41 protein-coding genes (2 of these 41 only partly in view) are annotated in these 57,671 nt (G+C 64.8%); 26 read left to right on the plus strand and 15 right to left on the minus strand.

Features of this window, described 5'->3' with window-relative positions:
* Positions 1-275, minus strand: partial view of a substrate-binding domain-containing protein gene (locus tag J8G26_RS09915; protein ID WP_087746969.1) — the start only. 853 nt of this gene lie to the left of the window's left edge; the window shows 275 of its 1,128 coding nt (coding positions 1-275); its start codon is at positions 273-275; the stop codon falls past the left edge of the window.
* A gap of 50 nt (positions 276-325) precedes the next feature.
* Here J8G26_RS09915 and J8G26_RS09920 point away from each other — a divergent pair, with 50 nt between their 5' ends.
* From J8G26_RS09920 to J8G26_RS09930, 3 genes are read left to right on the plus strand one after another with little or no spacing between them, the layout of a single operon-like run.
* Positions 326-1,063 (plus strand): ABC transporter permease, encoded by a 738-nt coding sequence (locus J8G26_RS09920; RefSeq protein WP_087746967.1) that lies wholly within the window; start codon positions 326-328, stop codon positions 1,061-1,063.
* Positions 1,060-1,848: a phosphate ABC transporter ATP-binding protein gene (locus J8G26_RS09925; RefSeq protein ID WP_210568809.1), complete on the plus strand. Its 789-nt coding sequence runs from the start codon at positions 1,060-1,062 to the stop codon at positions 1,846-1,848. Before J8G26_RS09920 ends, J8G26_RS09925 begins: the two co-directional genes overlap by 4 nt.
* Entirely contained in the window at positions 1,845-2,672 is an 828-nt protein-coding gene (locus tag J8G26_RS09930; RefSeq protein WP_210568810.1) for a substrate-binding domain-containing protein, read from the plus strand. Before J8G26_RS09925 ends, J8G26_RS09930 begins: the two co-directional genes overlap by 4 nt.
* A 128-nt stretch (positions 2,673-2,800) precedes the next feature.
* Here the strand turns inward: J8G26_RS09930 and J8G26_RS09935 are convergent, their stop codons facing one another.
* A complete protein-coding gene (locus J8G26_RS09935; RefSeq protein ID WP_210568811.1) occupies positions 2,801-4,498 on the minus strand; it encodes an AarF/UbiB family protein in 1,698 nt (565 codons plus the stop codon).
* A 49-nt stretch (positions 4,499-4,547) separates the two neighbouring features.
* Between J8G26_RS09935 and J8G26_RS19630 the strand changes: the two genes are divergently transcribed.
* Positions 4,548-4,670 carry a hypothetical protein gene (locus J8G26_RS19630; RefSeq protein ID WP_335622361.1) on the plus strand — a complete coding sequence of 41 codons (123 nt, stop codon included), beginning with the start codon at positions 4,548-4,550 and terminating at the stop codon, positions 4,668-4,670.
* Between the two features lie 223 nt (positions 4,671-4,893).
* The gene (locus tag J8G26_RS09945) at positions 4,894-5,976 is read left to right on the plus strand and encodes an XdhC family protein (RefSeq protein WP_087748333.1); all 1,083 of its coding nucleotides are present in this window, start codon (positions 4,894-4,896) and stop codon (positions 5,974-5,976) included.
* Positions 5,977-6,133: 157 nt separating this feature from the next.
* Here the strand turns inward: J8G26_RS09945 and J8G26_RS09950 are convergent, their stop codons facing one another.
* The 3 genes from J8G26_RS09950 to J8G26_RS09960 all read right to left on the minus strand — a co-directional run bounded on the left by J8G26_RS09950 (position 6,134) and on the right by J8G26_RS09960 (position 6,973).
* The gene (locus J8G26_RS09950; protein ID WP_198314713.1) at positions 6,134-6,304 is read right to left on the minus strand and encodes a hypothetical protein; all 171 of its coding nucleotides are present in this window, start codon (positions 6,302-6,304) and stop codon (positions 6,134-6,136) included.
* Positions 6,305-6,436: 132 nt separating this feature from the next.
* Complete coding sequence (locus tag J8G26_RS19545; protein WP_255378699.1) at positions 6,437-6,568, minus strand: hypothetical protein; 132 nt, start codon at positions 6,566-6,568, stop codon at positions 6,437-6,439.
* 36 nt (positions 6,569-6,604) lie between these two features.
* Complete coding sequence (locus J8G26_RS09960; protein WP_087746956.1) at positions 6,605-6,973, minus strand: hypothetical protein; 369 nt, start codon at positions 6,971-6,973, stop codon at positions 6,605-6,607.
* Positions 6,974-7,088: 115 nt separating this feature from the next.
* On the opposite strand from J8G26_RS09960, the gene J8G26_RS09965 reads away from it, so the two are divergent.
* The 8 genes from J8G26_RS09965 (at position 7,089) to J8G26_RS10000 (ending at position 20,422) form a co-directional block, all read left to right on the plus strand.
* Entirely contained in the window at positions 7,089-7,721 is a 633-nt protein-coding gene (locus J8G26_RS09965; RefSeq protein WP_087746953.1) for an ATP-binding cassette domain-containing protein, read from the plus strand.
* Positions 7,722-7,780: 59 nt separating this feature from the next.
* Complete coding sequence (locus J8G26_RS09970) at positions 7,781-8,413, plus strand: LysE family transporter (RefSeq protein ID WP_087746950.1); 633 nt, start codon at positions 7,781-7,783, stop codon at positions 8,411-8,413.
* A 93-nt stretch (positions 8,414-8,506) separates the two neighbouring features.
* Complete coding sequence (locus tag J8G26_RS09975) at positions 8,507-9,907, plus strand: efflux RND transporter periplasmic adaptor subunit (RefSeq protein WP_246881339.1); 1,401 nt, start codon at positions 8,507-8,509, stop codon at positions 9,905-9,907.
* A gap of 33 nt (positions 9,908-9,940) precedes the next feature.
* Entirely contained in the window at positions 9,941-13,048 is a 3,108-nt protein-coding gene (locus tag J8G26_RS09980) for a multidrug efflux RND transporter permease subunit (RefSeq protein ID WP_210568812.1), read from the plus strand.
* A gap of 856 nt (positions 13,049-13,904) precedes the next feature.
* The gene (locus J8G26_RS09985; protein WP_210568813.1) at positions 13,905-17,039 is read left to right on the plus strand and encodes an efflux RND transporter permease subunit; all 3,135 of its coding nucleotides are present in this window, start codon (positions 13,905-13,907) and stop codon (positions 17,037-17,039) included.
* 32 nt (positions 17,040-17,071) lie between these two features.
* Positions 17,072-18,493: an efflux transporter outer membrane subunit gene (locus J8G26_RS09990; RefSeq protein ID WP_349238317.1), complete on the plus strand. Its 1,422-nt coding sequence runs from the start codon at positions 17,072-17,074 to the stop codon at positions 18,491-18,493.
* Positions 18,494-18,705: 212 nt separating this feature from the next.
* Complete coding sequence (locus tag J8G26_RS09995) at positions 18,706-19,530, plus strand: undecaprenyl-diphosphate phosphatase (RefSeq protein ID WP_087746936.1); 825 nt, start codon at positions 18,706-18,708, stop codon at positions 19,528-19,530.
* Positions 19,531-19,540: 10 nt separating this feature from the next.
* Positions 19,541-20,422 (plus strand): MipA/OmpV family protein, encoded by an 882-nt coding sequence (locus tag J8G26_RS10000; protein ID WP_232476398.1) that lies wholly within the window; start codon positions 19,541-19,543, stop codon positions 20,420-20,422.
* 51 nt (positions 20,423-20,473) lie between these two features.
* On the opposite strand, the gene J8G26_RS10005 is transcribed toward J8G26_RS10000, so the two are convergent.
* The 6 genes from J8G26_RS10005 to mutS all read right to left on the minus strand — a co-directional run bounded on the left by J8G26_RS10005 (position 20,474) and on the right by mutS (position 28,848).
* Positions 20,474-21,295 carry an alpha/beta hydrolase gene (locus tag J8G26_RS10005; RefSeq protein WP_087746933.1) on the minus strand — a complete coding sequence of 274 codons (822 nt, stop codon included), beginning with the start codon at positions 21,293-21,295 and terminating at the stop codon, positions 20,474-20,476.
* Between the two features lie 44 nt (positions 21,296-21,339).
* Positions 21,340-22,167, minus strand: coding sequence for a proteasome-type protease (locus J8G26_RS10010; RefSeq protein WP_087746931.1), 828 nt, complete (start codon positions 22,165-22,167; stop codon positions 21,340-21,342).
* Positions 22,168-22,351: 184 nt separating this feature from the next.
* A complete protein-coding gene (locus J8G26_RS19355) occupies positions 22,352-25,558 on the minus strand; it encodes a DNA methyltransferase (protein WP_246881333.1) in 3,207 nt (1,068 codons plus the stop codon).
* A gap of 28 nt (positions 25,559-25,586) precedes the next feature.
* Positions 25,587-25,901: a CcdB family protein gene (locus tag J8G26_RS10020; protein WP_210568815.1), complete on the minus strand. Its 315-nt coding sequence runs from the start codon at positions 25,899-25,901 to the stop codon at positions 25,587-25,589.
* 3 nt (positions 25,902-25,904) lie between these two features.
* Positions 25,905-26,189, minus strand: a complete 285-nt coding sequence (locus tag J8G26_RS10025) for a hypothetical protein (protein WP_210568816.1) — start codon at positions 26,187-26,189, stop codon at positions 25,905-25,907.
* Between the two features lie 67 nt (positions 26,190-26,256).
* Positions 26,257-28,848 carry a DNA mismatch repair protein MutS gene (gene mutS, locus J8G26_RS10030; RefSeq protein ID WP_210568817.1) on the minus strand — a complete coding sequence of 864 codons (2,592 nt, stop codon included), beginning with the start codon at positions 28,846-28,848 and terminating at the stop codon, positions 26,257-26,259.
* Positions 28,849-29,318: 470 nt separating this feature from the next.
* Here mutS and J8G26_RS10035 point away from each other — a divergent pair, with 470 nt between their 5' ends.
* From J8G26_RS10035 to J8G26_RS10080, 10 genes are all read left to right on the plus strand, one after another.
* A complete protein-coding gene (locus J8G26_RS10035; RefSeq protein WP_087746918.1) occupies positions 29,319-32,852 on the plus strand; it encodes a helicase-related protein in 3,534 nt (1,177 codons plus the stop codon).
* Between the two features lie 33 nt (positions 32,853-32,885).
* Positions 32,886-34,304, plus strand: a complete 1,419-nt coding sequence (locus J8G26_RS10040) for an AAA family ATPase (protein WP_087746915.1) — start codon at positions 32,886-32,888, stop codon at positions 34,302-34,304.
* Positions 34,301-35,041, plus strand: a complete 741-nt coding sequence (locus J8G26_RS10045) for a retron system putative HNH endonuclease (protein ID WP_210568818.1) — start codon at positions 34,301-34,303, stop codon at positions 35,039-35,041. Before J8G26_RS10040 ends, J8G26_RS10045 begins: the two co-directional genes overlap by 4 nt.
* A gap of 8 nt (positions 35,042-35,049) precedes the next feature.
* Entirely contained in the window at positions 35,050-38,001 is a 2,952-nt protein-coding gene (locus tag J8G26_RS10050; RefSeq protein WP_210568819.1) for a DUF1156 domain-containing protein, read from the plus strand.
* Positions 38,002-38,021: 20 nt separating this feature from the next.
* Complete coding sequence (locus tag J8G26_RS10055; RefSeq protein ID WP_087746905.1) at positions 38,022-39,170, plus strand: AAA family ATPase; 1,149 nt, start codon at positions 38,022-38,024, stop codon at positions 39,168-39,170.
* Positions 39,167-39,694: a hypothetical protein gene (locus tag J8G26_RS10060; RefSeq protein ID WP_087746903.1), complete on the plus strand. Its 528-nt coding sequence runs from the start codon at positions 39,167-39,169 to the stop codon at positions 39,692-39,694. The genes J8G26_RS10055 and J8G26_RS10060 overlap by 4 nt, the downstream gene beginning before the upstream one ends.
* A 12-nt stretch (positions 39,695-39,706) precedes the next feature.
* Positions 39,707-42,544: a DUF499 domain-containing protein gene (locus J8G26_RS10065; RefSeq protein ID WP_210568820.1), complete on the plus strand. Its 2,838-nt coding sequence runs from the start codon at positions 39,707-39,709 to the stop codon at positions 42,542-42,544.
* Between the two features lie 254 nt (positions 42,545-42,798).
* A complete protein-coding gene (locus J8G26_RS10070; protein WP_349238316.1) occupies positions 42,799-45,354 on the plus strand; it encodes an EAL domain-containing protein in 2,556 nt (851 codons plus the stop codon).
* A 42-nt stretch (positions 45,355-45,396) separates the two neighbouring features.
* Positions 45,397-50,241: a PAS domain S-box protein gene (locus J8G26_RS10075; RefSeq protein WP_087748330.1), complete on the plus strand. Its 4,845-nt coding sequence runs from the start codon at positions 45,397-45,399 to the stop codon at positions 50,239-50,241.
* A 22-nt stretch (positions 50,242-50,263) separates the two neighbouring features.
* Entirely contained in the window at positions 50,264-51,394 is a 1,131-nt protein-coding gene (locus J8G26_RS10080; protein WP_210568821.1) for a two-component system response regulator, read from the plus strand.
* A gap of 69 nt (positions 51,395-51,463) precedes the next feature.
* On the opposite strand, the gene J8G26_RS10085 is transcribed toward J8G26_RS10080, so the two are convergent.
* Entirely contained in the window at positions 51,464-52,420 is a 957-nt protein-coding gene (locus J8G26_RS10085) for an inositol monophosphatase family protein (protein ID WP_087746898.1), read from the minus strand.
* Between the two features lie 184 nt (positions 52,421-52,604).
* Here J8G26_RS10085 and J8G26_RS10090 point away from each other — a divergent pair, with 184 nt between their 5' ends.
* Both J8G26_RS10090 and cysE read left to right on the plus strand, forming a co-directional pair.
* Positions 52,605-53,396, plus strand: a complete 792-nt coding sequence (locus tag J8G26_RS10090; RefSeq protein WP_210568822.1) for an RNA methyltransferase — start codon at positions 52,605-52,607, stop codon at positions 53,394-53,396.
* Between the two features lie 33 nt (positions 53,397-53,429).
* On the plus strand, positions 53,430-54,209 hold the full coding sequence (gene cysE / locus J8G26_RS10095; RefSeq protein ID WP_087746893.1) for a serine O-acetyltransferase: 780 nt from the start codon (positions 53,430-53,432) through the stop codon (positions 54,207-54,209).
* 26 nt (positions 54,210-54,235) lie between these two features.
* On the opposite strand, the gene J8G26_RS10100 is transcribed toward cysE, so the two are convergent.
* The 3 genes from J8G26_RS10100 to yjgA form a co-directional block, all read right to left on the minus strand.
* Entirely contained in the window at positions 54,236-55,336 is a 1,101-nt protein-coding gene (locus J8G26_RS10100; protein ID WP_210568823.1) for an NAD(P)-dependent alcohol dehydrogenase, read from the minus strand.
* 105 nt (positions 55,337-55,441) lie between these two features.
* Positions 55,442-56,035: a molybdopterin adenylyltransferase gene (gene mog, locus J8G26_RS10105; RefSeq protein WP_210568824.1), complete on the minus strand. Its 594-nt coding sequence runs from the start codon at positions 56,033-56,035 to the stop codon at positions 55,442-55,444.
* Positions 56,028-56,714: a ribosome biogenesis factor YjgA gene (yjgA, locus tag J8G26_RS10110; protein ID WP_210568825.1), complete on the minus strand. Its 687-nt coding sequence runs from the start codon at positions 56,712-56,714 to the stop codon at positions 56,028-56,030. Before yjgA ends, mog begins: the two co-directional genes overlap by 8 nt.
* Positions 56,715-56,778: 64 nt before the next feature.
* On the opposite strand from yjgA, the gene pmbA reads away from it, so the two are divergent.
* Positions 56,779-57,671, plus strand: partial view of a metalloprotease PmbA gene (gene pmbA, locus J8G26_RS10115; RefSeq protein ID WP_210568826.1) — the 5' portion only. 550 nt of this gene lie beyond the right edge of the window; the window shows 893 of its 1,443 coding nt (coding positions 1-893); it begins with the start codon at positions 56,779-56,781; its stop codon lies off the right edge, out of view.

Raw genomic sequence — 57,671 nt, forward strand, 5'->3', positions numbered from 1 at the left:
GCCTGGGCCTGGCGCTCGGCCCACAGCAGCTTGGTGCCGAACTCGCTGAGTTGGGCCGACTGGCCCTTGCCCCAGGTAACGAGCTCGCCGCCCAGCTGGTCTTCCCAGCGCTTGAGGGCGCCCCACACATGGCGATAAGACAGCCCCAGCGTGCGCGCCGCGGCCGAGATGGAGCCCTGCTGCGCCACCGCCTGCAGCATCTCGGGCAGCGGGTTGCGGATCAGGGCGTCGCCGGCATCGCGGCTGAGCGTGTAGTGAAGTTGGACCCTATGCACAGGTGTTCATATCGCTGGATTTTGATTCGGTGCATACGATAGTCGAATCCATGTCCACTCTCTCTGAAAGCGCCATCACGGCGCTGCACCTCACGCTTTCGGCCGACCCCGTCTTGTGGACCATTGTGGGCCGCTCTCTTGCTGTCAGCGGCACGGCCTGCCTGCTGGCCTGCGGTGCCGGGCTGGTGCTGGGCGCGTGGCTGGGCGTGGCGCGGTTTGCGGGCCGGGGCGCCGTGCTGGCCTGGCTCAACACCATGCTGGCCGTGCCTTCGGTGGTGGTCGGGCTGGTGGTTTATCTGCTGCTGTCGCGCAGCGGCCCGTTTGGCGCCCTGGGCTGGCTTTTCACGTTCAAGGCGATGGTGATCGCCCAGACCCTGCTGGTGCTGCCCGTGGTCACGGCCCTGACCTGCCAGTTGGTGGCCGATGCCGAGCGCGGCCATGGCGAGCAATTGCAATCGATCGGCGCGGGCACCGTGATGCGCAGCCTGCTGCTGGCCTGGGACGAGCGCTATGCCCTGCTGACGGTGCTGATTGCATCGTTTGGGCGCGCCATTTCCGAGGTGGGCGCCGTGATGATCGTGGGCGGCAACATCGACGGTTTCACGCGCGTGATGACCACTGCCATCGCCCTCGAAACCAGCAAGGGCGACCTGCCGCTGGCCCTGGCCCTGGGGCTGGTGCTGCTGGCGGTGGTGCTGGCGCTGAACGTGCTGATTGCTGCGTTGCGGCGCTGGCGCGAAGGCGTGGATGGCACCTCGCGGGGCGCCCTGCCCGGAGTGCTGGCATGAGCGTCGCGCCTGCCGCTGCTCTGTGGCCCGATGCGCAGACGGTTGCCCGGGCACCGGTGGCCGTGCCCGACCAGCCTCCGGTTTTCTCCCTGCACGGCGTGGGCGTGCGCTATGGCCCGGTGCAGGCGCTCCACGGTGTGAATCTGACGGTGTCCTTGGGCGAACGTGTTGCGTTGATCGGCGCCAATGGCTGTGGCAAGAGCACGCTGCTGCGCGTGCTGCACGGCCTGGCGAAACCCAGCAGCGGGCGCTTGTCGCACGACCCTGGCGTGCGGCAGGCCATGCTGTTCCAGCGCCCGCACATGCTGCGCACCAGCGCCCAGCACAACGTGGCGCTGGGCCTGTGGCTGCACGGCGTGCGCTGGCGCGAGGCGCGGGCGCTGGCACTGGCGGCCTTGCAGCGCGTGGGGCTCGAAGGCATTGCCGCACAAAACGCGCGCACCCTCTCGGGCGGCCAGCAGCAAAGGGTGGCGCTGGCGCGGGCCTGGGCGTTGCGGCCCGATGTGCTGCTGCTCGACGAGCCCACCGCCAGCCTCGACCCCCATGCCAAGCGCGAGGTCGAGCTGCTCATGGCTGACCTGGCCGCCAGCCATGGCCAGGCGGGCCCGGCCCACCCCGTGACCATTGTTTTTGCCAGCCACAACCTGGGCCAGGTCAAGCGGCTGGCCAGCCGGGTGATTTATCTCGAACACGGCGCTGTGCTGGCCGATTTGCCGGTGCACGATTTTTTCAACGGCCCCCTGCCCGACGCCGCCCGAATGTTTGTCAAAGGAGAAATGGTATGAAGAATTTGAAGTCTTTTTGGCCTCTAGCCCTTGTGTGCAAAGCGCTTACAGCTATTGTTTTTGTAGTTTCTGGAGTCGCTAGCGCGCAGTCCATCACCATGGCGTCCACCACGTCCACTGAGCAGTCGGGGCTGTTCGGTTATCTGCTGCCCGCGTTCAAGAAGGCCAGTGGGCTGGATGTGAAGGTGGTGGCCCTGGGCACGGGGCAGGCGCTTGACACGGCGCGCCGCGGCGACGCGGATGTGCTTTTCGTGCACGACCAGGTGGCCGAAGAAAAGTTTGTCGCCGACGGCTGGGGCGTGAAGCGTTACCCCGTGATGTACAACGATTTCATCATGGTGGGCCCCAAGAACGATCCCGCAGGTGTCAAGGGCAAGGACATCGTGGAGGCGCTGAAAAAGCTGGCCGCTGGCAACGGCGAATTTGTCTCGCGCGGTGACAAGAGCGGCACCCACGCCGCCGAGCTGCGTTACTGGAAGCTGGCCGGCGCCGATGCCGCCAAGGGCAGCGGCTACAAGGAATGCGGCTGTGGCATGGGGCCGGCGCTCAACATTGCCGCATCCAGCGGCGCCTATGTGCTGGCCGACCGCGGCACCTGGCTCAACTTCAAGAACCGTGCCGATCTGGCCGTGCTGGTGGAGGGCGACCAGCGCCTGTTCAACCAGTATGGCGTGATGGTGGTGAACCCCGCCAGGCACCCGCATGTGAAGGTGCAGGACGCGCAGAAATTCGTGGACTGGGTGGTCTCGCCCGTGGGCCAGACGGTGATTGCCAACTACAAGATTGGTGGCGAGCAGCTGTTCTTTCCGAACGCAGGCAAGTGAATCCCTCCTGGGCCGTTTCGCGCCTCGGCGCAGGTGGTTCCATGGTGGCACTGGCCTGGGCCATGCCGGTTTCCGGGCGGTGGGGTTTTTTTGGGGCCGCAGTCGCAGCGTTCGGCGGGACTGTTGACTTAATCGTCGTCTCTATGGTGCGAGCTGCGCCAGATGGCACGCACCAGCCACAGGCCACAAACCACCGCACTGAAGAATCCCAGGAAACCAAAGGCTGGCAGGCCAAACAGCGTGGGCCCGCCCTGCACGGTCATCACGATGGACGAACCGATGATGAGGGCGGCAATGATCAACGCCATCGCGAGCCGGTTGGCCGAGCGGTCGATCTGGTCGCCCACCCGTTTGAGGTGGGCCAGCTCGATGTTCACCTGCAGGCGGCCCCGGCGCGCGTTGCGCAGCAGGCGCGCCAAGTCGTCGGGCAATTGCTCGACGGTGGCGAGTGCCCGGCCCAAGGTCTGCCAGGCGCGGCTGGCCAGAGCGCGCGGTTCATAACGTGCGCGCATCACCTGGCGCAGCAGCGGCAGGGCCTCGGTGGTCATGTGGAATTGCGGGTCCAGATTGCGGCCCATGCCTTCCAACGAAATGAAGGCCTTGATGAGCAGCGCCAGATCGGGTGGCAGGCCCAGGTGGTGCTCGCGCAGGATGGTGGTCACATCGGCCAGCATCTGGCCCAGCTGCAGCTGCGCCAGGGGCACGCCGTGGTACTGGTCCACAAAGGCTTCCACCTCGGTCTCCAGTTGCCCGAGGTCCACCCCGTGGGCGTCGCCCGCCCAGTCCAGCAGCACCTCGGCCACCGCCTGCGGCTTGCGCTCCACCAGGCCCAGCAGCATGTGCAGCAACTCGCCGCGCCGCCGCTCTGACAGGCGGCCGACCATGCCGAAGTCGATGAAGGCGATGCGGTTGCTTTGCAGGTAAAACACATTGCCGGGGTGCGGATCGGCATGGAAGATGCCGTCTTGCACAATCATCTGGAGCACGGCCTGCGCGCCGCGCTGGGCCAGCACGGTGCGGTCAAAGCCGGCTTCGGGTGTCAGCACATCCAGCTGCCCGCCGGGCACGCCCTGAATGAAGTCCTGCACGTTGATGCGTTCACTGGTGTGCGCCCAGTACACCCGTGGCACCACGACGAAAGGCAGGCTGGCGAGGTTGCCGGCAATGCGCTCGGCACTGTGGCATTCGCCCGCCAGGTCCAGTTCGCGCCGCAGAGATCGTGCGAACTCGCGCACCAGCTGCTGCGGCCGGTAGGGCTTGAGGGCGGCCAGTTCGGCTTCGGCCAGCGCGGCCAGCCGCTCCAGCAGGCGCAGATCGGCCTCGATCACCTCGCGGATGCCGGGGCGGCGTATCTTCACGATCACTTCGCTGCCGTCGTGCAGCTGTGCGCGGTGCACCTGCGCGATGGATGCCGCGGCCAGCGGCTCGGTGTCAAAGCGCGCAAACACCGCCTCGGGATCGCCACCCAGGTCTTGGCGCAACTGGGGGCGCAGGGCATCCAGGGGCACGGCCGGGACATGGCTGTGGAGTTTTTCAAACTCGGCGATCCAGTCGGGGCCGAACAGGTCGGCGCGGCCTGCCAGGAGTTGCCCGAACTTGACGAACGTGGGCCCCAGTTCTTCCAGCGCCAGTCGCACCTGGACTGGTGGCTCGATGCGGGTCAGGTCGCCGGCCAGGTTCCAGTGCAGTGCCTGGCCGGCGCGCTCGAGCTGGTCGGCCAGGCCCAGGCGGCGCACCGTGTCACCGAATCCGTGGCGCACCATCACGCCCAGAATTTCTTTCAGGCGGCCCAGCTCGTGCGCGGCTCCCAGGGTCTCGATCAGCATGCGGTGATGATAGCCCGGTGCCTGCACTGTCTTCCTGCAGCGCTGTGCCATGGCGTTGCGAGCGACCGGGAGTGTGGCCGGCTTTGGTAAGGGCCATGCGTGGGTCTTGCTGGGCCAGCGCCTGATCGACGGCGCCGCCAAGGGCATGGCCGAAGACTTTTTTAGCGCTTAGACAACGCGATGCAGCGGTGGGCGATGGCAATCCCCCCGGTGGCATCCCGGTATGGGTGTGGGTGGCCGGCGCGGCGGCGTGGGTGCTGGTAGCGTGGTGGTGCTAAGTTCTCTCTGTGCTGCTGCGCGTCTTTCCCCAAATGGGCGCGCCAGTTTCATCGGAAATGGGTGCGGCGGCGCAGGGTGATGTTGAAAACGGTGTCAATAGATTGGGTGATGAAGCCATGGAAAACCTGGATGTGATGGTGTTGCGCACGCTGCACGGCTGGCGTACTGCCGGCCGGCGCGCGCTGCTGGCCACGGTGGTGCGTACCTGGGGCTCATCGCCCCGGCCTGTCGGTTCGATCATGGCGTTGTGCGAGGATGGGGCGGTAGTCGGCTCGGTGTCGGGCGGTTGCATTGAAGACGACCTGATTGACCGTCATACCCAGGCCTATGCGCAGAGTGCGCCGCCGGGCGGTGCCCGTCCCGGTGCGGACCACCGCATTCCCAGCGGCCCACCATCGTTCGTGAAATATGGCGTGTCTGCCGACGAGGCGCACCGCTTTGGCCTGCCCTGCGGCGGCACGCTGGAGTTGCTGCTGGAATACGACCCCGATCCCGCCAGCCTGGCCGCGCTGATCGCGGCGCTCGAATCCGGCCGGCTGGTGCAGCGCAGCGTGCGCCTGGCCGACGGCGTGGCAACGCTGTCGCTGGCAACCACCCCCGGCGATCTGGTGGTGGATGCCGTGCAGCTCACCAACATCTTTGGCCCCGAGTACCGCATGCTGCTGATCGGGGCGGGCCAACTGGCCGAATACCTGGCCACCATGGCGCTGTTCAGCGGTTTTGCCGTCACGGTGTGCGATCCGCGCGAGGAATACCGGGGCAGTTGGAGCGTGCCCGGCGCCACCGTGGTGAGTGACATGCCCGATGACGTGGTGCGGGCCTTCAAGCCCGACCGCCGCAGTTGCGTGGTGGCCCTCACGCACGACCCCAAGCTCGATGATCTGGCGCTGCTGGAGGCGCTCAACACCGAGGCGTTTTATGTGGGCGGCATTGGCTCGCGCCGCAACAACCAGGCCCGCCGGGCCCGCATGATCGAGCATTTCGAGCAGACCGAAGAGGGCCTGCAACGTCTGCGCGGGCCGATCGGCATCTACATCGGCAGCAAGACCCCGCCGGAGATCGCCGTGAGCGTGATGGCGGAAATTTTGGCGGTCAAGAACGGCGTGACCCTGCCGCGCGATATGCAGGTGGCCCAGGCCAAGCACGACCGCGAGGTGCCGCCCAACGATCCTGGGGCGACGGTCTGCGGCGTGCGATAGCGGGCATGCGCTCAAGGGCGTTTGCCGCCCGGTGTCTGCCCGGTGTCTGCGTGCGGCGTTTTCTTTCGCAGTGCGCATGCTGCCTGTGTTTCGCCCAGAAAAAAGCCCTCCGAAGAGGGCTGTTTTATGCCAGGGCCTGGTGCCGAGACAGTGCCGATCAACCGCCCTTCTTGGAGCGCTTGCCGGGGTTCTTCTTGCTGCGGGTTGCAACACCACGCTCCAGGCTCACGCGCTGACCACGGCCAGACGTGGGCAGGCTCACGCCGGGCAGGGGCTTGGGTTGGGGGGTGCGCTTGCGGTCTGCTTCGGTGACGATCTTGTTGCCCATGGTAGGTCTCTGAGATAGTGGAAAAAAGAGGGATATTAGGCCACAGCCGAAATCAGCGTCTTTCAGCAGGCCTTTGCCGCGCCATCGCTGGAAGGCAGGCGATAGGAAAAAATGGACGTGAAGCCCTGCCCTTCAGGCTGCAGGTTGGAAGGCGTAGCCGTTGCCCGAGGCTGCCAAGCGGCCGAAGGCCGGGAACGGAAAGTGGAAGCCGCACAGCATGGCATTGCTGGCGAACAGGGCGGGCGCATTGGTGGGGTTGGCCACGTAAAAGCAGTTCTGATCGGCAGATTGGAGCTCGAACTATTCAACGTCAAAGGCTTCGCGAAGTGTCGCGCAGAAATCGGCACTGCCGCTGATCGTCAGGGTGATGGTGGTCCGCGGTGGAGCGGGGCTGCCCGCCATGGTGCGGAGTTGTCCTGCGGTTTCATCAAATTCCAGCACCAGTGGCGTGCTGACCTCCTGCACGCCCCGCAGGTCGTACAGCCATGCACCACCGTGTTCGGCGGGGCCACAGGCATCGGGCCAGTGCTGGTGCGCCCATGCCAATACGGCGCTGATTTCAGCCTGCAAGGCGGCAACCTGCGCTGGCGCAACGCTCGCCATGGCATCGAAGGTGCCGGTGCCTTCGGTGTCTTCACTGAAATCGAAATCAAGGTAGCGCAGGAGCATGGCTGTAAAAGGGCAGGGAGTGTCGCCAGATTGTCGTGGAGTGCGGCAAGATTTCTAGAATGCCAGGATTTGCCGACGCCGTTGCGGCGCTTACGGGGCGTTATCGCCGATTTTCATGACCCACCCATCGCTCTCGCTGCAGGTGCTCGGCCTGTCTTTTGGCTACCCGCATTGCGCTGTGTTTGACAACTTTCACGCTACTTTGTCACCGGGGCTGACGCTGGTGCGCGGGGATGAAAGCTGTGGCAAGACCACGCTGCTGCGGCTGCTGGCCGGTGAGCTGGTGCCGCAGGCGGGCCGGCTGGTGCTGGCGGGGCTAAATGGGCAGACGGACCCCGATGCGTACCGGGCGCGGGTGTTTTGGGCCGACCCGCGCTCGGATGCGCTCAACGACCAGACTGCGCGCGGCTGGTTCGCCCGGTTGTCACAGCAGCATGGCGCCTGGGATGCCAATGCGCTTTTGGCGCATATCACAGGGTTTTTACTGCACCCCCATCTGGACAAGCCGCTTCATGCGCTGTCCGCAGGCAGCCGCCGCAAGGTCTTGATGGCGGCGGCGCTGGCCTCTGGCGCGCCGCTCACGCTCATGGATGAGCCCGTCGCGGGGCTGGACAAGTCCTCCGTGGCGTATCTGGCAAAGGCGCTGGCCCATCACGGAACCCAGCCTGGCCGCATGGTGGTAGTGGCCCATTACGAAGCGCTCGCCGGGGTGCCGTGGAATCAGGTGGTGGATTTGCCCGGCGTGTAACGCAGCCGCACTGCCTCGGTAGACTGGCGCTTTTTTGCTTTCGCCCCACAGGATCTGTAATGGACGCTCTCTTATTTGTGCCGGTGGCTGTGGCCATTTCACTGACGCCCGGTCCGAACAATTTCTGCGGGCTGAACAACGGCATCCGTGCGGGTGTGGGCGCTGCGCTGATTGCCACCTTGGGGCGCGTGGCCGCTTTTGCCATTTTTCTTGTGGTATCCGCGGTGGGGCTGGGGGCCATGCTGCTGGCTTCCGAAGCGGCGTTCACGGCGGTGAAATGGGCGGGCGCCCTTTATCTCTTCTGGCTGGGCTGGCGGGCCTGGCGCAGCCGCGAGTTCAGCGGGCTGAGCGTGGTCGAGGGCGAGGGCGCTTCGGTGGCTGAATCGCCCGTGAGTCTGCGCGCCCTGATCGCCCAGGAATTCCTGCTGGGCATCACCAACCCCAAGGCCATCATCCTGTTTGCCGCCATCTTTCCGCAGTTCATTGATCCGGGCCAGCCTGCTGCTCGGCAGTTTTTGGTGCTGGGGTCGATCTATCTGGCGAGCGAGTTCGTTTCGACAGCTGTGTATGCCACTGGCGGGCGACAGATTCGCCGATTCATCCGCACCTCGCGCGGGGTCGTGCGCCTGAACAAGGCCACGGGCGGGTTCTTCATGGGGGCGGGCGGTTTGTTGTTGGTCACCAACCGCTAACGCCAGGGCAAAACAGCCGTCATTCGTTGGCGACGATGTTGGGTGCGGCTGGGGATGGCTACCATTGCCCGACTTCACTTTGCCGCGCTTTCCATGCTGCCCCACCGTTTCCCCTGTCCTCCGCTGCGGTCCAACTTGCGCCAGGGCGGGCGAGCGCGGTGGTGGATGCTGCTGCTGGTGGTGCTGGCGCTCGCAGCGGGCGGGGGGTGGTGGTGGACGCAGCGCCAGGCGGGCCCCGATGGGGCCGCGGCAACCGTGGGCACAACAACGCCGGGGCGCTTCAGCGCCGGCGGGCAGGTACAGCCTGTGTCGGTGGGGCTGGTGCGGCGCCAAGACGTGCGTGTGATGGTCCAAGCCATCGGCACCATGAGCGCGCGCGCCACGGCGGTGGTGCGGGCCAAGGTCGGCGGCGAGCTGACGGCGCTGCATTTCAAGGAAGGCCAACAGGTCAAGGCAGGCCAGTTGCTGGCCGAGATCGATGCGCGCAGCTACCAGGCCGCGCTGAGCCAGGTGCAGGGCAATCTGCAGCGCGACCAGGCCCTGCTGAAAAACGCGCAACTCGATCTGCAGCGCTACAAAGACCTGCTGGCACAGGATTCGATAGCGACCCAGCAGGTGGATACGCAGGCGGCACTGGTGCGCCAGCTCGAAGGCACCGTGGCCGCCGACCAGGCGCAAGTGGACGCCGCCCGCCTGCAACTGGGCTACACGCGCATCACGGCGCCCATTGCCGGGCGCCTTGGCCTGCGCCAGGCCGACCGGGGCAATGTGGTTGGCCCCTCCGATGCGAACGGCATCGTCACCATCAACCTCGTCCAGCCCATCGACGCGGCCTTTTCAGTGCCCGAGGCGCATCTGGCGCCCATCCAGCAACGCCTGGCCGAAGGCGCCGCACTGCCCGTCGAGCTGTGGGACCGCGAGCAAAAACACCGCCTGGCACGCGGCCGCCTGGGCGCGCTCGACAATGCCATCGACCCCGCCACCGGCACCATCAAGGTGAAGGCTGCATTTGCCAATGAGGACGGCGGGCTGTTCCCCAACCAGTTTGTCAACGTGCGGTTGCAGCTCGATGTGCTGCAAGGCGTGCTCACCGTGCCCGGCACGGCGGTGCAGAACAACTATGTTTATCTGGTGCAGCCGTCCGGCACCGTGACGCAGCGGCGCATCCGCGTGGGCGCGGCCGAAGGCGACCGGGTCAGCGTGGACGGCGACCTGAAAGACGGCGACCAAGTGGTGACCGACGGCCTCGACCGGCTGCGTGAAGGCGCCAAGGTGGCGGTGATTGATGCGGGCGTGGCCACCCGTGCCGACGAGGCCGCGCAAGACTCCGGCGCGCGGCGCGCGGCCCTGCTGCGCAGCCTCACGCAGGCCGAGCGCGACAGGCTGGCCACCATGGCGCCCGACGAGCGCCGCGCCTTCCTGCGCGCCCGCCGCACGCAGCAGGCCGACGGAGCTGCTGCGCCGGCATCGGCCGCTGCGTCCGCTGCGCGCTGAGACCATGCACCGCGCCTTGCGGGCCCTGCTGCCATGAATCTCTCGCGCATCTTCATCCTGCGCCCCATCGCCACCTCGTTGCTGATGGTGGCGTTACTGATATCGGGCTTGCTGGCTTATCGGCTGCTGCCGATTTCGGCCTTGCCCGAGGTGGATTACCCCACCATCCAGGTCACCACGCTGTACCCCGGCGCCAGCCCCGATGTGATGACGTCGAATGTCACGGCGCCGCTGGAGCGCCAGCTGGGCCAGATGCCGGGCCTGGCGCAAATGTCGTCCACCAGCTCGGGTGGCGCCTCGGTCATCACGCTGCGCTTTGCGCTCGACATGTCCATGGATGTGGCCGAGCAGCAGGTGCAGGCGGCCATCAACGCCGGCAGCAACCTGCTGCCGAACGACCTGCCCATGCCGCCGATCTACAGCAAGGTCAACCCGGCGGACGCGCCCATCCTCACGCTGGCCATCACGTCCCCCTCGTTGCCGGTGATCCGCCTCAATGATCTGGTCGAGAACCGACTGGCGCCCAAGCTCTCGCAGGTTACCGGCGTGGGGCTGGTGGCCATTGCGGGCGGGCGCAGGACGGCGGTGCGCATCCAGGCCAACCCCACGGCGCTGGCGAGCCTGGGCCTCACGCTGGAGGATGTGCGCACCGTGATCGCCGCCGCCAACGTCAAGCAGGCCAAGGGCGGCTTTGACGGGCCCGCGCGCGCCTCGACCATTGATGCCAACGACCAGCTGCAGTCCGCGCAGGAATACCGCGACCTGATCCTGGCCTTCAAAAACGGCAACCCCATCCGCCTGCGCGATGTGGCGCAAACGGTGGACGACGCTGAGAACACCCGCCTGGCCGCCTGGGCAGGCACGCCCGAGACAGGGTCCAGGGCCGGCGTCATCCTCAACATCCGGCGCCAGCCCGGCGCCAACGTCATCGAGACGGTGGACCGCATCAAGGTGCTGCTGCCCCAGCTGCAAAGCACGCTGCCCGCATCGCTGGATGTGCAGGTGCTGACCGACCGCACCACCACCATCCGCGCCTCGGTCAAGGACATGCAGGTCGAGCTGGCGCTGGCCATCGGCCTGGTGGTGGCCGTGATCTTTGTTTTTTTACGCAGCGCCTCGGCCACGCTCATTCCCAGCGTGGCGGTGCCGCTGTCGCTGGTGGGCACGTGTGGCGTGATGTACCTGTCGGGCTTTTCCATCAACAACCTCACGCTGATGGCGCTGACGATTTCCACCGGCTTCGTGGTGGACGACGCCATCGTGATGATCGAGAACATCGTCCGCTATGTGGAGCAGGGCGAGCCACCGCTGCAGGCCGCACTCAAGGGTGCCAGGCAGATCGGCTTCACCATCATCTCGCTCACCATCTCGCTGATTGCGGTGCTGATTCCGCTCTTGTTCATGGGCGACGTGGTGGGGCGGCTGTTCCATGAATTTGCCATCACCATGGCCGTGGCCATCTTGCTGTCGGCGGTGGTGTCGCTCACGCTCACGCCCATGCTGTGTGCGCGCCTGCTGCGCCACACGCCCGAAGAAAGCCATGGCCGCCTGTACCAGGCCACGGGCCGATTTTTTGACCGCACCATCGCGCACTATGGCCGCGCGTTGCAGTGGGTGCTCAACCGCCGGGGCCTGACCTGGCTGGCGTTTGCGGCCACGCTGGTGCTGACAGTGTTGCTCTATGTGCTGGTGCCCAAGGGCTTCTTTCCGGTGCAAGACACCGGCACACTGCAGGCCACCACCGAGGCCGACCAGTCCATCTCGTTTGCCGCCATGGCGGAGCGCCAGCAGCAGTTGGTCGAGCGCATTCTGCAAGACCCGGCCGTCCAGAGTGTGTCGTCCTTCATTGGGGTGGACGGGGCCAACACCACGCTCAACACCGGCCGCCTGCTCATCGACTTGAAACCCCACGCCGAACGCGACCGCGCCCCCGTGGTGCTGCGCCACCTGGCGGACTCAACCCGCGATATTGCGGGCATTCGCCTGTATGCCCAGCGGGTGCAAGACCTCACCATCGAAGACCGCGTGGCGCGCACGCAATACCAACTGCTGGTTTCGTCGCCCGACATGGCCCAGTTGCAGATCAGCACCGCTGACCTGGTGCAGCGCATGCGCGCCCTGCCGCAACTGGCCGATGTGGCGAGCGACCTGCAAAGCCAGGGCCTGCAGGCCTTTGTGCAGATCGACCGCGCCCAGGCCAGCCGGCTGGGCGTGACGGTGGCGGGCATCGACACCGCGCTGTACAACGCCTTTGGCCAGCGCTTGATCTCCACCATCTTCACGCAATCGAACCAATACCGCGTGGTGCTGGAGGTGGCGCCGCAGTTCAAGTTGGGGCCCGAGGCGCTGAACAGCATCTACGTTGCATCGAGCGCCGGCAAGCCGGTGGCACTGTCGTCGGTGGCGCGCATCGAAGAGCGCCCTATGCCGCTGGCCGTGAACCATGTGGGGCAGCTGCCGGCTGCCACCATTTCGTTCAACACGGCACCGGGCGTTTCGCTGGGCGATGCCGTCAAGGCCATCCAGGCCGAACAGGCGGCGGCGCGCGCGGCCGGTCTGTTGCCGCTGTCGGTGGACAGCAACTTCCAGGGCGCGGCGCTGGCGTTTCAGGCCTCGTTGTCGAACACGCTGCTGCTCATCTTGGCGGCGGTGGTCACCATGTACATCGTGCTGGGGGTGCTGTATGAAAGCACCATCCACCCGGTGACCATCCTGTCCACCCTGCCGTCGGCGGGGGTGGGGGCGCTGCTGGCGCTGTGGCTGGCGGGGCTGGATGTGGACATCGTGGCGGTCATCGGCATCGTGCTGCTGATCGGCATCGTCAAGAAAAACGCGATCATGATGATCGACTTTGCGCTGGAGGCGCAGCGCGAACAGGGGCTGCCAGCGCGGGAGGCGATTTACCAGGCCTGCCTGCTGCGGTTTCGGCCGATTTTGATGACCACGCTGGCGGCGTTGCTGGGGGCGCTGCCGTTGATGCTGGGTACGGGCGTGGGCAGCGAGTTGCGGCATCCGCTGGGGGTGACGATGGTGGGGGGGCTGATTGTGAGCCAGTTGCTGACGCTGTTTACGACGCCGGTGATTTATCTGACGTTTGAGGGGTGGGCTGAGCGTTGGCGGGCGCGGCAGGGGGCTGTGTGATGGGTGCTCCTGTTTTTGTAGCTGGTTGCGCTTTTCCTATAAGCGCTGGGGGTGTTTTTGGCTCTATGCCTTGGCTGGGGGCGGGGGCCGGGTCTCGCCCCGGCGGGCGAGGCACTTTTCTTTGCTTCGCCAAAGAAAAGTACCCAAAAGAAAGGCGACCCTGCTGTCTGCGACCCTCCGCTTCGCTGCGGGCAACCTGGGGTGCTCGTGCGCGGGGTGCGCCGTGGAACTCACTGCGCGCCTGCGGCGCTCCGTTCAGACAACCACGGCGAGTCAGATCACGAAGCGGGTGTGTCCTGCGGCACACCCGCCACCCCGCGCCCTGCGCGCCCCAGGCGCATCCAGAAGGGGTGGGGAGCCAACAGCCACACGGGCCATCGCTGCGCTCGGCCCCGTTTCGCGGGCGCAAGCGCCTCGCGCTGCGCAACCTGGGCCGAGCGCAGCGATGGCCCGTGGGGTTGTTTGGATGTTCGGTGGTTCCCCCCATCTGGCTGCGCCTGCGGCGGTGCGGTTGCGGGGTGAGCATGCGCGTCGAAGCGCGCATGCCTCGTCATCTGACTCGCCGTGGTTGTCCGAGCGGCGCGCGCAGCGCAAAGCGAGTTCCACGGCGCACCCCGCAAGCGCACCGCCGCAGGTTGCCCCGTAGCAACGCGAAGGGGTCGCAGACTGTGGGTCGCCTTTCTTTTGGGTACGTTTCTTTGGCGAAGCAAAGAAAAGTACCTCGCCCGCCGGGGCGAGACCCGGCCCCCACCCTGAAAAAAAGCACAGCAATAACTATCAAAACAATAGCTACCAGCGCAACCCCCCAAAGCGCTAGAGCCACAAAACACCCCGAACCTGGCAGGAGGCCCGCCCCATGAGCCTCTCCACCCCCTTCATCCACCGCCCCATCGCCACCACGCTCCTCACCCTGGGCCTGGCCCTGGTCGGCGCGGTGTCGTACTTTCTGCTTCCGGTGGCCCCGCTGCCGCAGGTCGATTACCCCACCATCTCCGTCAGCGCCAGCCTGCCCGGCGCCAGCCCCGACACCATGGCCGCCACCGTGGCCACGCCGCTCGAGCGCTCGCTCGGCGCCATCGCCGGCGTCAACGAGATCACCTCGCGCTCCATCCTGGGCAGCACCAGCATCACGCTGCAGTTCGACCTCAACCGGAACGTGGACAGCGCCGCCCGCGATGTGCAGGCCGCCATCAACGCCGCGCGCACGCTGCTGCCCACGGGCATGCCCAGCAATCCCAGCTACCGCAAGGTGAACCCGGCCGATGCGCCCATCATGATCCTGGCGCTCACGTCCAGCGCGCTCACGCGCGGGCAGATGTACGACGCGGCCTCTACCGTGCTGGCGCAAAAGCTCTCGCAGGTCGAAGGGGTGGGGCAGGCCACGGTCAGCGGCGGCGCGCTGCCCGCCGTGCGTGTGTCGCTCGACCCGGTGCGGCTGGCGGCCAACGGGGTGTCGCTGGAGCAAGTGCGCGGCGCCATCAGCACCACCAACGCCAACCGCCCGCTGGGCGCGGTGGAGCGTGAAGACCACTATTGGCAGATCGCCGCCAACGACCAGGCCCGCGTGGCGGCCGACTATGCCCCGCTGGTGCTGCGCTGGCAAAACGGCAACGCGATTCGCCTGGCCGATGTGGCCGAGGTGACCGACTCGGTGCAGGACGTGCGCAACTTTGGCGTGGCCAACGGCAAGCCGGCTGTGCTGCTGCAGGTGTACAAGCAGCCCGGCGCCAACATCCTGGAGGCGGTGGACCGCGTGCGCGCGCTGCTGCCGCAGCTCAAGGCGTCGATCCCGGCGGCGATCGATGTGCAGATCGTCTCCGACCGCACACCCACGCTGCGCGCCTCGGTCAAGGAGGTAGAGCACGCCCTTCTGATCGCCGTGGCGCTGGTCGTCCTGGTGGTGTTTCTGTTTCTGCGCAACGGGCGCGCCACGCTCATCCCCGCGGTGGCCGTGCCGGTGTCGCTGGCGGGCACGTTTGGCGTGATGTATCTCGCGGGCTACACGCTCGACAACCTCTCGCTGATGGCGTTGACCATTGCCACCGGCTTCGTGGTGGACGACGCCATCGTGGTGCTGGAAAACATCATGCGCCACATGGAGCGCGGCAAAACCGCGCTGCAGGCCGCGCTGGATGGCGCGCGCGAGATCGGCTTCACGGTGGTGTCGATGAGCCTGTCGCTGATTGCGGTGTTCGTGCCCATTGTGTTCATGGGCGGCATCGTGGGGCGGTTTTTCCATGAGTTCGCCATCGTCATGTCGGCGGCCATTGGGGTGTCGCTGCTGGTGTCGCTCACCACCACGCCCATGATGTGCGCGGCGCTGCTCCAGCCGCACCGGCCAACCGAGCAAGCGCCCAGTCCATCACCTTGGGCGCGCTTTATGCGCTGGCTGGACGGCCTGCAGGCCCGGGGCCTGCGCGGTTACCGCCGCAGCCTGGCCTGGTGCCTGCGCCACCAGCCCCTGGTGCTGCTGGCGCTGGCCGGGGTGGTGGGGCTCAACGTTTACCTCTACACCGCCATCGAGAAAGGCTTCATGCCCGAGCAGGACACGGGCCGCATCTCGGGCTTCATCCGTGCCGACCAGGCCACGTCGTACCAGGCCATGGAGCAGCGGCTGCAGCGTTTTCTGGCCATCGTGCAGGCCGATCCCGCCGTGGAGCATGTCACGGGCTTCACCGGCGGCTGGCAGCGCAACGCGGCGCAGATGTTCATGACGCTCAAGCGCGGGCCGGGGCAGGAGCGGTCTGAGGCCGTCATCACCCGCCTGCGCGCGCAGCTCAAGGACGAGCCCGGCGCCCGCCTGTTCATGGTGCCCCAGCGCGACATCCGCATTGGCGGGCGGCAAAGCAGTGCCTCGTACGACTACACGCTGCAGGCCGACGACATCGCCGAGCTGCGCACCTGGGAGCCACGCATCCGCCAGGCGCTGGCGCAATTGCCCGAGCTGGAAGACGTGAACAGCGACGTGTCGGACTACGGCCTGCAGACCACGCTGGTGATCGACCGCGACGCCGCCACGCGCGCAGGCCTGACCATGGCGCAGATCGACGCCACCCTGAACGACGCCTTCGGCCAGCGCCAGGTGGGTGTGATCTACAACCCGCTCAACCAATACCGCGTGGTGATGGAAGCCGCCCCGCGCTACCTGCAAAGCCCCGAAACGTTGCGCGGCTTCTTCTTTGTCAACAGCGCGGGCCAGCAGGTGCCACTCACGGCGTTTGCGCGCATCACCACCACCAACACGCCGCTGTCGGTCAGCCACGAGCGCGGCACGCCGGCCAGCACCGTCAGCTTCAGCCTGGCGCCGGGCGTGTCGCTGTCGCAGGCCACCGATGCCGTGCACAACGCGGTGGCCGAGCTGGGCGTGCCCGTGGGAATCCGCGGCACCTTTGGCGGCACGGCGGGGGCGTTTCAGAGCGCGCTGGCGGGCCAGCCGCTGCTGATCCTGGCGGCCATCATCACCATCTACCTGGTGCTGGGCATCCTGTATGAAAACCTGTTGCACCCGCTCACCATCCTGTCCACCCTGCCATCGGCCGGGGTGGGGGCGCTGCTGGCGCTGATGCTGTTCAAAACCGAGTTCTCGCTGATCGCGCTGATCGGCGTCATCTTGCTGATCGGCATCGTCAAGAAGAACGCCATCATGATGATCGACTTTGCGCTGGTGCGGCAGCGCGCCGGCCACATCACGGCCGCGCAGTCCATCTACCGCGCCTGCAGCCTGCGCCTGCGGCCCATCCTCATGACCACGCTGGCCGCCATTTTTGGCGCGCTGCCGCTGGCGCTGAACCGGGCCGACGGCGCCGAGCTGCGCCAGCCCCTGGGCATTGCCGTGGTGGGCGGGCTGCTGCTGAGCCAGCTGCTCACGCTGTACACCACGCCCGTGGTCTATGTGGCGCTGGACCGGCTGCGCGCGCGCGTGCAGCGCTGGGGGCGCTGGCGCCGCCACCCGGCTGGCGGCCCGAAGCCCGCGCTGCAAGGAGATTCCTGATGCACCCCGATAACTCTTATTTTGATAGCTTCTTGCGCTTATCCAGTAAGCGCTGGAAGCCATTTTTGCTCGTTATTTTGGCGCTGCTCACGGCCTGCAGCTCCCAGCCGCCCCACGAGCGCCCGGCGCTCGACGTGCCCCCCGCCTACAAGCAAGGCGTGCAAGGCAGCGCCGTGTGGCAAACCGCCCAGGCACAAAACAGCGTGCCAGACGCGTGGTGGACGCTGTTCGCCGACCCGGCGCTTGATGCACTGCAAGAGCGCGCCGCCAGCGGCAACCAGAACGTGGCCCTGGCCGTCGCCCGGCTGCGCGCCGCGCGCGCCGCACTCGACAGCGCTGGCGCCGCCGGCCTGCCCAGCCTGGGCGCCACGGCCAGCAGCACGCGCTCGCGCAGCGGCACCACCACTGATAACACCACTCAGGCCCGCACCCGCAACAGCCAGGCCCTGGGCTTGAACGCCAGCTGGGAGCTGGATTTGTGGGGGCGGCTCTCGGGCGGGGTGGATGCCGCGCGCGCCAGCGCCCAGGCCAGCGCCGACGACCTGGCCGCCATGTGCCTGTCGGTGCAGGCCACGGTGGCGCAAACCTATTTCGCGCTGCGCGCCGCCGAGGCGCAGACGCTACTGCTGGACGACACCCTGGCCGCGTACGAGCGCAGCTGGCAACTCACGCGCAACCGCCAGCGCGCGGGCGTGGCCTCGGCGGCCGACGTGGCGCAGGCCGAGGCGCAGTACAAGTCCACCCAGGTGCAACGGCTCGAAGCGCAGACCAGCCGCGCCCAGCTGGAGCACGCGCTGGCCGCGCTCACCGGGCAGGCGCCGGCCGCGCTCAACCTGCCCGCCACGGCCGAGCTGCCCGCACCGCCCGCCGTGCCGGCGCAACTTCCTTCGCGCCTGCTGGAGCGCCGCCCCGATATTGCCGCTGCCGAACGCCGCGTGGCGGCGGCCAACGCGCAGATCGGCGTGGCGCAGGCGGCGTTCTTTCCAGCGGTCACGCTGTCGGGCGCGGCGGGCTATCGGGGCACCGAGCTGGCCAATTTGCTGAACGCTCCTAACCTGTTCTGGTCACTGGGCCCTGCATTGGCCGTCTCACTTTGGGATGGCGGCGCCCGCAGCGCCGCCTTGGAATTGGCCCGCGCCGCGCACGACCAGACCGTGGCGAGCTACCGCCAGACGGTGCTGACCGCGCTGCGGGAAGTGGAGGACAACCTCGCCGCTGCCACCGCGCTGGAGCGCGAACAGCACCTGCAGGCCGAGGCCGTGGCCGCCGCCCAGCGCGCGCTGGATGTGGTGAGCAACCAGTACCGCGCGGGCACGGTGGGCTATCTGAACGTGCTGAGCGCGCAGACCACCGTGTTGTCAGCCCGGCGCAACCTGATTGACGTGCGCAGCCGCAGGCTGGCAGCGGTGAACATGCTGCTCAAGAATGTGGCGGGGAGCTGGTTGGACGGGTGAGGGGCGGAGTTTTGGGACAGGCCCAACGCAAATAAAAGTAGCTGCCGGCGATTGACGGATAAGCGTTTGCAGCGGTTTTTGCACTGTTTCTTGCAGGCGTGCAGGTACCCGCCGAGCTTGGCCCCGGTGCGCTTGTGTGCAAGGCGTTCCAGGCCAGCCGTCAGGGGATAATTTGCCCTTTTGCCAGCCCGAAGGGCTTAAAGGACATACGCGTGGACATTGTTTTGCTGGTCAAGGCCGCCATCATGGGCGTGGTCGAAGGTCTTACCGAGTTTCTTCCCATCTCCTCCACCGGCCACCTGATTCTTGCGGGCTCGCTTTTGGGCTTTGATGACGCGAAGGCCCAGGTGTTCGACATCGCCATCCAGACGGGCGCCATCTTTGCCGTCATCCTGGTGTATTGGCAAAAAATCCGCGCCACGCTGGCGGCCCTGCCTACCGAGCGGCAGGCACAGCGTTTTGCGCTCAATGTGCTGATTGCCTTTGTGCCGGCGGTGGTGCTGGGGCTGCTGTTTGGCAAGGCCATCAAGGCCAACCTGTTCACCCCCGTGGTGGTGGCCAGCACCTTCATCATTGGCGGCTTCATTATCTTGTGGGCCGAACGCCGCCCTGCTGCGGCCACCCGCATCCAAGAGGTGGAAGACATGACTGCGCTGGATGCCCTCAAGGTGGGCCTGGTGCAGTGCCTGGCCATGGTGCCGGGCACCAGCCGCAGCGGCGCCACCATCATTGGCGGCATGCTGCTGGGCCTGTCGCGCAAGGCCGCCACGGACTTTTCCTTTTTTCTGGCCATTCCCACGCTGATCGGCGCGGGGGCGTACAGCCTGTACAAGGATCGTGCCTTGCTGTCGGCGGCCGACATTCCGCTGTTTTCCGTGGGGCTGGTGTTCTCCTTCATCAGCGCCTGGCTGTGCGTGCGCTGGCTGTTGCGCTACATCAGCACCCACAGCTTCGTGCCGTTTGCGTATTACCGCATCGTGTTTGGGGTGGTGGTGCTGGTTTCGGCATGGACTGGCCTGGTGCAGTGGGCCGGCTGATAATGGCGCCATGACCTACCTGCCGCGCCGTCCTTCGGGCCTTCCTTTGGGCCTTTGGGGCTGCGCTGTCTGCACTGTCTTGTGGGGCCTGGGCGCCGGTCTGCCCGCCATGGCCGAGGATGTGCCGCCCGCCGTCAACCCAGACGGCTCCCCCAAGCTCAACTATGTGCTGGGCGCCGTGGTGAGCAACGGCCCGGACTACGCCGGCGGCGATGGCCGTTCGTCCCACCTGAGCCCGTCATGGGCGCTGGAATACGGTCGGTTTCGCCTGAGCACCTCGCGCGGCAGCACCCTCATGGGCCATGGGCTGGAGCAGCGCGAATCGGGCGCCACCGCCATCCTGGCCGAAAGCGACCGGTTCAGCCTGAGTGCATCGCTGCGCCTGGACAGTGGTCGCGATAGCAGTGATGCGCCGCGGCTCTCCGGCCTGCCCGATGTGCGATCCACCCTGCGCGCCCGGGTCAGCGCGGGCTATGCCATCACGCCCCGGTGGTCGGTGGGCGCAGGGCTTTCGCAAGACATCCTGGGGCGCGACGGGGGGGCGCAGCTGAACACCAGCGTGTCCTATACCCTGCCCGTCACGCAGCAGACCCGCATGGTTTTTGGCGCCGGCGCCAGTTTTGGCGACCGCACCTACCTGCGCTCCCGGTTTGGCGTGCCCGCAGTGGCGGGCGGCGCTGGGGCAGCCCGCCTGCCCGCGTACGAGCCCGGTGGCGGTCTCTACAGCGTGGACCTGGGCGTGGATGTCATGACGGCGCTCAACCGCCATTGGGTGGTGTGGGGCGGCGTGGGTGTCTCGCAATTGCAGGCAGACGCGCGCCGCAGCCCCCTGACGGTGAAGCCCACCGGCTATAGCGCCTCGGTGGGGCTGGCCTACCGCTGCTGCCGTTGACGCGGCCCGGCGCCGAGCGCGAATGTCGGGCAGCCGGGCGGTCGGCCGACTTCAGTGCGCCGCGCTCGGCAGTGCAGCCAGGTTCAGCAAGGCCGCCTCGATGGCGGCGGCGGTGGCCAGCGGCTGCTCCATCGGGAACAAGTGGCTACCGTCAAGCATCATGATGCGCCCGCCCGTCACCCGCCGGGTCAGCGCCATGCCCACCTGGCGCATCTCCACCGATGCCAGCCCGCCGATGAATGCCGCCGGGCAGCGCAGCGGGTGGCGGCGCAGCAGGCGGTCCAGGTTGTGCGGCAAGGTGTTGTAGATGGCGGTTTCCACCGCCCGGTCAAAGCCCAGCACCCGGCGCCCGTCCTCGTCGTGCAGGCCGTGCGTGACATAGTCGCGCAGCACCTGCGGGTCCCACTGCGCAAACACCTTTTTCTTGCCAAAGTGCTCCAGTGCCTCTGCAGTGCTGGCCCAGCTCATGCGGCGCTGGCGGCTCACGCGGCCGGGCGACACGGCGCCCACCAGCTGCGTGCGCTTGGCCACGCCCACGGTGGTGGCGCGCCAGCCGCTGATGAGCGGTGAGTCGAGCATCAACACGCCGCGCGCCAGCGTGGGGTGCTGGGCCGCCGCCATCACGCTCAGAATGCCGCCCAGCGAATGCCCCACCAGAAACACCCGCTCGCCCGACGCCGCCACCTGCTGCGCCGCAAAATCAGCCAGCTGCTGCACCAGATGCGGCCAGTTGCTGGTAACCGGGTATTGCGCATCGTGGCCAAAGCGGTCGATGGCGGCCACGTCAAAGCCGCGCTGGCGCAATTGCCCAAAAAGCACGTTGTAGGTGCCCGCCGGAAAGCTGTTGCCGTGCGAGAAAACGATCTTGGCCATCAATCCATCAGGGTGCGGGTGCGGGGCAGGGGCTGTGCTGAGGCTCAGACCAGCTTCTCGCGAAAGTTGGTGATCTTCTTGAGCGGCTTGCTGCGCTCCGGGTTCACCATGATGGGGGCATCGGTCAAGCGGCCGTCCCAGGCCGGGTCTTCGATGCTGTCGAATACCTCGCGCAGCTTTTGCCCCCAGCGGTCATGCAGCATGCGAAAGTAGGGGTTGTTCTCGTCAATGCACGCGATCTTGTCGGTGGTGAAACGGTCCACCTCATACACCACCAGGTCCATGGGCAGGCCCACCGAGAGGTTGGACTTGAGCGTGCTGTCCATCGACACCAGCGCGCACTTGGCCGCCTCGTCGAGAGGCGTCTCGGGCGTCAGCACGCGGTCGAGCACCGGCTTGCCGTATTTCGACTCGCCCACCTGGAAATACGGCGTCTCGGCGGTCGATTCGATGAAATTGCCCGCCGAATACACCTGAAACAGCCGCATGCCCTCGCCCTTGATCTGGCCGCCAAACACCATCGACACATTGAAATCCACCTCTGCGCGCTTGAGCGCCGCGCCATCGCGCTCATGCACATGGCGCACGGCGGCGCCCAGCACGCGGGCGGCGTCGAACATGCTCCTGGCGTTCCAGATGGTGACGGGCTCGCTGTCGGCAGCGTCCTTGATCTGCGTGGTCTGCAAAATCTCGCGCACCGACTGCGAAATGCTCAGGTTGCCGGCCGACAGCAGCACCATGAAGCGATCGCCCGCTTTCTCGTAAACCATGATCTTGCGGAACGAGCTGATCTGGTCCAGCCCGGCATTGGTGCGTGAATCGGACAGGAACACCAGCCCGGCATTGAGTTTGATGGCGACGCAATACGTCATGGGGAATGCGAAAAAGAGGAAAGGCACAGAGTGTAGTGCGGTGCCGCCGCAGCGCCCGCACCTATCGTGGGTTGTGCAAGAAAGATATAAAAACAATAGCTGCTGGCGCTTATCCCATAAGCGCTAGAGGCCAATTTCTCTCAAACCTCCCAGAACGCCTCGATCAGCTCGCCCTGCGCGCATGTCAGGCCCCGGTGGGCGTGCTGCGTTGCAGGTTCAGCGCCAGCAGGCGGCGCAAAATTTCATCGTCCGCCATGTCTGCCGTGTAGTCCGCCCAGCCATAGGCCGCCGCCACCGCCGCGTCCAGCTGCGCGTGGGCAGCCGCCAGCCAGGCGGGGCGCTGGTTGTAGAGATTGGTCAGCGTGCGCTTGGCCAGGTCTTTCTCGAACCCCGGCTTGGGCACCGTGCGGTCGGGGTAGGGCGATGCGCTCAGGCCCAGCGGCACCACCTCGGGCACGCTGTCCGTCCACTCGGGCGGGTTCAGCCAGGCCTGGCGCAGGGTGTTCAGGCGCTGCGCGGCCTGGGCGATGGCCGTGGCCGCTTGGCGTGTTGGTATGGTTTTGATAGCTGCTTGCGCTTGCTGGACGGGCGCTAGAGGCTGATTTGGCTTTGAATCTCCTTCAACCAAGGCATTCGAGAGGTCAGCCGGAATCAGTGCGCCGCCGTCCACCGTTTCGGTGCGCTGGTGCGCGGTGTCCAAGGGTGTGAGGCCTGCGGGGAAGGGGAATGTTTCGAAGCAGGTGGTGGGGGTGTAGCGCGGGTCGTTGCCGACGCCAAGCCAGGTGCACATGCGCAGTGACCAGAGTTCGTGGACGCGGCTGTGCAGGATGCCGAAGGTGGTGTCGTCGGCGCGGGCGATGGCGACCGTCGCAGTGTCCGGAATGGACGGCACCAACTGCCAAACAAACAGACGGTGCTTTGCAACTCGGGGCGTGTTGATGTAGCGCGGTAAGGAAGTGAGCGCGGAACGTAGTTTTTCGCCATTTCGACCGAAGCGCCACCAAAACGTGCGTCGAATTCGGTCGTTGTTTTCGAGACGAACCGGCTTCACGAAGGCTGTGATGTGTTCGAAAGGCGCTTCAAAAAGTGATGCCTCTTGTTCCGTCATGGATTCACCCGTATCAATGACCCATCCGTCGCGTGGACGGCGCGTAATGTCCATCCCATTGATTAGTGGAAACAGAACTTGAGCATTAGATTCGCCATGCGGATTGGGAAGTTGAAGCCATTTGCGAGCGATATCGCCGGCTATGTCCAATGGGCCATCTTTGCGAAGTCCTTCAAAAACTGCACCAGCATTGGCTGGGAGTCTTTGAGCCGTAGATAAATCAAGGGCAGTTATATCGTCGTCTGCTCCTGTCAAGTCCGCGTAGATTTTTTTGACAGGCATCCCGTTCAGGCCGATTGTGTTTTCATGGCCAAACGCCACCAGCGACACGCGCACGGCAGCGCCGTTGTTGATCCACGGCTCATCGCTCCAGGCGTCAAAGATGCGGGTTTGCGCGCAGATTGCATCAAGCACCTTGCGGTTGGCGCCGCCGCGAATCGAGTTGGTAGTGACCAGCCCGGCGCGTTGCAAAGCCCCGGCCGCGATTTGTGCCCGCGCTTTCTCAAACCAGTAGCACACCAGGTCGGCGGCGCCGGGAACGGCGGGTGCGTAAACGGCGTCCAGCGCCTGGACGTAGCGATCCCCTAATTCGCCACGCTTCTTGCTGCCGCCCAGAAACGGCGGGTTGCCGATGACCACGTCGGCGCGGGGCCAGGTTGCCTCTGTGGGTGTGGCGGCCGCGCCGAGTGGTCCGGGATGGGGCGGGGTTCCGGTTTCGGGGTCAGAGCACGAGTTTTGCTGCGCAAAATCGTGATCCGACCCCGAAACCTGCGCTGCGCCTGGGGCGGGCGCTGGTGTCTGCGCTGCGTCTTGTTTTGGCGCTGCCTGCGCTGTGCTCCAGTCGAGCAGCGCATCGCGGCATTCGATGTGCTCCAGCGTGTCCAGCACGGGGTTGGTCTTGAACTCGTAGCCGTGCGCCAGGCGCCATTGCAGCTCGCCAATCCACACGGTTACGCGGGCCAGTTCGGCGGCGTATTCGTTCAGCTCGATGCCCAGCACGTTGTGCGGGCCGGTCACCAGGTCAGCCTCGCGGTCCAGGCCCAGTTCGGCAGCCTGCAGGTGGCTGTGGTGTTCCACGTCTTTCAGGCACTTGAGGGCGAGGTACAGAAAGTTGCCGCTGCCGCAGGCGGGGTCGAGGGCGCGGTAGTTTTTGAGTTCGTCAAGCCAGGTGATGAACAGAGCGTGCGCCGCGCGGTAGTGTCTGTCGCCTTTTTTGGTGATTTTGGCCGCCAGCCCTTGTATATCAAGCGCTATAAGCTCCCACTTTTGTAGCAGTGGGCGGCGGATGACGGGGCCGATCAGTCGCTCGATGGTGGCCGGGTCGGTGTAGTGCGCGCCCAGCTGGCTGCGTTTGGCGGGGTCCAGGCCGCGCTCGAACAAGGTGCCGAAGATGGAGACGTCGATGGCGCTCCAGTTCAGGTCGGCGGCCCGGCGCAGCTCGGCCAGGTCGGGCGCGGAGAGGGGCGGCACGGCGATGGTCTGGAACAGGCCGCCGTTGAACCACGGAATGTCGTCCACGCCATACAGGCCGCCGCTTTGCATGGTGGTGAAAAGCTGCGTGAGGCCCTGGGTCAGCCGCTCGGGCGTGGCTTGCTGGTTGTTGAGCAACCGCTCGAACATGCGGCCGGGCAGCAGGCCCACGTCTTCGGCAAAAAAGCAGAACAGGCACTGCGTGAGAAAGTGCGCCACCTGGTTGGCACGCTGTTGCTGGCGGGCGGCGTCTTCATCCGCCGTGGCGCCGCGCTGGCGCAGGCCTTCGGCCAGGGCGGCAAAGCTTTGGGCGGCGGCTTCGGTGATGTCGCGGTTGGTCTGCCGGGGCTTGAAGCTCTCGGGCGCCAGCCAGATGCGGCGCAGCAGGGCCAGATTGGCTGGCTGGTCCATTTCGGCAATGCGCACCTCGTGCGTGGCACTGGGGTGGCCGGTGAACTGGGTGTGGATGCGAATGCTGAGCCGGTCAGACACCACCAGGATGGGCGGGTTGGACAGCGCCAGGCTGTAGGTGAGCAGCTGCTTGAGCGCGGTGTCGAGGTTTTTGCCCGGCGCCTTGTTTTCCCACGCAAAAACGCCGCGCATGAAGACGTCGGCATAGCCCGTCTTGCCGCCGATGACGCTGCTTTTTTCTTCAAACCGGTAGCCCTCGGCACTGCCGGGTTTGGGCACGCCGAGCAGTTCGCACAGGTCCAGAAAATGGCTTTGCGCGCCTTGTTCTTCGTTGAGGGCGTAGGCGGGGCCGGGCACGCCACCGGGCGCGCCCCATTTGGCGATGAATTCTTGGGGGGTCATGGGTGGGGTGTTGGGAAGGGGGAGCGCTTCAGTAGCCGCGCAGAAGCATGTCCAGTGCGGTTTCAATTTCCAGCATTTGGGGCTTTCCGGTGGTACGGGGTTGGGATAACTCGTTGCGCAGGAAAACGGCAATGCCAAGGGGGTGCAGATGGGCGATTTGATCGTTCACTGCAATGGCGGGGTTGAAGCGTTCAGTCATCCCCGGAAAGGCACCCGGCACCGCCAGCGGAACGCAAACCCGTTCGGCAAAGCGGTAGAGCAGGTCGCTCTGGATGTCTATGACAAAGGGGAACGCGTAGCGGTCTTCTTCAATGGGGTTGTCGTAAATGTCGAGGCGCGCCATGGCTCATTTTTGTTGTTCTGCACGCCAGCGACGCACACGCTGCGAATAGGGTTCGCGCTGCTCGGCCCAGGCGTTGTATTGGTCGATTTCGGTGGCGTGCTGCGAGGACCACTCGTGGGCCGCTGCGGCATAGCGTGCGGGCTCTTCCTGTGCCGCGAGGGGGGCGGGCACCACTTTGACCGGCATCAGCGTGATGGTGCCGTCGGCTGCCGTTTGCACCTCGAACAACTGCCCGGCGTATTTTTTGCCCAGCGATATCTGGCCGCTGGCGCCCACTTCCTTGAGCATGGCGTGATCCTTCCAAAATCGTCATGCCATCATGCGGCATGAAAATGCAGGGGTCAAGCCGGGGGCGTCAATGCCCCGCCAGCTTCTTGAGCTGGTACAGCGCATCCAGCGCCTCGCGCGGGCTTAAAGCGTCGGGGTGGATGGCGGCCAGCGCCGCCTCGACCGGGCTGGCGCCTGCGCTCTCGGGCATTTCGGGCGTGGCGAACAGGTCCACCTGCAATTCACCTTCGCCGGCGCGTTCTTCGAGCGCCGCCAGCGCATGGCGCGCGTGGTGCAGCACCGGGGCGGGCACGCCGGCCAGTTTGGCCACCTGGATGCCGTAGCTGCGGCTGGCGGGGCCGGGTTGCAGTTCGTGCAGAAACACGATGTCGGTGCCCGCCTCGGCGGCGGCCACATGCATGTTGACGGCGTGGCGCGCCTTGGCGGGCAGTTCGGTCAGCTCGAAGTAGTGCGTGGCAAACAGCGTGAATGCACGGGTTTTGTCGTGCAGGTGCGTGGCAATGCCGCTGGCCAGGGCCAGGCCGTCAAACGTGCTGGTGCCGCGGCCGATTTCGTCCATCAGCACCAGGCTGTGGGGTGTGGCGGCGTGCAATATCTGCGCGGCCTCCACCATCTCCAGCATGAAGGTCGATTGCGCGTTGGCCAGGTCGTCGGCCGCGCCGATGCGGGTGTGGATGGCGTCAATCGGCCCCAGGCGGCAGCTGGCGGCGGGTACATGGCTGCCCATGCTGGCCAGCAGCACGATGAGCGCGACCTGCCGCATGTAGGTCGATTTGCCGCCCATGTTGGGGCCGGTGATGACCTGCATGCGCGTGTTGGCGTTCAGGCGCGTGTGGTTGGCGATGAAGGCGCCGCTCGATGTTTCAGCCAGGCGCGCTTCGACCACGGGGTGGCGGCCGCCTTCGATCTCGATGCAGGGCTCGGGCACGAACTGCGGCGCGCACCAGTTCAGCGTGAGCGAGCGTTCGGCCAGCGCGCACAGCACATCCAGCGTGGCCAGCGCCTGCGCCAGCCGGGTGAGCTGGGGGATGTGGGGCTGAAGCTGGTCGAGCACTTGCTCGTACAGCCATTTTTCGCGGGCCAGCGCACGCTCGTTGGCCGACAGGGCCTTGTCTTCAAAGGTTTTCAGCTCGGGCGTGATGAAGCGCTCGGCGTTTTTCAGCGTCTGGCGGCGGCGGTAATCTTCGGGCACCTTGTCGAGGTGGCTGCCGGTCACTTCAATATAGAAGCCGTGCACCTTGTTGAACTGCACGCGCAAATTCGGAATGCCGGTGCGCGCCTTCTCGCGCGTTTCCAGGTCGAGCAAAAAGGCGTCGCAGTTGGTCTGGATGGCGCGCAGCTCGTCCAGCTCGGCATCGAAGCCGCTGGCGATGACGCCGCCGTCGCGCACCAGCGCGGCGGGCTCTTCGGCAATGGCGCGCTGCAGCAGTGCCGTGCATTCTGGGGGCGGCTGCAAGTGGCTGAAAATTTGGGCCAAATAGGGCTCTGGCGCTTGTGCAGTAAGCGCTAGTAGCTCTGATTTTTGTAGCGTTTTGCCCAAACCCACCAATTCGCGCGGGCGCACCTGGCGCAGCGCGACGCGGGCGGTGATGCGCTCTACATCGCTAACACCTTTCAGTTCCGCCCGCAAGGTGGCCCAGGGGCCCGAGCCACCGCCAGCGCCGCCCGCCCCGCGCAGGGCGGTGGTGGCAGACAGGCGCCGGCGCGCCTCGGTGCGGTCGCGCCGGGGTTCGAGCAGCCAGGTTTTCAGCAGGCGGCTGCCCATGCCGGTCATGCAGGTGTCGAGCAGCGAAAAGAGCGTGGGCGCATCGTCGCCGCGCAGGGTTTTGACGAGTTCAAGGTTGCGGCGCGTGCTGGCGGGCAGGTCGATCAGGTCGTCTCCGCGCTGCACCTGCACGCTGTGCACATGGGTGAGCTGGCGGCCCTGGGTGTGCTCGGCGTATTGCAGCAGCGCGGCGGCGGCGGCATGGGCCTCGCCCAGGTCTTGTGCGCCCCAGGCCTGCAGGCTGGCGGCGCCCAGGTGTTCGAGCAGCTTGCGCGCGCCCAAGGCGCTGTCAAATTGCCAGTCGGGCCGGGGGCTCAGGGGGCAGGTGAAGGCGCCGCTTTGGCGCAGCACTTGCAACTGTTGCTCGAAGCGGTCGGTCACGCCGGCGCTGTAGATCAGCTCGCTGGGGGCCACGCGCGCCAGCCAGGCGCCCAGTTCGTCGTGCGCGCATTCGGCCAGGAACACGCGGCCCTGCGTCACGCTGAGCCACGCCAGGCCACAGCGCGCGCGCGGCGCCTGGTGCACGGCCAGCAGCAGCGACTCGGACTTGTCGGACAGCAGCTCGGTATCGGTCAGCGTGCCGGGCGTGACCACGCGCACCACCTTGCGCTCCACCGGGTCCTTGGCCGCGCCCACCTCGCCCACCTGCTCGGCAATGGCCACCGACTCGCCCATCTTGATCAGGCGCGCCAGGTAATTCTCCAGCGCATGAAACGGCACCCCCGCCATCACCACCGGCTGGCCGCCCGACTGCCCGCGCTGCGTGAGCGTGATGTCGAGCAGGCGCGCCGCCTTTTCAGCGTCTTGCCAGAACAACTCGTAAAAATCGCCCATGCGGTAGAACAGGAGCGTTTCGGGGTACCCGGCCTTGAGGGCCAGGTACTGCTGCATCATAGGGGTGTGGTCTGAGTAGTCTTTTTCGACAACTTGCTTTTGGTCGTAAGTTGTTGAATTTTCGTTATTTTTTACCACTGCTCAGCTTTCTTGTATTGCCATGAACCGCAAAGAATTACGGCTTTTGCGTAGCAAGAATGTAGCAAAATGAAGACCTCCATCGCCCATTTTTGGGTGGATATATGTGCTTCATTTTCACGCGCGACAACCTCCAAAAACTGGCCCGAGCCGTGCGCCCTGTGGTGGCTAGCGGCAAGATGGCCAGTTTGACTGACATTGATGAACTGCCTCCGTCGTGAATTGAAATCCCGCTGGGTGAGAAGATCGCGACACGCTTGAATGCTGCATTTCGCCTGCTAGACTGACCCGCCGATCAGGCGCTTGGGGGAGTGCACTGGGTTTGCGCCTTGCTCGTCCCTGCCAAGGAGTCAGTGCCTGATGTATCCACCGTTCAACGCACTCAGGCGCGCATGCTCAAACTTGAAGAAATCGCTAAGGACGCGCAAATCACCGGGCTGGTCCCTGATGAGGTCGTCAAGGTTGTCAACGTCGAAGAGATAGGCCCCAGTGCCCGCCTTGTGGCCTACCGCAATGCCCAAGGCAAGCTTGATGAGCAGACCATCTTCCGCAACGACGAGCATCGCTTGTCCCTGGCCGTGGCAGGCAAGGCATGGGCTTTCGATGCTGAGCCCGCTGCCTTCAAGCTGGCATTGGAGGCCTATCGCATCAGCCTGGCCCACCTGTTTGACCCCTTGATGGCGGTGCACACATCCAATGTGGAGCCCCTGCCGCACCAGATTTCCGCCGTTTACGAATCCATGCTCCCGCGCCAGCCGCTGCGCTTTGTGCTGGCCGACGACCCCGGAGCAGGCAAGACCGTGATGGCGGGCCTGCTGATCAGAGAAATGACCCTGCGTGCCGACGCCCGGCGCGTGCTCATCGTCTCTCCTGGTTCCCTGACGGAGCAGTGGCAAGACGAACTGCGCGAGAAATTCGGACTGGACTTCGAGCTGTTCAGCCGCGAAAAGCAGGAGCAGTGCCACAGCCGCAACTACTTTGCCGAACAAGACCGCCTGATTGCCCGCCTCGACCAACTTTCGCGCAGCGAGGAATACCAGCAGCTCTTGGCCCAGACCGAGTGGGACCTGATCGTGGTGGACGAGGCCCACAAGATGTCGGCCAACTACTTCGGCAACAAGGTCAACGAGACAGGCCGATTCAAGCTGGGCAAGTTCTTGGGCGGTCTCACGCGCCACTATTTGCTGATGACGGCCACGCCCCACAACGGCAAGGAAGAAGACTTTCAGCTGTTCATGTCGCTGCTGGACGGTGACCGCTTCTATGGCAAGTTCCGCGAGGGTGCCCACAAGGTGGATATCACCGACATGATGCGCCGCATGGTCAAGGAAGAGCTGCTGCGCTTTGACGGCAAGCCCCTGTTCCCAGAGCGTTGTGCGTACACGGTCAACTACACCCTGTCAGATGCCGAGGTGCTGCTGTACGACCAGGTCACCGACTACGTGCGCAACGAAATGGACCGCGCGGACCGGCTGGACGGCAAACGCAAGGGCACCGTGGGTTTTGCCCTGACCCAGTTGCAGCGCCGCTTGGCATCCAGCCCGCAGGCCATCTACACATCGCTGTCACGCCGGCGCAAAAAGCTCGAAGCGCGCCTAGACGAGCTGCAACTCAAAGCCCGCGCTGACGTGCTGCGCGAGAACTTGGGTGAATACGTCGTCAAGCGACAGCTGGACTTGCCCGAAGACCTTGATGACGCTGCCGACGAACTCAGCGCCGAGGAATACGAAGCAGTGGCCGACCAAGTGGTGGACCAGGCCACTGCCGCCGAGACCATTCCTGAGCTGCAAGCCGAAATCCTGATCCTGCGGGAGCTGGAAGGTGCCGCTGCATCCGTCGTGCAATCGCGCAGCGACCGCAAGTGGGAAGAGTTTTCGCGCCTGCTGCAGGGCGACCCCGAAATGCGCACCGCCGATGGCCGCCGGCGCAAAATCATCGTGTTCACCGAGCACCGCGACACGCTCAACTACCTGCTGCTGCGCATCCGCGACACGCTGGGCAGTGAGCAGGCTGTGGTCACCATCCACGGCGGCATCAACCGCGATGACCGGCGCAAGGTGCAAGAGGCATTCCGCAACGATCCCGACGTGCTGGTGCTGCTGGCCACCGACGCAGCGGGCGAGGGCGTCAACCTGCAAAACGCCAACCTCATGGTCAATTACGACCTGCCCTGGAACCCCAACCGCATGGAGCAGCGCTTTGGCCGCATCCACCGCATTGGCCAGCGCGAGGTGTGCCACCTGTGGAATCTGGTGGCGGCCCAGACCCGTGAGGGCGAGGTGTTCAACTGCCTGCTTGAAAAGCTGGCCGTGGAGCGCGAGGCCTTGGGCGGGCGGGTGTTCAACGTGCTGGGCGAGGCTTTCGACAACATCTCGCTCAAAGACCTGCTCATCGACGCCATTCGCTACGGCGAAAAGCCCGAAACCCGCGCCCGCATGGAGCAGGTTATCGGCCAGGCGCTGGACACCCAGCACCTGAAAGACCTGATGGCCCGCAATGCCCTGGTCGAAAACCACATGAGCCTGGACGACCTCTATGCCATCCGCGAGGAGATGGACAAGGCCGAGGCCCGCAAGCTCCAACCGCATTTCATCAGCGCATTCTTCCGCGAGGCATTCCGGGTGGTGGGTGGCGAGCTGCGCGACCGCGAGGCGGGCCGCTACGAGGTGCGCCACGTTCCTCCTGATGTCATGGAGCGCGACCGTGTGATCGGCCACACCCGCACCCCCGTGCTGAAAAAGTACGAGCGCATTTGCTTCGACCGCGAGCACCGCACCATCTACGGCAAACCCACGGCAGAACTGGTGCACCCAGGCCACCCCCTCATGGCCGCCGTGACCGACCTGGTGCTGTCCAGCCACCGCAGCCTGCTCAAACGCGGCGCCATCCTGGTGGACCCGCACGACGACAGCACCGAGCCGCGCGTGCTGTTCATGCTGGACCACAGCGTGCGCGAAACCGCCGCACCCAACGGCAGCACCCCGCGCGACGTTTCCCGCCGATTGCAGTTTGTGGAAATGACGGCGGACGGCAACGCCGCGCCAGCGCCGTTTGCCCGCCACCTTGACCTGGTGCCCATCACCACCGCCGAGTCTGCCCAGGTGGCCGACGTGTTGCAGGCCGATTGGGTGACGCACCACATCGAAGCCCGTGCCCTGGCCTATGCCGTGGAACACCTGGTGCCCGAGCACACGCAAGAAGTCGCCAGCCGCCGCGAACGCCAGGCCGACAAGCAACTGGCCGCCGTGCGCGAGCGCCTGGTCAAAGAAATCCAATACTGGTCAGACCGTGCCATCCGGCTGGACATGGACGTGCGCGCAGGCAAGCAACCCCGCCTGCAACCCGAGAACGCCCGCCGCCGTGCCGAAGAGTTGAGTGCACGCCTCAAACAGCGCACAGCCGAACTCCAAGCCATGCGCAACGTGGCGTCTGGCACACCCAACGTGATCGGCGGGGCGCTCGTCATCCCCGCAGGGTTGTTGGCCCAGCGCAGCGGTGTGCCCGATTTCAGTGTGGACGCAGCAGCCCGTGCCCGCATCGAGCGCATTGCCATGCAAGCCGTGTTGGACGCCGAACACGCGCTGGGCCACCGCACCAAAGACGTATCTGCCGAAAAATGCGGCTGGGACATCACCGCCTACGTCGAGCAGCCCGAGGGGCTGGCGTTGGAGCACCACATTGAAGTCAAAGGCCGCGCCAAGGGGCAGGACACCATCACCGTCACCAGCAACGAAATCCGCCATGGGTTGAACCAGAAGGACAAGTTCGTGTTGGCTGTGGTGGTGGTGGACGGCGACAGTGCCGAATCGGTGAACTACATTTCCATGCCCTTCACCAAGGAACCTGACTGGGCCGAGGCCAGCAAAAATCTGGACTTAGGATTGCTGCTGAACAGAGCCTTGGCGCCCAAGGTGTTCCATGGTTAGACAAGGCCGCCACAAATCCAGAGGGCATGCGCCATGCGATTGAAAACCGTCACGCTGAAAAATTTCCGCTGCTTTGAATCCCTGACGCTGGACCTGCACCCGCAACTCACTGTCATCGTGGGCAACAACGGGGCCGGCAAGACGGCGCTGTTGGATGGCGTCGCAACTGCGCTGACGCCCGTGCTGACCCATCTTTCTTCTGCCAACCAGCGTCTGAGTGGTCGCGGCTTCAAAGACGCTGATTTTCGAATTGAAGGGTACGCTGGACGAGGTGGGAAAACTCAATGGGCCAAAGCTGATTTCGCGCAGGTCATGGTTGAAACCTATGACGAGTTGCGCTGGGACTACTGGAAACCGTCTGGTAACGCAAAGGGTGTGGAGCCCCCACAGAAGTGGGGCGAAACCCAATTAAAGGATCGGCTGAGCGCCATTTATGCCAGCTATAAGACGACGCACCCACTCTTGACCCCTACCTTTGCCTACTATGGGGCTAGCCGAGGCAGTATCAAAGTGCCCGAGCGTTTGCGTGAGGCTAAGCTGAACTACGAACATCCCACAGCCGCGCTCTACGACTGCCTGGACCCCGCCAGCGACTTTCGCGAAATGCTGGAATGGTTTGACCTTGAAGAGTCCTCCGAGCTGCGCGAAAACAAGGGTGCGGTCAACGATAACTTCATGCCATTCAGCTCTTTGGAGGCAGTACGTGCCGCTGTGGTCGGGCTGCTGGGGCAATATCGCAACCCTCACTTCAACAGCAAGCACAAATTCATGCTGACCCGCGAGAGTGATGGTGCGCCCATGTTGGTGGAACAACTCAGCCAAGGCTATCAAAGCATGTTGGCCTTGGCCATGGACTTCGCGCGTCGCCTGGCGATCGCGAACCCACATCTGGAATACGACGATGAAGACTATGCGGTTCAGGTTATTCACCAGGCCATAGACCAATTGGCCGCGCTTGGCGTGGTCTCGGCAGAGCCGTTCCAGCAGTCCTTGCGCATGAGCGCACCAGCCATCATGCTGGTGGACGAAATCGACTTGCACCTCCATCCGTCATGGCAGCAGCGGGTCTTGCAAGACTTGATGCGGACCTTCCCATTGACCCAATTCATCGTCACCACCCACAGCCCACAAGTGCTCAGCACCATCCGGCGCGAAAACATCCGCGTCCTTAGCGGCAGCACCGCTGAAATGCCTTTGGCTTCCACCTATGGCCAGCCCAGCGGCGATGTCATGCACAGCGTGATGTTGGTAGATCCACAGCCTCCCATAGAAGAGAAGCAAACCATCGACCGTCTGACGGAGCTGGTCGATCAGGGGCATTGGAGTGGTGCCGAGGCGCAGCGCCTCTTGCAGCAATTGACTCAGACGCTAGGGCCAGAAAACGCTCGTTTGCAGCAGTTGCGACGCAGTATCCAGCGTCAGGAGGCTCTTGCCGGATTGAGTAAGCAATGAGAAGCATCGCTAAGCAAGGCACGGGTGGCTACCACCTCAATCAATCACACGGCAACCCACCTCAAACGCCTGGTCAGGCCACCAGCCGCTGGGGCTCGTTTGGCCACAAACAGGACGTGATGGAGCGCCTGCTGCATGAGCAGTATCAACTGTGCTGTTACAGCGAATTCAGGCCCGATGAAGAAGGGTTGGGCTACCACATTGAGCACATCGAAAACAAAAGCCAGAACCCGGCGCGCACCTTTGATTACAGTAATCTCGCTGCCAGCGCCTTGGACAGTGAAACCGGCTTGCAGCAACTGAAAAAGCCCGACCCGGCAGCGCCTGATGCCGTGTTTGGTGGCCACGCTGCTGGCAAACGTGACAGTGTAGACCTTGCCTTGTTTGTCTCGTGCCACCAACCCGACTGCCACCGCTACTTTGCCTATTTGCCCACCGATGGGCGCGTGGTTCCGCGCGAAGACCTGTCTGAGCAGGACAAAGCCAAGGCCGACTACACCATTCGTTTGCTCAACCTCAACAGCCCGTTCTTGTTAACCCGCCGTCGCCAGTGGGCGCAAGAACTTCAACGCTTGTTTGATGAACATGCCGATCATGGTTGGAGTTTGCTCCACCTCGCCCAGATAGACCTGCTTCCCACCAACGGCAAGCTCAACCGGTTTTTCAGCCTAACCCGTCAGTTTTATGGCGCTATGGCTGAACAAACTTTGGCCCAACACGCGCCTGCATTGGTTTAAATCTGTACATGTCGAATATCCGCTCCCCCAAGAAACTCATCGAAGTCGCCCTGCCGCTGGACGACATCAACGTGGCCAGCGCCCGTGAAAAGTCCATCCGCCACGGCCACCCCAGCACGCTGCACCTGTGGTGGGCGCGCCGTCCGCTGGCCGCCGCGCGTGCGGTCATCTTTGCGCAGATGGTGAACGACCCCGGCGGCGAGCGCGGCTACTACGCGGGCAAAACCAAGGCCCAGGCCGATGCTGAGCGCGAAGAGCTGTTCCAGATCATGCGCGACCTGGTGCTGTGGGAGAACACCAACAACGAAGAAGTGCTGGGCCGTGCCCGCGCGGCCATTGCCAAGAGCTGGCGCGAAACCTGTGCGCTCAACCCTGGCAAGCCCGGCTTTGACCCCGAAGCGCTGCCCGCCTTCCACGACCCCTTTGCCGGTGGTGGTGCGCTGCCGCTCGAAGCGCAGCGCCTGGGGCTGGAAAGCTACGCCAGCGATCTGAACCCCGTGGCCGTCACCATCAACAAGGCCATGATCGAGATACCACCCAAGTTCGCGGGCCGTGCCCCGGTGGGGCCGGAGATTGAGGCCGAGCGTGGCACCAAGAAGGGCACGCGCAACGCCTTTGAAGATTGGAGTGGCGCCCGTGGGTTGGCCGAAGATGTGCGCCGCTACGGTGCTTGGATGCGGGAGCAGGCCCAGCAGCGCATCGGCTACCTGTATCCTACGATTCGCATTACTCCTGAATTGATAGCTGTTAACGCTTTTGAGGAAAGCGCTGGCGGTCCAAAAGGCTTGAAGAACGGTGGCTTGGTGGGCTTGCAGCCTGGGCAAGAACTCACAGTGATCGCCTGGCTGTGGGCGCGTACCGTGAAAAGTCCCAACCCTGCGTTCAGTCACGTGGATGTGCCTCTGGTCAGCAGCTTTGTTTTGAGCAGCAAGGCGGGCAAGGATGCGTATGTGCAGCCAGTCACAGAAGGTGATGGCTACCGCTTTGAAGTGCGCACTGGCATGCCGCCGGATAGCGCGAAGGATGGCACCAAGCTGTCTCGTGGTGCAAACTTCCGATGCCTGATGTCAGACGCCCCGATTGAGTCAAAGCACATCTATGCTGAGGCGAACGCAGGGCGCATGGGCGCCAGGTTGATGGCTATCGTGGCCGAGGGAGTACGTGGTCGCGTTTACCTAGCCCCGACCGCAGAGCACGAGGCCATCGCCAAGCAGGCTCAGCCGCAGTGGAAGCCCGAAGTTGAGATGCCTGATAACCCTCGCTGGTTTTCGCCGCCACTGTACGGATTGAAAACCTACGGTGACCTGTTCACCCCTCGTCAACTGGTGGCGCTGACCACGTTTTGCGACTTGGTGCCCCAAGCCATCACTCGTATCCGCGTCGACGCACTAGCCGCAGGCATGGCCGACGACGGAAGGGGGTTGGACGAAGGAGGCAACGGCGCCACGGCGTATGCGGAGGCGGTCGGGGTTTACTTGGGGATCGCCGTTGACAAAACCATTGATTACAACAGCTCTCTCGTCGCGTGGAGTCCAACACGAGACCAAGCAAAAACAACATTTGGTCGACAAGCGCTGCCCATGGTTTGGGACTATGCAGAAATCAATGTTCTTGCTGAGGCCGCAGGCGATATTGGCGTCTCCGTAGCCGGAATGTGCCGAGCATTTCCTTCGCTAGGCGCCGCGAGAGAGGGGTTTGCTCAACACGCTGACGCTCAAACGCAAGCCATCAGTGCCAACAAAGTTGTTTCAACCGATCCGCCGTATTACGACAACATTGGCTATGCCGATTTGTCCGATTTCTTCTACGTCTGGTTGCGCAAGAGCTTGCGTCCCATCTTTCCAAATCTATATGCGACGGTGGCAGTACCGAAAGCAGACGAACTGGTCGCAACTCCCTATCGCCACGGAACCAAGGAGAAAGCTGAGGTTTTTTTCTTAGATGGCATGACTGCCGCCATGCACAACGTTGCACAGCAGGCGCATCCGGCATTTCCCGTCACCATTTACTACGCATTCAAGCAAAGCGACACCAAGGATGATGGCAGCAGTACTCACAGTACCGGCTGGGAGACTTTTCTCGAAGCGGTGCTAAGCGCGGGCTTCGCTCTCACTGGCACCTGGCCCATGCGTACCGAGCGGGACGCACGTTCCATCGGGATCGGCACCAACGCCTTAGCATCCAGCATCGTTCTGGTGTGCCGCCAACGCGATGTCAGCGCCGAGACCATTAGCCGCCGCGAGTTCCAACGCCAGTTGCGCGAGCACCTGCCCGAAGCGCTGGAAACGATGATTGGCGGCACCAGCGGCCAAAGCCCTATCGCCCCAGTCGATTTGGCGCAGGCAGCTATTGGCCCTGGCATGGCGATTTACAGTCAGTATGCAGGCGTGCTGAACCAGGACGGCACCCCCATGCGCGTGCACGACGCGCTGGTGCTCATCAACCGCGAAATCACCGAGTACCTGACCCCCGACGCGGGCAGCTTTGATGCCGACACACTGTTTTGCAACAGCTGGTTCGAGCAGTACGGCTGGGCCGAGGGGCCGTTTGGCGAGGCTGATGTGCTGGCCCGTGGCAAAGGCACCAGCGTGCAGGGTGTGGCGCAGGCAGGCATTGCCGACAGCGGGGGTGGCAAGGTACGCCTGCTGCGCTGGGCCGATTACCAGGCAGGCTGGGACCCCAAGCTGGATGCCCGCAACCCCGTGTGGGAGGCCACGCACCACCTGATTCGCGCCCTCAACACCCAGGGCGAAGCCGCAGCCGGTGCCCTGCTGGCCGCCATGCCCGACAAGGCCGAGCCGATTCGCCAACTGGCGTATCACCTGTACACCCTGTGCGAGCGCAAGAAGTGGGCCGAGGATGCGCGCGCCTACAACGAACTCATCACAGCCTGGCACGCCGTGCTGGAAGCCAGTCGTGAGCAGGGGCCGCGTGGGGAGCAGTTGGGGTTTGATGCCTGAACGCGCAGCAAGGAACAAAGATGCTCAAAGCACTCAAAGTCAGTAATTTCACCGTGTTCGGCAGCGACGTGGAGTTCATGTTTTCACCAGGCTTAAACGTCATCGTTGGCGAGAACGGTGCGGGCAAGACCCATGTGCTCAAACTGGGCTACCTGTTTTCGCGTGCGTGGCCCGATCTCACAGCCCAACGGCTTGCGGTGAACAAGGAGCGTGCGCAGGCGTACTTGGCGGAGCGCCTGGCTGACTTGTTTCAAGTGTCCGATCTTTCGGCCTTGATACGACGCAACACCAAAGGCGGCGCGGTATTGCAAGCACAGGTCGATGGCCACATTCCCACCGTGCAGGTTCGCATGCCGGATGAGCCGGAGTTCACCTCACCAGGGTTGCCGGAAGCCATGCCGTGGAAGGTGCAGATTCAACGAAAGGACCAGTCTGGACTGCTCAAAGCCACGGTGCTGCCAGACGAAGTGCCAGACGCCGCAGCACGGAATGCTTTTTTGCCGCAGCAGGTGCTGGTGCCCAGTAAGGAGATGGTTTCCCTGTTTAAGGGGTTGATCGGACTGTTCGACAAGTACCGTGACTTCCCGTTGGACATCAGCTACCGCGATTTGGCCGTCGCCATGTCCACATTGGAGCCACGCGACAGACCGCCTTTGATGTCGGATGTAGCCCAGCGCATGCAGAGCCTATTGGGCGGAGACTTGAAGTTGGAAAAGGGAGAGTTGGTCTTCGAGCGCGCTGACGGATCGCAAATGGACATTTCTTTGATGGCAGAGGGCTATCGCAAGCTGGCCATGCTCATTTATCTGCTGCGTTACGGCGTGGTGGAGCGTGGCTCTACCTTGTTTTGGGACGAGCCAGAGGCCAACCTAAACCCCGCCGCGTTGAAGCTGCTGGCCGAGGCCTTGTATGCACTGGGTAGCGCTGGGGTTCAGGTGGTTGTGGCTACGCACAGTCTCTTCTTGCTGCGCGAGTTCGAGATTTTGCAGATGGGTTCAGCGCAAGGACATGCCCGCTTGGTTCCTAACAAGTACTTTGGATTGGGTCGCCAGAAGAAAGATGGCCCGGTTTCCGTGACTCAAAGCACGGACATCGCTGACATCGAGCCTCTGGTTCTGTTGGACGAGAGCTTGCAGCAGAGCGACAGGTACATGGAGGCGAACCCATGAGCCAGACGGCAGATGTGGATGGCATGCGCCTGACCATGCCTGCGGGGTGGTGGGTGTGGAAATACGATGATTCCGATTTTCACCAGACGCAGTTCCAGAACTTTGCGGGTGGCGTCAAGGCCATGGATGCCATTGCGCTCGACCCTGCTGCACAAACCTTGTGGCTGATCGAGCTCAAAGACTACCGGCAGAACAAGCGGCGAAAACCCAGCTCCGTATTTGCCGAAGTGGCGGGCAAGGCACGCGATACCTTGGCAGGTTTGGCGGTTGCGCGCGTCAGTGCGCAGGCGCAACAGGAGCGCGCGTTGGCGCAGCAGGCGCTGGGGTCTAGGCAAATTCGTGTGGCGCTGCAATTGGCCCAATCAGCGCGGCCCCACCGGCTGTTTCCGCAAGTGGTAGAGCCCGCCGATGCGGGTCTCCAATTGCGTAGAGCGGTCAAGCAAGTGGACGCGGCACCGGTTTGTGCCGTTGGTAGCTTGGGACAACACAACAACATGCTGCCGTGGAATACGGTTGCCATTTGAAATACGCACCTCATGACCATCAAACCTTGGCGCGAAGTCGCCCACCCCCACAAGGACGTGCTGGAAGGCACTTTCAAGCAAAGCGAATTCGCGGCTGACATCTCGCAGGTGCACGCAGGCACGGCAGAGCCTGAGTACCAGGACGCCGAGAAGTTCTTTGCCCGCACCTTCATCACCGAAGGCATGCGCCTGTTGCTGCAAAGTGTGGCCGAGCGTTTGTCGGGGCGGGGCGGTGACCCGGTCATCCAGCTGCAAACGGCCTTTGGTGGCGGTAAGACCCATACGCTGCTGGCGGTGTACCACCTGGCCAGCCGTCAGTGCCCCACAGAGAAGCTGGCGGGTATCCCGCCGATTCTGGATGCCGCAGGCGTGACCTCTTTGCCGCAGGCGCGCGTGGCGGTGATTGATGGCATCAAGTTCTCGCCCAGTCTGCCCCGTTCGCATGCGGGCACCACGGTGAACACGCTGTGGGGCGATTTGGCTGTGCAGTTGCTGGGGGCCGAGGGCTATGCGCTGCTGGCCGACGCCGATCAGGCGGGCACATCCCCAGGTAAAGACGTACTGACGACGCTGTTGCAACGCGCGGCCCCTTGCGTGGTGCTGCTGGACGAACTGGTTGCCTATGTGCGCCAGTTGGAGCCCGGCAAGAGCTACCCAGGCGGCACGTTTGACAGCAACATCACCTTCATTCAGGCGCTGACCGAGGCGATGAAGAGCGTGCCCAACGCCATCTTGCTGGCATCGCTGCCGCAGTCAGAAACCGAGGCGGCAGGCACGCAGGGCCAGCGCGCGCTGGATGTGCTGGAAAAATATTTTGGCCGCGTCGAATCGGTCTGGAAGCCGGTGGCAGCGGAAGAGGCCTTCGAGATTGTGCGCAGGCGGCTGTTTGACACCGTGGGCGACCCAGCGCAGGTGAACGCCACGGCGCGGGCTTTTGGCGAGCTGTACCGTCAGAACCCGACCAAGTTCCCCAGCGAGACGCAGGAGGCGCGCTACGAGGAGCGCATTGCGCACGCCTACCCCATTCACCCCGAGGTGTTTGACCGGCTGTACGAGGACTGGTCCACGCTGGACAAGTTTCAGCGCACGCGCGGGGTGTTGCAGTACATGGCCATCGTCATCCACAGGCTGTGGGACAGCCGTGACAAAGACCCGCTCATCATGCCGGGTTCGTTGCCCCTGGACGATGCGCTGGTGCGCAACAAGAGCATCCATTACCTGCCCAACGGCTGGGAGCCGGTGATTGAACGCGAAATGGATGGCCCGCGTTCAGCAGCGGCAGACATTGACGGGCATGACACCCGGTTTGGCAGCTTGCAAGCCGCGCGGCGCGTGGCGCGAACCATCTTCTTGGGGAGTGCGCCGTCTAACGCTGCGCAGGCTGTGCGCGGCATTCGGGTGGATGGCATTTTGCTGGGCGCCGTGCAGCCAGGGCAGGCGGTGGGTACGTATGAGGATGTCATCAAACGCCTGCGGGATCGGCTGCATTACCTCTACGGCGAAAAGGACAGCTACTGGTTTGACACGCGCCCCAACCTGCGCCGCGAGATGGAAAGCCGCAAGGCCAACCTGAAAGACGCTGACGACGTGATGCCGCTGCTGCGCGACCGCGTGGGCAGGGTGTTTACTAAGGGCAACCACTTTGCCGCCATCCATGTGTTTGTGCCGTCTGCGGATGTGCCCGATGAGTTTGGCCTGGGGCCACGGCTGGTGGTGTTGCCGCCCAATGCAGGTTACCGCAAGCAAGATGAGTCGTTGGCCTTGTTGGCTGCCACCGAGGTGCTGGAAAAGCGGGGCGATGCACCACGGCTGAAACGCAACCGCCTGATTTTCCTGGCGCCCGATGGTGATGCCGTGCAGCGCCTGCGCGATGCCGTGCGAACCTATCTGGCATGGAAGTCCATCGTGGAAGACGTGCAAAACCGCCGTATCGATCTGGGTACCTACCAGGCCGATCAGGCCAAGCGCGCGATGGACGGTGCTGAGGATGGTGTCAAACAGATGGTGCGCGAGACCTATCGCTGGCTGATGGTGCCCACCGAAGAGATGGTGCGGGGCAAGCTGGCTTTGCGCTGGGAGGCCGTGGCCTTGTCGGCGTCTGCACCGAGCGTGGTCGATGCGATTGAAAGCAAGCTCAAAGAAGAAGAATGGCTGGTGAGTGCTTGGTCGCCCGTCCATCTGAACCGGATGCTGAACCAGTGGTACTTCAAAGAGGGCGTCACCGAAGTCTCGGCTTTGAAGGTGTGGCAAGACAGTTGCCAGTACCTGTACCTGCCGCGCCTGCTGAACTCTGATGTGTTTGTGCAGGCAGTGACGGCAGGTTGCGCCACCCGTGACGGGTTTGGCTACGCGGCAGGCAAGGATGGTGACCGTTGGTTGGGGTTTTCCTTCGGCCATTCTGCTTTGGTCACCATGGATGCCGACACCGTGCTCATTAGCCAGGCTGCGGCCATCGAGTACCAACAGAAGCTGGACGCGGAGCAGCGCGAGCGTGCAGCACACCAAGCGTTGCCTGCCAATGTCGGCAGCGGTGTGCCTGGCGCGCCAGTGCCCGGCCAGCGTCCGGTGGCGTCCAAGTCCGAGGCAACCACTGCGGCGACGGCTGCGGTGGCACTGCCCAATCGGTTCTTTGGACTGGTGGAGGTGGATGCCACAACAGCAACCATGGACTTTTCGACCATCGTGAACGAGGTGATTCAGCACTTTGCGGCCCAGAGCGGTGTGGACGTCACCGTCACCGTCGAAATCGAGGCCCGCACGCGCGATGGTTTTGAGGCAGGCTTGCAGCGGACCATCAAGGAGAACTGCGGGGTGCTGAAATTCCGCTCCGCCAACTTCGAGCAGGAATAGCCTGCAGCAGATGAGCGAGCACGGGCACGAATGCGCGCAGCGTACTTGCATCTTTGAACCGTATGTTTCAGCTCACCATGCCTCGGCAGATGCATGGACCCAGCCATAGGGGGCGGTTCCTGGCGTTTCCATGTGTCGCGGTCATCGCCAGGGGTATTGTTACGTTTTGACATATTCTGCGCAGAGAATGTAGGCGGCCCTGTTTGCCGCGTGCCTGCGAGGCCCCTTTTTTTACGAACGAGTTCTGCGCCAACGTGAATTCCCCTGACCTGCTGATGGATTTTCTGGCACCCGGTGACGAGGGCGCGCAGGCGCCCTGGGTGCACGCACGTTGGCAGCCTTTTTTCGAGATGCTGCCTCTGGCCCTGATGGAGTTCCAGCTGGAAGGCGTGCGCCTGGTGCTGGTGGCAGCGAACGCGGCTGCGCGGCGCATGCCCGGGCTGGGCGCGGTGCGCGGCCCCGGCACCGATGCCGCAGAGGTGTTTGACCCATTGCAGCGCACGGGCATCGTCGCGCAACTGTGCGCGGTGGCGCGGGTGGGCGTGCCGCTGGAGTGCCGCCCGATCGTTCGCGAGCCGGGGCGCCCGGTGCTGGCCTGGGAGTTGTCGGCCCGCCGTGTGGCCAGTGTCGGCAGCAACAGCATCATGGTGACGGTGCACGATGTCTCCGAGGCCGAAAACCTGCGTGCCGCGCTGGCCGCATCCGAGCGCGCTCTGCAAGACGCGCGCCGTGAGCTGCACGAGCAAAGCGATGTCTTCAACACCATGGAGAGCCTGGCGCGCACTGGCCATTGGCGGCAGATTGAAGACCCGGGCGAAACCGTGCTGCTGTGGTCTCCCGGCCTGTGTGATATCTCAGGGTTTGAGCGCCAGGAGTGGGTGGGCCTTGAGCGTGCGCTGAGCGGCATCCTGCCGGAGGACCGGCAGGTTTTCGAGCAGGCGCGCAAGCAGGGAGCGGGCACCAACGTCGAATACCGCTGGCGCCGCCCGGACGGAGAGATCCGCTGGATGCGATCGCGCATGCGCCACGCGCGGGCTGGCGACGGCGTGCGGGTGGAGATGGGCGTGGTGCAGGACGTGACCGACGAGCGCCGCGCCGCAGAGCGGCTGCGCGAGCAGTTGCTGTTCATCCAGCGCATTGCCAGCCGCATTCCGGGGTTCATCTACGAATACCGGCTGCACACCGACGGTGTCAGTCGCATGCAATACATCAGCGACGCGGTGCGCGAGTTCATGGGCGTCAATCCCGAGGATGTGGTTCGCGACCATGAGGTGCTGATGCGCAGCATGCTGCCCCAGGATGCTGCCCTCGTGCGGCAAGCGGTTGCGGCCTCGCTGCCCAATCTGGTGCCCTTGCAGTGTGAATACCGGGTTGCCATGCCCGACGGCAGCGTGCGCTGGCATATCACCAATGCCATTCCCCATCGAGAGGCCGATGGCTCGGTCGTGTGCCACGGCTTCACCATGGACATTACCGACCGCAAACGCGCGGAGCAGGAGATAGAGCGCCTGGCGTTTTACGACGCGCTCACGGGCCTGCCCAACCGGCGCCTGCTGCTCGACCGGCTGCAGCGCGCGGTGGCGGGCAGCGCGCGCACGCGCCAGCTGGGCGCCCTGCTGTTCATTGATCTGGATAATTTCAAGTACCTGAACGACACCCTGGGGCACGACATGGGCGACCAGCTCTTGTCGCAGGTGGCGGCGCGGCTGGCGGCCTGCGTGCGCGAGACCGACACCGTGGCCCGCTTTGGCGGCGACGAATTCGTCGTCATGCTGGAAACCCTTCGCCCCGGCTTGTCCGAGGCCACCAGCCATGCGGAAGCCGTTGCCGAAAAGCTGCTGGCCAGCCTGAACCAGCCCTTTGATCTGGGCGGCCAGCAACACTACAGCACTCCCAGCATTGGCATCACCTTGTTTGGAGACGAGCGCCTGTCGGTGGACGAATTGCTCAAGCGGGCAGACTTGGCCATGTACCAGGCCAAGGCCGCGGGCCGCAACACCCAGCGATTCTTTGACCTGGACATGCAGGCCGCGGTCAACGCCCGCTCCAACCTGGAGGCTGACCTGCGCCAGGGCCTGGCGCGCGGCGAGCTGCGCGTGCACTACCAGCCTGTGGTGGACCACCACGCCCGCCTGGTGGGTGTCGAGGCGCTGGTGCGCTGGTGCCACCCGGTGCGCGGCATGGTCGGCCCCGCCGAGTTCATTCCCCTGGCCGAGCAGACCGGATTGATTTTGCCGCTGGGGCAGTTCGTGCTGCAGACCGCGTGTGCACAGTTGCAGCGCTGGGGTGAACACGAGGGAACCCGCCACCTCTGGATCGCCGTCAACGTCAGCGCGCGCCAGTTTCGCCAGCCCGGCTTTGTGAGCGGCGTGCTGCAAACGCTGGCAGACTGCGGTGCCAACCCGGCCAGGCTCAAGCTCGAACTCACCGAAAGCCTGCTGCTGGGCGACATCGAAGACACCATTGCGCGCATGGAGCAGCTCCAGCGCGAAGGCGTGGGGTTTTCACTTGACGACTTTGGCACCGGCTACTCCAGCCTGGGCTACCTCAAGCGGCTGCCGATCGACCAGGTCAAGATCGACCAGAGCTTTGTGCGCGACGTGCTGACCGACCCCAATGATGCGACCATCGTGCGCACCATCCTGGCGCTGGCCCAGAGCCTGGACCTGGAGGTGGTGGCCGAAGGGGTGGAGACCACAGGGCAACTGGCGTTTTTGCGCCTGCATGGTTGCGCAGAGTTTCAGGGCTATTTGTTTGGACGGCCGGGTCCCATGGAGAACATCGATGCGTATTTGCACCCTGGGCATTGAAACGCGGGCGCGCCAGCGTGCGTCGACGGGAGAGTGCGCATGATGCGCGGCATAGGCGAGGGCGCGCATTTTTTCGAGAGGGTGCTGGAGCGCAACGCCCGCTGGGCCCGGGGATGGGCGCTGGTGCTGGCGGTGGCGCTGCTGGGCAGCTGGCTGGTGGTGGAGGCGGCTGCGCGCTGGCGCGAGTCAGAGCGCAGTGTGGAGCGCGCCCGGCTGCTGGACCAGACGGCGCAGGCACTGAAGGTGCAGGTGCAAGGGGGTGGGTTGCTGGGGGCGGTGTCCCTGCTCGGGCTCAGCGAGCCACTGCTCAAGGACATAGCCATGGGTGTGCTGGCGCCGGACGACAGCGCGGCATTGAACCGGCTGGCGGTGGCGCGCGGCCGGTTTTTGATCGATGGCATCTATGTGATGTCGCATGATGGCACCGTGGTGGCCCATGAAACCCCGGGGTCCAGGTTCACGGGGGGCAATCTGGCGTATCGCCCCTATTTCCAGCAGGCCGTGCATGGCGCAGCGAATGTGTATGCCGCCATTGGCGGCAACACGAAAGAGCGCGGGCTGTATTACGCGGCGCCGCTGTACGAAAGCGACTCGCTCAGCAGCACCATCATTGGTGTGGTGATGGCCAAGGTGGGATTGGACTCCGTGGATGCGCAGCTCGCAAGTGCCGGGTTGCCCATGCTGCTGTTGTCCCCCCAGGGTGTGGCCTTTGCCGCGACCCGGCCCGAATGGTTGTTTGCCATGACCCCGCCGCTGACCCAGGCGCGCATTGATGCTGTTCGCGCGTCCCGGCAGATGGGGCAGCATTTTGACAACGGCGTGGCCTCGGCGCTGCCGTTTTCTCCCGATGCGGACCAGGTGGAAATCAATGGTGTGACCCATGCGGTAGCGCGGCACCCCCTTGACTGGAAAGACCCCGGCGGAGACTGGCAACTGCTGGCGCTGGACGATGTCAGTGCCTTGACGCCGCTGCCCCTGCGCCTGCAGGTGGGCGGTGTGGCCTTTGTGATCCTGAGCCTTCTGGGCCTCATGGTGCGGGACCTGCTGGTCAGCCGCCAGCGTGTGGCTGCGGCGGGCGAGCGGTTTCACCTGCTGGGCGCCGCGCTGGAGAGCAGCCCGGTGGCCGTGGTGATCACCGATGGCGATGGGCGCATTGACTGGGTCAATCCGCAATACGAGCGCAATACTGGTTATGCCCTGAGGGATGTGCGCGGCAAAAAGCCCTCCATCGTTGCCAGCGGCCAGACTGCGCCCGCAACGTACCAGCAGATGTGGTCCACCTTGCTGTCGGGGCATTCCTGGCAGGGGCAGTTCGTCAATCGGCGGCGGGACGGCAGCATCTACCACGACGAGGCCACGCTTTCGCCGGTGTTCGACAAACGGGGCAAACGCATTGGCATGGTGGGCTTGCACGAAGATGTCACCGAGCGCATGCAGGCCCAGGCCGAGCTGCAGCGCCGCGAGCGCCTGCTCAACGAGCTGCTGGAGCAGCAAACGGCCATTTTTGACAACGCACCACCCATCTTGCTGGTGTGCGATGGCCGGTTCAAACAGTTCAATCCGGCGTTTGTGGAGCTGATGCGTGGCACGGTGGCGGGTTTGCTGGGGCAGAGCGTATCCACCTTGTTCGGCGGCCCCCACCATTCCGAGCAGTTCATCGCGCGCGTGGTGCCCCGGCTGGCTCAGGGGCAGGCGCTGCGGGAAGATGCCACGCTCTACCGGCTGGACGGCAGCACGTATGTTGCGCGCCTGTCCGGGCGCGGTGTGCAGATGGAGGGCTGCCAGTCGGCGTCGATCTGGGTGATTGAAGACATCAGCGAGGCGCGGCAGGCCGAGGTGGCCATGCGCGAGGCCGCCGAACGGCTGGAGCTGGCCCAGGAGGCTGGCAAGGTGGGCGTGTACGACATCGATCTGGCGAGCGACGCCATCGTCTGGTCGGACAAACTGGTGGCAATGATTGGCTTGCCTGCGGGCACCCAGCCCAACGGGCGTGCCGGCTGGCTGGCCTGTCTGCATCCCGATGACCGAGAGCGCGCCGGTGCCTATTTTGATCAGTGCCTGGCAGGCACCGAAACCTATCTGCGCAATTCCTGGCGCATCGTGCGCCCCGATGGCGAGGTGCGCTGGTTTCTGGAGGCCGCCCGCATTGTCCGCGACGCCGCCGGAAAGGCCGTGCGCGTGGTCGGGGTCAATGTGGATATCCACGACCAGAAGCAGCTCGAAGCGCAGGTGGCGGAGCAACTGGGCTTTCAGCAGGCCCTGATCGATGCCATTCCGGTGCCGCTTTTCTACAAGGACGCCCAGGGGCGGTACATCGGGTTCAACGTGGCCTACGAAGAGGCCTTTGGCGTGCGCCGCGAAGACCTGATCGGCAAGACTGTGCTGGACCTGCAGTTTCTGACGGCGGCGGAGCGGGCCCGGTTTGATGCGGATGCGGGTGCGGTGATGACGGGAACGCAATCGGTGCACAAGGATGTGGACCTGCCCTTCGCCGACGGCAGCGTGCACCACATGCTCTTTTGGTTGCACGGGTTTTTGCGTCCGGACGGCTCGCAGGGTGGCGCCATTGGTACCTTTGTCGATATCACCGACCGCACGAAGGCACAGCAAAACCTGCGCCTGGCCAAGGAAATGGCAGAGGAAAACGCGGCCCTCAAGTCCAATTTTCTGGCCAACATGAGCCATGAAATCCGCACGCCCATGAACGCCATCATCGGCATGTCGCACCTGGCACTCAAGTCGGGCCTGAACGCCCGGCAACACGACTATGTGAGCAAGATCCAGCAGGCGGGCCAGCACCTGCTGGGCGTGATCAACGACATCCTCGATTTCTCCAAGATCGAGGCGGGCAAGCTAGAGGTGGAAAAGCACCCCTTTGTGCTCGACCGCTTGCTCGAAGGCGTCACTGATGTGGTGGGCTACAAGGCCGGCGCCAAAGGGCTGGAACTGGTCTGCGATGTGGCCGCCGATGTGCCCGCCAATCTGGTGGGCGACTCCCTGCGACTGGGGCAGATTCTCATCAACTTTTCCAACAACGCTGTCAAGTTCACCGACCACGGCGAGATCAGCATCGCCGTGCGGGTGCACGAGCAGGATGCCCGGCGCGTGCTGCTGCGCTTTGAGGTGCGCGACACAGGCATCGGCCTCACGCCCGAGCAGATGGGCCGACTGTTCCAGAGTTTTCAGCAGGCCGACCCGTCCACCACGCGCCGCCACGGCGGCACCGGGCTGGGCTTGGCGATCTGCAAGAGCCTGGCCGAGCTGATGGGCGGCGAGGTGGGCGTGCGCAGTGAGTTGGGCAAGGGCTCGACCTTCTGGGTGACGCTGCCGCTGGAGCGCGGGGCGCCGGCACGCCGGCTGCAGCCGCCTACCAGCATGCGCGGGCGCCGCGTGCTGGTGGTGGACGACAACCACACGGCCGCCACGGTGCTGTCGGACATGCTGCAGTCCATGGGCTTTGAGGTGCAGCAGGCGCATTCGGGCGCCCAGGCCCTGGACGTGCTGCGCACCGCCATGCAGCAGCAAAAGCCGTTCGGGCTGCTGCTGCTGGACTGGCACATGCCAGGCATGGACGGCATTGAGCTGGCGGGGCATATCCGCAGCCTGGGCCTGGCGCAGGTGCCGCAGATGCTGATGGTCACGGCCTACGGGCGCGAAGACGTGATGCGCGCGGCGCGCGCGCAGGGCATCGACGCCGTGCTGATCAAGCCGGTGAATGCCTCGGTTCTTTTTGACACCTTGATGCATCCCACGGAAGGCGCCGGACTGGCTGAACGCCAGGAGCCTGGCCCCGCGCCCGATAGCGATGTGTTGCCCGAGGCGATTCGGGGGGCGCGTGTGTTGCTCGTCGAGGACAACGAACTCAACCAGCTGGTGGCGGTGGAGTTGCTGCGCGATGCCGGTTTCGAGGTGGACGTTGCAGACAACGGGCAGGTCGCCATCGAAAAGCTGGACAGCGCCCATTACGACGTGGTGCTGATGGACATGCAGATGCCCGTGATGGACGGCGAAACGGCCACTCGGCGGCTGCGCGCCGACCCGCGCCATGCCCGCCTGCCCATCGTCGCCATGACTGCCAATGCCCTGGAGGCCGACCGCCAGCGGTGTTTTGCCGCCGGCATGAACGACCATGTGGCCAAACCCATCGAGCCGGCCGTGCTGTGGGCGGCGCTGGCGCGGTGGATTCGCCCGCGCCCGGCGCTGGGTCAACCGGCCAGCGCCGGTGGGGTAGCGCCGGGTGTGGCCGCACCGGCGCCCCTGTCCGAGCAGATAGCCTCACTGTCGGTGCCGGGGCTCGATACGGCCCTGGGCCTGCAGCGCGCGCTGGGCAAGCCGGCGCTCTATGCCGATCTGCTGCGCCGGTTCTGCGCGGGGCAGGGCCTGGCGGTGCACCGGGTGCGGGAGGCCCTGGCAGCGGGCCAGATGCCGCTGGCAGAGCGGCTGGCCCACACCTTGCGATCGGTTGCCGCCAACATCGGCGCCACCGGTGTTTCCGATGCGGCGCAGGCGCTGGAACACGGGTTGAGGCAGGCTGACGCGGTGTCGGCATTGCACGCGCGGGTCGATACGCTGGCCGTTCACCTGCAGCCGTTGCTGGAAGGACTGCAGGCGTGGCAGCAACGCGCCTCTTCTGCGTCGAATCCGGTGCCCCAGGTGGCGCACCAGGAGGCGCACCAGACGCTCGCGCAGCTGCGCAGCCTGCTGGCGCGGGACGATCCAGCAGCGGTTGAATATTTGAAACACAATGTGACTGTGCTTGATGCGTTGCTTGGCGATGCCTTTCGGACGGTTGCAGAACATGCTGGCAATTACGATTTTGAAAAGGCGCTGGACATGTTGGCCACAATCAACCCCGTGCCAACGCCGCCAACGGATGCCCCGCCTTGAGCGCGCACCTGAGGGAAAGACCATGGAAAACGCGCCTTCTTATTCCAGCCTCGCGCAGTATGTGGAAAAACCCATCGCCACGGTGCTGGTGGTGGACGACACACCGGAAAACCTCACCCTGATGGGCAGCCTGCTGCGCGAGCATTTTCTGGTCAAGGTGGCCAATCATGGCGAGAAGGCGCTCAAGATTGCGCAGTCTGGCGCGCCGCCCGATCTGATCTTGCTCGACATCATGATGCCGGACATGGACGGCCATGAAGTGTGTCGGCGCCTCAAGGCCGGGTCGGCCACGCGGGACATTCCGGTGATCTTTCTGACCGCACGCTCCGAACCCGACGACGAGCGGGCGGGCCTGGCGCTGGGGGCCGTGGACTACATCACCAAGCCCATCAGCCCGGCCATTTTGCTGGCGCGCGTCAACACCCACCTGGCGCTCAAGGCCACGGCCGATTTTCTGCGCGACAAAAGCGCCTACCTGGAGCGCGAAGTGGCCATGCGCACGCTGGAGGTGCAGGCCATCCAGGACGTGACCATCATGGCCATGACCTCGCTGGCCGAAACTCGCGACAACGAAACCGGCAACCACATCCGCCGCACCCAGCTGTATGTCAAAACCCTGGCCGAGCGGCTGCGCCACCACCCGCGCTTCGAGCACCTGCTCAATGACCGCATGATCGAGCTGCTGTACAAGTCGGCCCCGCTGCACGACATCGGCAAGATCGGCATTCCCGACCATATCCTGCTCAAGCCCGGCAAGCTCACGGTGGAAGAGTTTGAAATCATGAAAACCCACACCACGCTGGGCCGCAATGCCATTGAGGATGCGGAGCGCCGGCTGGGCATGCGCGTGGCGTTTCTCAGCGTGTCCAAGGAAATCGCCTACAGCCACCAGGAAAAGTGGGATGGCTCAGGCTACCCCGAGGGGCTGGCGGGGGACGCCATTCCCGTGTCTGCCCGGCTCATGGCCGTGGCCGACGTGTATGACGCGCTGATCAGCAAGCGTGTTTACAAGCCCGCCTTCTCGCACGACCAGGCCTGCGGCATCATCGTCCGGGGCAAAGGCGCGCATTTCGCCCCCGACATGGTGGACGCCTTTGTAGACCTCGCCGAAGACTTTCGCCGCATCGCCCAGAAGTACCCGGACCCTGCGTGATCCCGCTCCAGGGGGAGGGGGCTCAGCGTGAACGGTATGGAGTGATTGAACGCGAATGCGTGTCCGGCGTTAGAACGGCGCGTTGTCGCTCTTGGGGGCGTCGGCCTGTGGGATGGCTGCGGATGCGTTGGCGTCCACATCCCCAGCCACATCGGCCTCAGCGTTTGCCGGTGCGTCTGCCTCAGCCGCCTGGCGCACGGCGGCCTTGTCGCCTGCGCTGGCGAACTTGCTGTATTTGCCCAGAAGCGGCACCAACTGGCCATAGATGCGCGGGCTGCCGGCCATGCATTCGCGCTGCTCCAGAAAGTCGGCCTCGCCCGTGAAATTGCCCACCAGGCCACCGGCTTCGGTGACCAGCAGCGAGCCGGCCGCCACGTCCCAGATCGACAGGCCGGTTTCAAAGAAACCGTCGGTGAAGCCTGCGGCGACATAGGCCAGGTCGAGCGCGGCGGCGCCGGGGCGGCGCAGGCCGGCCGTGCGCTGCATCACGTCGCTCATCATGTTCAGGTAGTTCTTGAAGTTGTCGCCCGGGCGGAAGGGAAAGCCGGTGGAGATCAGGCAGTCCTTGAGCTGGGTGCGCTTGCTCACGCGGATGCGGCGCTCGTTCAGATAGGCGCCGCGGCCCTTGGTGGACGTGAACAGGTCGTTGCGCGAGGGGTCGTAAATGACGGCCTGCTCAATCTTGCCGCGCACGGCCAGCGCAATGCTGACGCAATAGACGGGAAAGCCGTGGATGAAGTTGGTGGTGCCGTCCAGCGGGTCGATGATCCAGACAAACTCGGAATCCTTGGCGCCGTATTCGCTGCCCGATTCTTCGGCCAGGATGCCGTGGCCGGGGTAGGCCGTGAGCAGCGTCTCGATGATGATTTTTTCGGACGCGTGGTCCACTTCGGTCACGAAGTCGTTGATCTGCTTTTGCGAGATCCGCACCGATTCCACGTCCAGGGCCGCGCGGTTGATGATGGCGCCGGCGGCGCGTGCGGCCTTGATGGCCACGTTGAGCATGGGGTGCAGATTGGTCGACATAGATTGTGAGAGAAGGACAGGGGCCGAAGTGCAAGGCCTGGACCGACGATGCGGCGACAAGGGGAGAGATTCTACCCGCTGTGCTCCGGGCGGCCTTCTGGCGGCCTGCTGGCGGGAGCCCGGCCCGGCCAGCGGCGACAATGGCGCATGCCCCGGTGGCCCGCCGTTCCTCTCTGATTTTTCCATGCGTACCCGTTTCATCCTTATTCAAACCAGCCATGCCGGCAATGTGGGCGCTGCCGCCCGCGCCATGAAAACCATGGGTTTTGACGACCTGGTGCTGGTGGCGCCGCGCTGGCCCAACGTGCTGCGGCGCGAGGAAACCATCCAGCGCGCCAGCGGTGCCCTGGATGTGCTGGAAAACGCCCGCATCGTCGCCACGCTCGATGAAGCCCTGGACGGCATGAGCCACCTGTGCGCCACCGCCATGACGCCGCGTGACTTTGGGCCGCCCACGGCCAGCCCCCGGGCGCATTTTGAAATGGTATTGAAAAAAGAGCAGCTTGCGCTGGATGGGCAAGCGCTAGAGGCCAAAAACGCTTCAAATGTCGAGGCTGCGGCGGCTCCATCGGGTGTGGCCTTTCTGTTCGGCTCCGAGCGTTTTGGCATGGCCAACGAGGATGTGTACCGCTGCCATGTGGCGCTTTCCATTCCCACCAACCCGGGGTTTGGCTCGCTCAACCTGGGTGCCGCCATCCAGGTGATTGCCTATGAGTGGCGCCAGGCGCTGGGTGGTTTTGCCGTGCAAAATGCCACCCCCGCCCGCGTGCAGGCCGATGCCGCACAGGTGGCCGGCATGCTGGCCCACTGGGAGCAGGCGCTCACCGGCATCGGTTTTCTTGACCCCTCCGCGCCCAAGAAGCTCATGCCGCGCCTGAACCAGCTTTTCAACCGCGCGCAACTGAGCCCGGAAGAAATCCACATCCTGCGTGGTGTCGCCAAAGCCATGCTCGAGACGGCACAGGCAAAGCGCTAGACTGCATTTCCATATTCCAAAAACAACCAAGCCATGTTTGCCCGCCTGCGTTCCGACATCCAGTGCATCCTTGATCGCGACCCTGCGGCGCGCAGTACCTGGGAGGTGATTACCTGCTATCCCGGCCTGCACGCGGTGTGGCTGCACCGCCCGGCGCACTGGTGCTGGGGCCATGGCTTCAAGTGGCTGGGGCGCTTCATCTCGCATTGCGCGCGCTGGTTCACGGGCATCGAGATCCATCCGGGTGCCAAGCTGGGTGAACGTGTTTTTTTCGACCATGCCATGGGCGTGGTGGTGGGCGAGACGGCCGAAATCGGCGACGGCTGCACCATCTACCAGGGCGTCACGCTGGGCGGCACCTCGCTCTACAAGGGCGCCAAGCGCCACCCCACGCTGGGCCGCGATGTGGTGGTGAGCGCCGGTGCCAAGGTGTTGGGCGGCTTTGAGGTGGGCGACGGCGCAAAAATCGGCAGCAACGCCGTGGTCATCAAGCCCGTGCCGGCGGGGGCCACGGCGGTGGGCATTCCGGCGCGCATCATCCCGTCCAAGGAAGGCCACAGCGCCGACGTGACCGAGCCGCACCAGGCGCGCAAGTTCACGGCCTATGGCATCACGCAAGAGGACGACCCGCTGTCGCAGGCCATGCGCGGCCTGATCGACAACGCTTCCTCGCAAGAGCACCAGATCGCGCTGCTGTGGCAGGCCATCGAGAAGCTGTCCGAGTGCGTCAAGACGGGCGATTGCGTGCCCGATGGCGCGGCGCTCAAGGAGCAGTTCGAGGCGGGCAAGCTCAACGACCTCGTGGGCAAGTAGGGTGTTGGCCGCGGTTCAGTCGCGGTTCAAAACGGCTTGATCGCCACCTTCAGCACCCCGTCGCGCTGGTGGGAGAACAGGTCGTAGGCCGCCACGATGTCGTTGAGCTTGTAGTGGTGCGTGACCAGCACGCCCAGGTCGAGGCGGCTCGATGCCACCACGTTCATCAGGCGGCGCATGCGCTCTTTGCCGCCGGGGCACAGCGCGGTGCGGATGGTGTGGTCGCCCAGGCCGGCAGCAAACTGCGCCAGCGGGATGGTCAGGTCTTCGGAATACACGCCCAGGCTCGACAGCGTGCCGCCGGGCTTGAGCACCTTCATGGCCTGCGCAAACGTGGCCTGGGTGCCCAGCGCCTCGATGGAGCTGTCGGCGCCCTTGCCGCCGGTGAGTTTCATCACCTCGTCAATCACGTCCACGTTGCGGAAGTTCAGCGTCACGTCGGCGCCCATCTTCTTGGCGATGCCCAGGCGGTGGTCGTTGCCATCCACCGCGATGATGGTGGTGGCGCCCAGCAGGCGCGCGCCCGCCGTGGCGCACAGGCCAATCGGCCCCTGCGCGAACACCACCACCGTGTCGCCGATGCGGATGTTGGCGTTCTCGGCGCCCTTGAAGCCGGTGGACATGATGTCGGGGCACATCAGCACCTGCTCGTCGGTCAGGCCGTCGGGGATGGGCGCCAGGTTGGCCTGCGCGTCGGGCACCAGCACATATTCGGCCTGGGTGCCGTCGATCAGGTTGCCAAAGCGCCAGCCGGCCGTGGCCTTGTAGCCGTGACAGCCGCACAGGCCGCGCGCCACCAGGTAGCTGCCGTCTTGCGAGGGTGCGCCATCCTGCGCGGCATACGAGTTGAAGTTGGGGCAGATGGCGCCCGCAATCACGCGCTGGCCCTCGGTGTAGCCCTGCACGGCACTGCCCAGTTTTTCGATTACGCCCACGGGTTCATGCCCCACCGTCAGGCCCTTGGCCACGGGGTATTCGCCCTTGAGGATGTGCACGTCGGTGCCGCAGATGGTGGTGGTGGTGATGCGCACCAGCGCATCGTTGGGGCCGACGTCGGGGATGGGCTTGTCGGCCAGCTCGATGCGGCCTTTTTCAACAAAAACAGCGGCTTTCATCATGGCGGTCATGGGGGTCTCCATTGAGTGAAGAACTCACCTTACTCTGACCACATGTCTGCGGCGCAGCGGCGCCTGAGTGGGCTGCTCGGGTATGTGAAAAAGATTCACCGCCTCTCAGCGCGTGCGCACCGCCGATTTGGGCCGAAAGGCTTTGCAGACCGCGTCGCGCGTTTCCAGGTAAGGCCCGCCAATCAGGTCCACACAGTAGGGCACGGCGGCAAAGATGCCCGGCACGAGTTGCGCGCCGGTCGCATCCTTGAGGCCTTCCAGCGTTTCGGCAATCGCCTTGGGCTGGCCGGGCAGGTTGATGATGAGGCTCTGGTCGCGCACCACGGCCACCTGGCGCGAGAGGATGGCGGTGGGCACGAAGCGCAACGAGATCTGGCGCATCTGCTCGCCAAAGCCCGGCATCTCCTTGTGCGCCACGGCCAGCGTGGCCTCGGGCGTCACGTCGCGCAGGGCGGGGCCGGTGCCGCCAGTGGTCAGCACCAGGCTGCAGCCCTCCTGCACCAGCGCGATCAGCGTGGCGCTGATGGTGTCCTGTTCGTCGGGGATCAGGCGGGGCTCGAACGTGACGGGGTTGAGCAGGGCGCGGTTAAGCCAGTCCTGCAGGGCGGGCAGGCCCTTGTCTTCATACACGCCGGTGCTGGCGCGATCACTGATCGAGACGATGCCGATCTTGACCGGGTCGTGGCGCGGTTCAGTCATCGCGGGCCTCGTCGTCGCCGTCTTCGCCCTCGGGCATTTCTTCTTCTGCACCGGCCGCGCCGCCCAGGTGCTCGCGCACCAGCTGGAACAGCTCGCGGTAGGCCCGGCCCTTGCGCGGGGCCAGGCCCTGCGAGACCTGCACATTGGCGGTCTTGCCAGCCGGCGTTGCATCCTTGCGCGCCTGGCGGACCAGGGCGCGCAGCTGCTGCGTGTCGGTGTCGGGGTGCTCGGCCATCCAGGGGGCCAGGGCTTCGTCATCGGCAATCAGCCGGTCGCGCCAGTGCTCGGCCAGGTGCAGCGACAGCTTTTCGCTGGCCGAGCCCTTGTGCTGCTCTTCCAGCGCTTGGCGTGCCGCTTGCACCAGTTCGGGTTCGAGCTTGCGCATGAGCTTGCCCACATATTGCATCTGGCGGCGCTTGCCCTCGAAGTTGGTGATGCGCTTGGCCTCGGCCAGCGCGTCCACCAGCTTGTCGGGCAGACCCACGGCTTCGAACAGGTCGGTGCGCAGGCTCAAAAGCTCTTTGCCCAGGTCTTGCAGCTCATCGCTTTCGCGCTTGAGATCGGTGCGGCTGGCATCGGGCGTGCCTTTGAGTTCGGCCTTGAGCTGAATGTCCATTTCGCTGCCTTCGGCAACGAACTGGCCTCGCACAAAGTAGCCTTTTTTGGGTTTGCGTGACATGGGTGGGGGCAAAGAGAGAGGTGGCGCAGCGCGCACCACAGCGGCAAGTATCATAGCCGCCGCTATGAACAAACCCTCCAATCGCGCCGCGCGCGCTTCCGGCACTGCGGCCACCGCCCCCGCCGCTGCCCAATCTTCCGCTCCGGAACGCGGTTTCAGCTACAGCCGCCCGTTCTTTGAAGGCCTGGTGGACCGCGCGCTGGCCCACGCCAAGAAGCTGGGCGCCACCGATGCGGGCGCCGAGGCGTCCGAGGGCTGCGGCCTGTCGGTCAGCGTGCGCAAGGGCGAGCTGGAGAACGTGGAACGCAACCGCGACAAGTCGCTGGGCGTGACGGTCTACATCGGCCACCGCCGCGGCAACGCCAGCACCTCCGACTTCTCGGACAAGGCCATCGAGCAGACCGTGCAGGCCGCCTACGACATCGCCCGCTTCACCGCCGAAGACCCCATGGCCGGTCTGCCCGATGCCGACGACATTGCGCCACCCGATTCCCACCGCGACCTGGACCTGTTCCACCCCTGGGCCATCGACAGCGAGCAGGCGGCCCACCTGGCCATGGAGTGCGAGGCCGCAGCCCTCAAGACCCACCGCCGCATCACCAACAGCGAGGGTGCGGGCGTGTCGGCCCAGCAAAGCCATTTTTTCAGCGCGCACACGCGCGGCTTTCGCGGTGGCTATGCCAGCTCGCGCCACAGCTTTTCGGTGTCGCCCATCGCCTCGCTGCCCGGCCGCAATGCCGAGATGCAGCGCGACGCCTGGTACAGCTCCATGCGCGACGCCGCCGAACTGGCCTCGCCCGAGGCCGTGGGCCGCTACGCCGCGCAGCGCGCCTTGAGCCGCCTGGGCAGCCGCAAGATCCCCACCACGCAATGCCCGGTGCTGTTTGAATCCACGCTGGCCGCAGGCCTGCTGGGCGGTTTTGTGCAGGCCGTGAGCGGCGGCGCGCTGTATCGCAA

The organism is Acidovorax sp. JG5, from assembly GCF_017939685.1.
GTDB lineage: Bacteria > Pseudomonadota > Gammaproteobacteria > Burkholderiales > Burkholderiaceae_C > Acidovorax.

Coding starts and splice junctions, on each gene's coding strand:
- J8G26_RS10010 (WP_087746931.1), bottom strand. CDS start 22,167: ATGACGTATTGCGTCGCCATCAAACTCAATGCCGGGCTGGTGTTCCTG.
- J8G26_RS10075 (WP_087748330.1), top strand. CDS start 45,397: ATGCGCGGCATAGGCGAGGGCGCGCATTTTTTCGAGAGGGTGCTGGAG.
- J8G26_RS09960 (WP_087746956.1), bottom strand. CDS start 6,973: ATGCTCCTGCGCTACCTTGATTTCGATTTCAGTGAAGACACCGAAGGC.
- cysE (WP_087746893.1), top strand. CDS start 53,430: ATGTTTGCCCGCCTGCGTTCCGACATCCAGTGCATCCTTGATCGCGAC.
- J8G26_RS10050 (WP_210568819.1), top strand. CDS start 35,050: ATGTCGAATATCCGCTCCCCCAAGAAACTCATCGAAGTCGCCCTGCCG.
- J8G26_RS09950 (WP_198314713.1), bottom strand. CDS start 6,304: ATGGGCAACAAGATCGTCACCGAAGCAGACCGCAAGCGCACCCCCCAA.
- J8G26_RS10080 (WP_210568821.1), top strand. CDS start 50,264: ATGGAAAACGCGCCTTCTTATTCCAGCCTCGCGCAGTATGTGGAAAAA.
- J8G26_RS09935 (WP_210568811.1), bottom strand. CDS start 4,498: ATGCTGATCGAGACCCTGGGAGCCGCGCACGAGCTGGGCCGCCTGAAA.
- J8G26_RS19355 (WP_246881333.1), bottom strand. CDS start 25,558: ATGACCCCCCAAGAATTCATCGCCAAATGGGGCGCGCCCGGTGGCGTG.
- J8G26_RS10025 (WP_210568816.1), bottom strand. CDS start 26,189: ATGCTCAAGGAAGTGGGCGCCAGCGGCCAGATATCGCTGGGCAAAAAA.
- J8G26_RS10020 (WP_210568815.1), bottom strand. CDS start 25,901: ATGGCGCGCCTCGACATTTACGACAACCCCATTGAAGAAGACCGCTAC.
- J8G26_RS10100 (WP_210568823.1), bottom strand. CDS start 55,336: ATGACCGCCATGATGAAAGCCGCTGTTTTTGTTGAAAAAGGCCGCATC.
- J8G26_RS09930 (WP_210568810.1), top strand. CDS start 1,845: ATGAAGAATTTGAAGTCTTTTTGGCCTCTAGCCCTTGTGTGCAAAGCG.
- J8G26_RS10040 (WP_087746915.1), top strand. CDS start 32,886: ATGCGATTGAAAACCGTCACGCTGAAAAATTTCCGCTGCTTTGAATCC.
- mutS (WP_210568817.1), bottom strand. CDS start 28,848: ATGATGCAGCAGTACCTGGCCCTCAAGGCCGGGTACCCCGAAACGCTC.
- J8G26_RS10035 (WP_087746918.1), top strand. CDS start 29,319: ATGCTCAAACTTGAAGAAATCGCTAAGGACGCGCAAATCACCGGGCTG.
- J8G26_RS10000 (WP_232476398.1), top strand. CDS start 19,541: ATGACCTACCTGCCGCGCCGTCCTTCGGGCCTTCCTTTGGGCCTTTGG.
- J8G26_RS09970 (WP_087746950.1), top strand. CDS start 7,781: ATGGACGCTCTCTTATTTGTGCCGGTGGCTGTGGCCATTTCACTGACG.
- J8G26_RS09965 (WP_087746953.1), top strand. CDS start 7,089: ATGACCCACCCATCGCTCTCGCTGCAGGTGCTCGGCCTGTCTTTTGGC.
- J8G26_RS10045 (WP_210568818.1), top strand. CDS start 34,301: ATGAGAAGCATCGCTAAGCAAGGCACGGGTGGCTACCACCTCAATCAA.
- yjgA (WP_210568825.1), bottom strand. CDS start 56,714: ATGTCACGCAAACCCAAAAAAGGCTACTTTGTGCGAGGCCAGTTCGTT.
- J8G26_RS10060 (WP_087746903.1), top strand. CDS start 39,167: ATGAGCCAGACGGCAGATGTGGATGGCATGCGCCTGACCATGCCTGCG.
- mog (WP_210568824.1), bottom strand. CDS start 56,035: ATGACTGAACCGCGCCACGACCCGGTCAAGATCGGCATCGTCTCGATC.
- J8G26_RS09920 (WP_087746967.1), top strand. CDS start 326: ATGTCCACTCTCTCTGAAAGCGCCATCACGGCGCTGCACCTCACGCTT.
- J8G26_RS10005 (WP_087746933.1), bottom strand. CDS start 21,295: ATGGCCAAGATCGTTTTCTCGCACGGCAACAGCTTTCCGGCGGGCACC.
- J8G26_RS10090 (WP_210568822.1), top strand. CDS start 52,605: ATGCGTACCCGTTTCATCCTTATTCAAACCAGCCATGCCGGCAATGTG.
- J8G26_RS09985 (WP_210568813.1), top strand. CDS start 13,905: ATGAGCCTCTCCACCCCCTTCATCCACCGCCCCATCGCCACCACGCTC.
- J8G26_RS09975 (WP_246881339.1), top strand. CDS start 8,507: ATGCTGCCCCACCGTTTCCCCTGTCCTCCGCTGCGGTCCAACTTGCGC.
- J8G26_RS19630 (WP_335622361.1), top strand. CDS start 4,548: ATGGCGTTGCGAGCGACCGGGAGTGTGGCCGGCTTTGGTAAGGGCCAT.
- J8G26_RS10065 (WP_210568820.1), top strand. CDS start 39,707: ATGACCATCAAACCTTGGCGCGAAGTCGCCCACCCCCACAAGGACGTG.
- J8G26_RS10085 (WP_087746898.1), bottom strand. CDS start 52,420: ATGTCGACCAATCTGCACCCCATGCTCAACGTGGCCATCAAGGCCGCA.
- J8G26_RS10055 (WP_087746905.1), top strand. CDS start 38,022: ATGCTCAAAGCACTCAAAGTCAGTAATTTCACCGTGTTCGGCAGCGAC.
- J8G26_RS09980 (WP_210568812.1), top strand. CDS start 9,941: ATGAATCTCTCGCGCATCTTCATCCTGCGCCCCATCGCCACCTCGTTG.
- J8G26_RS09945 (WP_087748333.1), top strand. CDS start 4,894: ATGGAAAACCTGGATGTGATGGTGTTGCGCACGCTGCACGGCTGGCGT.
- J8G26_RS09925 (WP_210568809.1), top strand. CDS start 1,060: ATGAGCGTCGCGCCTGCCGCTGCTCTGTGGCCCGATGCGCAGACGGTT.